Origin of the sequence: Nostoc sp. FACHB-152, assembly GCF_014697475.1 — a bacterium.
In the GTDB taxonomy this organism is placed as follows: Bacteria; Cyanobacteriota; Cyanobacteriia; order Cyanobacteriales; family Nostocaceae; genus Nostoc_B.
In genome coordinates this window covers 173015-230685 of sequence record NZ_JACJRV010000005.1, presented here as the reverse complement: position 1 = coordinate 230685, position 57671 = coordinate 173015, and the positions used below count along the sequence as shown (strand labels likewise).

The window sequence follows — 57671 nt, the reverse complement described above, 5'->3', positions numbered from 1 at the left end:
TTATATCGCTAGACCAATTCAGCGTAACGGTAAATTTTTAGGTGTACTGCGAATGTCAATCACGCTGAAACAATTTCAGCGTCAGTTTTTAAGGGTGATTTGGAGTGTGTTAGGCACCTTAGTAGTAACAATTCTGTTGTGTGCGCTAATTAGCAGTCGGTTTGCACGCAGTCTCTCCAAACCAATTGAGATTATGCGTAACTTTGCGATTCGTATGGGTAGCGGTCATTTTGGTGACAAGCTGATTATCCAGCAAAATAATGAGTTGGATCAGTTAGCAGCCGAACTCAACCGGATGAGTGAACGGTTAGCTTCTCTCGACCAAGAACGCCGGGTGTTTTTAGCTAATGTCTCCCACGAATTACGCACGCCTATTAGTAATGTTCAGGTGACAGTTGATGCACTCAAAGGTGGTGCTTATGAAGAAGCGGAATTACGCGATCGCTTTTTTCAAACTATTGAGAACGAAACCAAACGTTTATCACGATTAATTCACGACCTGCTAGATTTAGGACGCTTAGAAGCAGGAGTCTCAGAACTAGAGAAGCAAACAATTTCACTGCGCGGATTAATTAACCGTGCTGTGAATGCAGTGGAACCGCGAATGCAAGCTGCGGGTGTAACTATGCAAGTCAATGTGGCTGAACTACAAATACAAGGCGATTCTGAAAGGTTGTTACAGGCGATTCTCAATTTATTAGATAATGCCATTAAACACTCACGCCCCGATTCTCAAGTGTCTATATCTGGGTACAGCGAAGGAAAAAAAGCAATTATTAAAATTCAAGACCAAGGAAAAGGTATTGATGAAGTAGATTTGCCTCGAATTTTTGAACAATTTTATACAACAGACCCTTCACGCAAAGGTAGCGGTAATGGACTAGGATTAGCGATCGCTAAACGAATTATTGAAGCCCATCAAGGCAGTATCACCGCCAGCAGTTTCTCTAATCAAGGGGCAACTTTTACAATTAGTTTGCCTATGCAAGTATAGCAATCATAAGCAATAGGCAATAGTAAATATAATTAAGTAGGGGAGCCAGTGCGGTGGACAGGTTCCCCGGTATAAAGTAACTGGCGTTGCGTTACGGCAACGTTACCTAAACATTTTCAGAATGGAGAACTTTTAAAGCGATTTCTGATGGATGAGTTACTGGAGTACCTGCAATATTAGCTGTCGTTTGCCTGCGGAGTACAATCATACCGCGAGAGCGATTTGATGCGGAATCTTTATCGACGCAAGCTGCATATAACCTTTGAATAGGGCATTTCCAAAACCGACTATACCGTTTGGGATTAGTATCTGCGATGGTAACTTCTTGCGTTTTCGGGTCATAATCTGCCAATAAGGAGAAATGACCACCTTCTAAACTGGGGTTCTCATGGGAAATGCGAGTGTTGAAGTTGAGAATGTGAACATCTGTTTCATCACAAACGGCTGCTTCAACTTCACGGATGAAGGCTTCGAGTGTCATACTCGGTTTATCAAAATGCTCTAGCCGAATGGATAAAGGCAATTCTTTTCTTTCAATGTAAAGTTTGCAGGTGTCATAGGTTTCTGCTAATGTCATGCCATCATCTAATACTGATGCGATGGGCAGTTGGGTGGTGTAAAAAATTTCATCAACAGTTGTTAGATAACCCAATGCAGTAAAAGCATAGGCGATCGCAGTAACATTACAACAGTAGATGGGTTGTTGAAATTGATGTAGTTGAATAATTTCTAAATCTCGTTTAGAAATCTGAGCAATGTTTTCCAGATCCATTTTTCTGCCTCATTGAATATATATATTAATAACTCAGGGAATTCACGAAAAATCTGTTTTTCGCTCATGCACAAAGGGAAGCGGTGAGTATAATGCTTGGCTAGGAATTATACTTTCTGATTCTGTCTAAAACCTTAATTAATTCAAATCGTTAAGTTCGCCAGCTTTAATCACTGAAATGGTCACATCGCCGTCGTTATCGCCAACTTCAACATCAAAAAAGAAGGCGCATAGTGTCGAGGTTTCTGATACTGCCAAGGTTAAGGTATCATCATAACCGTTCAAAGTTGACCAGCCGGCTGGAACTTCTACGTTAGTTTTTAAATTCTTGAATTTACCACCATAAATCCACAGCATGACTATCGGTTCGCCCTTAATAGCATCACCTTGGACGTAATCAAAAGAACCTTTGCGAATCCTGACAATATGAATCCCTGGTTGAAGTTGGGTGCTGACTCCTGTGTTTTGAATCTCGTTCATGCGTTGGGAAAACAAATGGTAGCAATTCTTTTTGCTGTTAACCACTAAATCTGTAATGTTAGTTGTTCCAGTTTTGCCTTGTGTTGCAATTGTCATTGTTTTAACTCCTTGGCTATGTACGATTCGCTACAAAGTATAGATTGCTTTCAGAAGTAGATTTTCATCTAGCTATCCCTTTGATGGTTTTTTACAGACCATGCTTGTATGATCTAGCGATCGCCTGGAAATATGCAAGGACAGTTAAGACAGTTAAGCAAATTTTTGAGATAATCAGACATTAAAAAAAAATAAATTTAATTTAATTGATTACAAGTTACTTAATCCAATCCAACACCGACTCAAAAGTAGTGCAGACATCTTTGGTTATGGCATTCTCAGCATAGTTCTGCTTTTGCTGGTATTAATTATAGATAAGCTTAGATTATAAAAAGCTTTTGAGTATTACATAAATCTTATTATTTATTTTAGATGTCTTAACTGTCTTAACTTTCCTTGCATTTTTGTTTTGATGTTGAAAATATCTATAAACAGAGGCTTTCTAGTTTCTGGATCTGTGAGTGTATTTTATTAATAAAGCCCCTTCTCCTGCGGAGACGCTACGCGAACGGGGCGGGTGTGGGGTGTGGGGTGTAGGGTGTAGTGAAAAAATTAGCCCCGAAGCGAGGTTTTAAACCTCGCACCTCTCTACGAGACGCTACGCGAACGTAGGCGAAAAAATCCTTGTCTCCCAAGGTAGGTTAAAACTATATCCCCAATTTTTTGAGAAATTGGGGATATAACTGTCTTTTGCAAAATTTATACTTAAATGATTAATATAGTAATTATTCTGGGCGAAGTCATATCCTTAATAGCTATTTTCTGGTTATTTAACTGGCTGATTAGCTTAATATTCAAGAGATTTACTAAGGTTTCGTGGCTGCAAAAAAGAACTGCTAATATAACTCTACTCCGCCAGAGTATTAGCAGAATTTTAATTTTAACTACTGTAGTGCTATCCCTGGCGATTGTTGGGATAAATGGGATGGTGATATATCGCGGCGGAAACGTTCAAGAATTTCAACTTAATCTTCTTCGCAGCTTTCCTACTCAATTTTGGCTCAATATGCTCACAGCAAGTTTAAAAACTGTGAGTTTGCTATTGCTAGTCAAACTGAGCATATCACCCTTAAGCCGTTGTCTAGACTGGATTTGCAATTACGCTAAAAAAGTCGATCACATCAAAGCTAATGATGAAAGCATCGATGCTTTTTTTAAAGTTTTAAAAAGGATTATTATTCATTCTATATGGATATCCTCTGCTATTTTATGTGCTAAATTTCTCTACCTGCCAGAAATCGTTTCTAAATACCTTTTCATTGCTTTAAAAATCTACATTACTATCTCAGCTGGGTTACTTATTGTTAAAGCTGTTGCTACTATTGTTGATACTCTTGATGCTTTGAGTCTTAAATACTCTAGCTCAAATAATTTACTTAATTTATACGAACATTTACGCCATTTAATTCCCCTATTCAAAAAGTGTTTAGAATATGTCCTTTATGTTGGAATAGTAAATCTCGTTGTTCCCGAAATAAAACCTATTGCTTGGATAAGTGCTTATACCCCGACAATTGTGCAGATTATTGGGGTTTTCTTTATTAGCAATGTTTTGACTGAAGTTGCTTACTTCATGCTTGATGAGTTTTACTTAAAAACCACAAATACTAATGACTCACAGCGACAGAAACGGCTAACACTGATTCCTTTAATGCGGAGTGTTGCCAAATATTTCATCTATTTTACTGCCGGAGTGACTATACTTAAGCTGATTGGTATTGATCCTGCACCGATTTTAGCAGGTGCAGGAATCGTAGGTATAGCAGTTGGGCTTGGCGCACAAAACCTGATTAATGATGTTGTTTGTGGATTTTTGATTTTGTTTGAAAACTATTACTTGGTGGGTGATTATATTGAAGTTGGGAAATTAGAAGAAAGAACTATAGAGGGAATTGTAGAAGCGATTGAATTGCGAACTACTCACGTCCGTCATCCTGATGGACAATTACAGATTATCCGTAATGGAGATATTGGCTCAATTGTAAACTATTCCAAGCAGTATATATATGCCAGGGTGGAAGTTAGCGTTGCCTATGATTCAAATTTAGATCATGTATATAGAGTAGTTGAAAAAGTAGGACAGCAGTTAAAAATGGATGAACAAAATGTTCTAGAACCTACGCGAGTGGCTGGCATAGAACATTTTGGAGAAAATAATCTATTGCTGTTGACACTGACAAAAGTCAAGCCGGGAAAACATCTTCATATTCAGCGTGTTCTCCGCAAGATATTGATGGAGAATTTTAGCCAAGAAGAAATTGAGATTTGCGGTTTTTCTAAAAATTAATACTTAGGCAATAGGCAACAGGCAATAGGGCAAAAGACATAAGGTTGGTTATGAACGAGACCTCATCCATAGAGAAACTCAACTCATTTGTGACGAAGGACTTGGGGTTGGTTATGAACGTTGCTAATTCATCATTAAATAAATGCCCCAAATTGCCATAGCCCGAAGATAAGTGCTGGCGCGGAAAGTGCCAGCCGCAGTAATGGCTTCTGGGGTACGAAATTGTAGTCCGTTGTCGTAAACTTGCTGCACTACAGCTTGTGTCAGCTTAAAAGCTTCATCTTTCATTCCCATCTGTACCAAAAAAGCTGCCAGCCCAAAGTTAATTCCTGTCCAGACTTCTAAAGGATGGGTAGCTTTGGGGTTTTCTGGTGAACCGTCGGGAAGTACACCATTTGCTGCACCGAATTGACCATTTTGGAATTTCAAGAAGCAAGCATCATACACAGTGTTTAAGGCAGAGAGAGCGCGATCGCTTGGTACAATATCCGGTAAATTGAGTAGTCGGGCGTAAAATTGACCACATAATTGATCCGCCATCACCACAGCCGAACCACTCTCACTATCTAATTTGTAATATTGCCCATTCCAAAGTTTTTCTTCGTAGATAGGGCGAGACTGAGTTAACCAACCTTCATAAATAGACTTTTGCTGAACAAACTCCTCTGCGTTCTCTCTGTGGTTCGCTAAAATATTACTAATTGCGATCGCAGCTTCCAACGCCGCCAACCACAACCCACCACAATAAGCACTCACACCTTGCAACCGCCAATCATCAAAAGTTTGGTCTGGTGCGCCAGAATTTTCAGGAATCCCATCATTATCTTTGTCAAAAGTCTTCAAATAATCAAGAGTTTGCACAATTGCATCCCAACAATCTGCTAAGAACTGCACATCATCAGCACCAGTCAGCAGAAAATCTCGGTATACTTGCAATACAAAATCACTGCCTAAATCCTTCCACAAATTGCAGTCTTGGTAGCAAGTGTAGTTAGTTTTTTCCCAGACGTGTTCATTTGGTGCGCCTAAATCATGGGGTGTCGCCCCGGCAATTTTACGGGCGGCAGTTGTGGTTTCTGCACCAATGGTATAGTAATAGCCAATAATTCGTTGATGATCATCACTTTGGGGAATTGCCCGTGCAAAAGCCCGCATCACTGATTTTTCCAGTTCTGGGAACAACATCAGCAAAGCAAAGGAACCATACAACCGCACATCTAAACTTTCATACCAGCGATAATCTAAACACTCCAACACCGCAAATTGACCGATGGGGTCGAGTTCTGATGCTGCACTCCAGAGAGTTCCACCGCTAGTCAGGTCATAAAGCTCATTAAATAAAGCCATTTTGAACCAGTCGGGTAAGTCTTGGCGATTGAGAATTGGTTGCTGCCAAGTTTGAATTTGCGATCGCCAGTTTTGATATTCTTGTAAGGCAGTCGTCGCTATTGACCAAGCTTGATTACCACTCTTGCCAAAAAAGTCTGTATATCTGCGATAATAATTAACTCCCGCCGCAAATTCTGTTATCGGCAAATCCCAAGCCAGCACAAAAGGAACTTCCAGAGTTTCCCCTGGTTGGAGAGTGAAACGAACGGCGATCGCAGTTCCTAGCTGTTGATTTGCTGCTGCTGGTGTTGCATCTATATAATTAGGCAAAGAACCATCAGCCGCAAAGCTTTGCCATACCTCTTCACCCGTGCCGACCGGATTCCATTTTGTGTGATAAAACACTTCAACTTGCGGATGTTTGAGCGTAGCAATGCACCAACTACCATCGCCTTCTTGCAGAGGTTCCGCAATACCTTCTCTTCCAAAAACACAACCCAAATATTCTGAATTTTCACTTAGCTGATTGTAATTTCCTTGACTCTCCCCCCAGCGCGGCTGATATTCATAAACTGGACTACCATCATCACGTATCTGCACGCCAGGCGATTTCAACGCATTAGTAAACCAGCCCACCATATTTTGCCAAGTCAGCATCACACTGACAGTAATTGGTGCATTAGTAGGATTATGTGCCTGCCACAAAAACACCGCCACAGGGTAACTAGTTTCTTGATAATTATTTGCCCAGATAGGTGAAAACTGCTCACAAGTTAACTGTGTTTGAAACACATTTTCATACACAAACCAACTACGAGGATACAGAGCATGGTAACTACCTGTTTGCAAAGAAGCAGACTCTCCCCTGCCTCTACTAGCCGGATACCATTGCCAAGCTTGTAAATTGCCATCTTCCGGTGCTTGCGTGGACAAAGCATAGGCTTGGGAAGATGTCTCAGAAGACTCAAACACACTGAATTGACAAGCCGGGATATTTTTGAAAATATGCTCACCGCCATCAATATGCCACAGGTTAAAATCTCCCCGTGAAGAACGACCGATACAACCTGCACCAAAGCCACCCAAAGGCATACCATGCCAAGGGCCATCATCAATATTACTAGCGTAGCGAACTGTATAAGGTTTGTCCCAGCCAAGACCAATGGGACGGTTCCAAGTACAGGAAGGAATTTGCGGGGAGTTTTGATTTGTCATCGCTAGATGCCACAGCGTGCAGTTACGCTAAGGAAGCTTAACGCGATGTGTCATTTTTCTCAAGGTTTTTGTCTCACAATCTACAAAAATGCACGGTTAGGTACTGATAAAGCTTTATGTTATCTTGTGCTTTTCCCTTACTCGGCAAATTGTATACAGTTCCATGATTCATTACTATAAATTGTTTAAATATCTAGGATTTGCACTGTTACCACTAGCTCTAAATTCTCATTTTGCAACTCTTCCAGTTCTTGCTCAAACTACTGTCCAGAAATCTATCGGTACAAGTGTGCCATTTACTTGCAGTGAAAAAGAGTCCACCATTAAACTTAAAAATCCGCCCAAAGTAACTTTTGGCAGAACAACTATCTACATCGGTTATCAGCAAGTATCATTAGTCAACAAAAACCCGCGCATCATCCGTTTTGATAACGGTGTCAAAAAATGGTGTCGTAGCGACTACGAAACAACAAAGGATGATAGTACAGGCTACGGCTTACTTTGGGACGGAAAAGGCGTTTTGTATGGTGTTTTTTCTGCTACAGGTAGCCAGATTGGTAATGATTTTCGCCGCTTTGCTCTTGGGCGTTGGCTTACTAGCTATGGTACAGGTGGTGGCCCAAAAGTAGCAATCATAGCCCGGATTAATCCTACTAATGGCAACGTTAACTATGCCACATTCGTCACTGCTAAAAAACCGAGTGATGGTAAAACTAACTCTTTAATTGTCAATAATTTGTCCTGGAATGGAGCAAATTTAACTGTATCAGGACAATCATGGTGGTCACCTCGTCGTGCTGACAAAAGCCCTATGACTTGCGCGGGTTCATCACCTTATATTTACAAAGCCATCTTTACTGGAGATTTAAAAAGAGTAACTTCGGCTTCAGCAGTTAACTGTCGGTGAAGTGTAGACATCTTATACCAATTTAATGTGAAGTTGCACATATCCCGATCCCCCTAAATACCCCTTAAAAAGGGGGACTTTGAGATTATTCCTGCCTTTTTAAGGCTACCCCCCTTAATCCACCCTTGCCAAGGGGGGAAACTAACAAATCTAGTTCCCTCCCCTTTCCAATGGGAGGGTTAGGGTGGGGTAATTCAAGGGCTGGTAGTGATTCAATAACTTGTGTATACACCGCAGCTAGGGGGGAGCTAGCGAAATATTTAATACTTCTCAGACATCCTCTTAGGATTTAGCCAGAATTTTTACAAAAAACTTTGACAAATATAATTGTCGCAGGAGAAACAATCGCTGTGGAACAAGCTGCCCTAAATTTTAATATCACCTTTAAAGATCCATCGGGGAAATTTTCTCGCTATTACTCTGTTATCAAGTCTCACATATTAGCTGCTGGCTCATATTGGGATAAATATATTGTCGGTAATGCCAGCTTAGAGATAGTGGTGAGTTTTTCTAACACTAATCCAACAGTTACAGGGAGAAGTTTGACTTCATCTTTTGTACATAATAACGGCAGCATTGATGTATATGAGCCAGGTGCAACAGCAGAAATTCGCACCCAAATCGATCCTAATGGTGTGACTCCTGACATTGAGTTTAACTTCAATCCTGATTATCTAGTCAATGACCTGTGGTTTGATCCCGATCCATCAGCAAGAATTAGCCCTGTACCAAAAGACAAAATAGATGCTTTTTCTATATTTCTCCATGAGTTTGGTCATGTCTTTGGCATCAATGGATGGAAAGATGGCATCAAAGGGAAACTCCCAGGAAATTATCAATCTACATTTGATGAACAAGTTACTTTTGATGGTAAAAATTTCTTCTTTGTAGGAAGTGAAGCCATTAATGTTTACGGTTCTCCTGTGCCATTGACGTTTGGCAATATTACTCATGTAGGCAATGATTTACCCAGTCCAGGACGTGATTTAATTGCAGACTTAATGAATGGTGTAGTGTATGAGCGGGGAGTTCGCTATGATATATCTCCACTTGATATTGCCATCTTAAAAGACACTGGTGTACTTATTTTTGATGTTCCCAGTATTACAGGCGATAACGCTAATAACACCCTAAACGGTGGTACTGGCAATGACATTCTCAATGGTGGGGCTGGTAATGACATTCTCAGTGGTGATATTGGAAATGATACCCTGATTGGTGGTGCTGGTAGCGATCGCCTAACTGGTGGCGCTGGTAATGATAAATTTGTCTTTACTAATTTGAATGAAAGAACTGATACCATTACCGACTTCAGCAGTACAGATGATGTTTTGGTACTACAAACTCTGTTAATAAATTTAAATTACATCGGCACAAATCCCATTGCTGACGGTTACATCCAAGGTATTCAATCAGGGTCAAATACTTTAATCCAAATTGACCCTGATGGCATTGCTGGCAGCGCAATTTTTAATACTTTAGCTATACTTAATAACTTTATTGCTAGTACCTTCAGCCAAAATAACTTGATTGTGTAGTTAAAGAATATTTCTCAACGGAATATCAAGTCAAAATTGCCCAACAAGACATAATATGTTTAATGGCTAAGAAAATGCGATCGCTATGACTCTTGTCAAATCTCAACTTACATTACAAGAATTTCTAGCCTTACCAGAAGGCGATATAACCTACGAATTAGTTGATGGTAAAGCAAAACCAAAAATGGCTCCAAAAAGATTTCATTCACGTTTAACCCTTACTCTTAGCCAATTTCTTGCACTTTGGGCGAAAAATCGCGGTGAGGTTGGTATTGAGTGGGCGGTCACTTTAAAACGCCAAGGTCGAGACTGGGTTCCCGTACCAGATTTACTGTTTGTTTCCTACTCTCGCCTGAATAGCGATGTGATTGCAGATGAACCTTGTCCTATACCTCCAGACTTAGCAATTGAAATTATCTCTCCTGACCAAACTTTTGGCGAAATGAGTGCAAAAGCTACAGATTACCTAGATGCGGGTGTATTGAGAGTTTGGGTTGTGGATGCTAAAGCTAAGACGGTGACTGTCTTTTATCCTGATGCACGGCCACAAACAAAAACGGGTGAAGATAGTTTAGAAGATGCGTTACTTGAAGGGTTGCAAATTACGCCCGCACAAATTTTTCAACAGGCCGGAATACCGTAATATTACTTATTGCCCATTGCCTATTGCCTGTTACCTATATTTCTAAAATCAATCATTGTCTGTCGATAAGTATCAGGTAAGCCTGTATCAAAACACTTCCCTTGAATAACATAGCCAGTCATACCCTCTTGCTGACATAGACTGTCGAGAGATGATGTTAACTGAAATTCGCCGCGATCGCGTAAATTTTGATGAATCTGTGCTGCTAAACAATCAAAAATTCTTGGTGTCAGCACATATAAGCCAAATATACATAAAAACTCGTCTTCTGCTATCCCTGCTACACGTAAATTTTGACGTGCATACTCAACGCTTGGCTTTTCTGCAAGTTGTGTCACCTGCAAAATTGAATTATTTTCTTGCCACACTCCGGTTACACACCCAGCTTGATGAATTACACTCGCTGGCATCGTAGTTAAACTCACAACACTTTGCTGCACTTTTTGATAAATATTCAGCATTTGAATAGCACAAGATTCGTCAGTCTGCGATGCATAAACATGATCGCCTAGCATCAGCAAAAATGGTTCATCTTGCACCCAATCTTTTGCACAGAAAACTGCATGACCATAGCCTTCTTGACTTTCTTGAGTGATGATTGTAATTTTTTCGCCAATCTCTTGCAGATATTCGCTATATTTTTTATTTTCTGGAGATAGCTTTTGCCAAAGTTCTGGTTGTGGCGGGTTTTTAAATAAATCTGTAAAAATCCCGACATCATCTGGTTGTACTACAATGCCAATTTCTGTAATTCCAGCACTGATTGCCTCTTCAACAATTGCCAAAATTACAGGTTTAGCCCTGCCATCTCGGTCAATAATGGGAAATAATTCTTTTTTCACAACTTTCGTGGCTGGAAACAAGCGAGTGCCAAAACCAGCAGCCGGAATTAGAGCTTTTATAACTTTATCTTTGGGCATAGTTCAGCACCTAATACCGTTTCTCTTTCAGTTTGATACAAATAGGCCGCAGGCGGTGGGGTTATTTTTATGCGTCTTCATATGGAAATGGGATTAAATGCCCCATATCTTACTGTTTTGAATAATAGTTTGCAATTATATTGTTCTTATTTTGATTTAACTAGCAATTTATCATTAATTCTACCTTTTACTTATACATCTAATAATTTCCTCCGGTTATGCTCTGTCTGATTCAATATCATTAGTTGAGATATTTCTTAATAGTGGCAGTTGATAAAGTGTCACTCTGTGGATGTTTGCTTTTACCCAATAAACGATAGCCTTATTTATTGCAAGGAGTGATACCTTTTCGCTAGATGTTAGATACGAATAAAATTTACAATATATCATCTATCTAAAGAAGTATTGTAAATAATAAATGTTTTAGCAATCAAGTGAACTGGTGAAAATTTATGCGACAAAGCACTTAAGTGAGTAAAGTACTTAAGTGCTTTTTAGTATCTACAAATTATTCAAATATTGCTCTTCTAAATTTTCGACTTCTGCTGTTGCAAATTTATAATTAAGCTTTTGTGCTTAGAAGTTGCACAATTAAAATTTTGGGTAAAAACTTCAAACCCTCTCCCCTGCTACCCTGCGGTCTAAATTGCAAATTAGGTGATTAAGAGCTTACTCTTGCCAGGGCTGAAGCGTCTTTTTGCTGATTTTTATATCTCAGATGAACACAACAATCAGGTTTAACCTGATTGTTGTGCAAGGGTGTGGCACTTAGTATTATGCTCTGACCATGTGATCAGAGCATGGTGTTACTTGTAAAGTTCTGTTGATAAACGCCAAGCCAGAACGCCTGGAATTAGCGCAACAACTAGAGCGATATACACTTGAGTGTCAGAAATAGAGGTCACACCAAGCATTAGAGCATTTGAGATCAGCATAGTTGAAAATCTCCTGACGTGAATGGATTATGACTACGTTTACTACTTTTCACTGTTTTGCCAAGCTAGTGGAATATCTTGTTACAAGATGCAACATAATCAGTTCTTAGTCAGTAGTCATTAGTTACTTTCTATAAGAAAAATTTATAAAAATATGGATTTGTATTTGGGAATCGACTACGGTACATCTGGCGCACGGGCAGTTGTGATTGATGATGAAGGGAATATGCTAACCCAGGTACGCTATCCTTGGCAAAAACAGGCAATTAGCGACTGGAAAGAAGCCTTGTGGAACCTATTAGCCCAGATTCCTGAGCAATTACGGCGCGAAATCAAAGCGATCGCTATTAATGGTACTTCTTCCACTGTCCTGCTGTGCAATGGGGCTGGTGAACCTATAGATGAACCTTTACTCTACAACGACGCGCGGGGAGCAGTTGTGTTAGACCGGTTAAAAACTGTTGCACCGCCCAACCATACTGTAATCAGTGCTACTTCTAGCCTTGCCAAACTGCTGTGGATGTCGCAACAACCATTTTTTACAGAAGCTAAATATTTTCTACATCAGGCAGATTGGTTAGCATTTTTACTGCATGGGCAATTGGGTATCAGCGATTACCACAATGCTTTAAAGCTGGGTTATGACGTAGAAAATTTGCACTATCCAGACTGGTTGCAGAAATTAGAAATACCTGTTGAATTACCAAAAATTTTACCGCCAGGAACTCTCATCGCTGAAATTCGCCCAGAAATCGCGTCTGAGTTCGGTTTGCCACAAAAATGTATTGTTTGCGCTGGTACAACAGATAGTATTGCGGCTTTTCTTGCCAGTGGTGCAAAATCACCTGGGGAAGCAGTGACATCTTTAGGTTCGACACTCGTACTGAAATTATTAAGTCGTACCCGTGTAGAAGATGCACGTTACGGAATTTACAGCCATCGCTTAGGTGATTTGTGGCTAACTGGCGGTGCTTCCAATACCGGAGGTGCTGTATTACGAGAGTTTTTTACAAATGCAGAGTTAGAAAGCTTAAGCAGTGAAATTGATGCTACCAAAGCTAGTGAGTTAGATTATTATCCCTTGTTGAAGCCAGGCGATCGCTTTCCCATTAATGACCCCAATTTAGCCCCGCGACTCACACCACGCCCAGATAACCCCAAAGAATTTTTACACGGTTTGCTAGAAAGTATTGCCCGGATAGAAACACGCGGCTACCAGTTACTTCAAAACTTAGGTGCAGATAAATTACAACTTGTATATACCGCAGGCGGTGGTGCAGCAAATTCCACTTGGAATGCGATTCGTCAGCGCTGTTTAAAAGTGCCTGTGTTTGCATCGGTAAATACAGAAGCCGCTTACGGGACAGCACTATTAGCTAAGTCAAAACAGAAAAACGTTTAAGCTACAAATTATAAATTAAAATTCTGGCAATCTCATCTGGAGAATGGGCAATAAAATCAGCACCATGATCCCGTAATTCTTGCTCTGTTCCATAGCCATAGGTGACACCAATTGCAGTTAAATTATGATACTTTGCTCCTATCATGTCGTGTTTGCGATCGCCAACCATAAATGCAGTAGAGTGCGAAATATTTTCTGTCAATAATATATGGTGAATCAAATCACTTTTGACACTCCGCGTTCCGTCCAATTCACTACCATAAACGCCATCGAAAAACGGCGATAAGCCAAAATAATCAATAATGCGTGTTGCATAAATATAAGGTTTTGAAGTGGCTACAAAAGTTTGATAACCAGCAAAACGAATATTTTTCAGAGTTTCTACAATCTGAGGATAAAGAGTATTTTCAAATAATCCAATTGTGGAAAAACGGCTGCGATAAAGTGATATTGCCTGTTCCAGCACAGTGTTATCTGAAGTGTTTAGTAGCTGAGAAAAACTCTCTTTGATCGGTGGGCCTATACACCAGTCTAATTCATTAGTCTGCGGTGGTTTGTGACCGAGTTCAGACAGCGCAAACTGAATACTACGAGTAATTCCAGGCTTAGGGTCTGTTAGTGTCCCATCTAAATCGAAAAGGATAGCGTTAGCAGGCATATATTTCGTGTTCGGTTAAAGACTTGTCATAAAGACCGCAGGGGGGCGGAGGGGCAGAGGAGCAGGGGAGAGTGTTTTGCTATTTCTGCACAGATTTACCGAATTATCAATTATTAACCGGGCATGATATTACATTAATTCGTAGTGCGTACTGAAGAGATTGAGATTTTACTACGATTTTTGCCTTTCACCACTCAGCAACGCGATACCTAGTGTAACAATCCCAATCCCCACACTCTGAATTACATTTAAAGTTTCGCTAATTGTTGCCCATGCGACTATTGCTGTCATCGCTGGACTGCTAGCACCGATTATCGAGGCTTTAGTGGCACTAATCATGCGAATTCCCTGATTATTTAGTGTGTGTCCAGCAAAGCTGACTAAACCCGAAAAAATACTACCAATCCACATAGGAGTCCAATCAAGTTGGCTATTGGGAAGCGGCCAGAACAGTAAGCTAACGCCGGAAAGCACCAAGGTAGAAGCAAAACTGATCCAAGTAAAAGGAACTGGATGGAATTTTTCTAAACATTTTTGAGCAATGACGCTATAGAAGGCATACACTATGCCAGCACCCACGCTGGTGATAATGCCGATCGCAATGGCAGAATTGCTATAGCTGGTAGAAGATTGAGGAACGGTGAGAACACTACCTACTAGAATAATGCCCATCACCAACCAACGAAAGGGTGTAGGGCGATCATCAAAAAATTTCCAAGCCAGTAACGCTGTAAATACTGGATAAGAGAAAAACAGAGTAATGGCAATTCCCGTTGGAATCAAGCCAATCGCAATGTAGAGTGAGGCAATATATACAAACATCAGCACCCCACAACCAAATGCTTGTATAAGAACATCAGTGCGTTTGTGCTTGAACAAATCTCGCACTTCTTCGCCACCAGATGGATAAAGCTTAAATGCTAGAGAAGCCATGAGTGGAACTACAAGCAGCATTCGCATGAACATTAACAAGAATGAATTCTGCAAATCCGGTTTAACGTATCCACCTATTAAAAATAAACCCAGCACGAGATGTTCGGAAAACAAAACTCGCACCGTAACGTTGTGAAACGCTAAGAAAAAGGAGGATAGAAGAACCGTCAGGATGCCTAACACGCTAAAAAAGTTGGGAAAGGACAACCTGATTGTATTGTTAAAATCAATATTTTTTCTTGCTCATGTCTAGCTCATACTATTTCACTTAATTAAAAATATAAATAATTTCTCCCCTGCGGTCTAAACTGCAAATTAGGTGCTTAACAACTTACTTAGCGCAACCTTCCAAAACCTTGTTACCCAAAATCAAAACAGCTGAGTAAGGATATTTGTTATCGGACATCCCATCACTACAGGTGTTATCTTTTTTGATAATTAACGTGTTATTGCCTCTCAGCCGATAAACTCTCACAAAATCATCGGGGCGGCCTTGTGCTTTTAAGGGTGCGACGTAAGGAAAGGTTTGTTTTTTTACCTCTGGTGAAGAGTAAACAATGCCGCTTTTGCTGACAGTAACACTCCAAAACGGTTCAGTACCCAGAGCAATAAATTTTTCACTATTAGCTGTTTGTGCAACAACACCGGAACTGTTAGCTAGTAAACCTGCGCTCAATCCCAACAGCGCAATATTAGAGATGACGGCTTTCATGGGTCAAGTAATTGATGTAATGACTATTTGATAAATACACCTTGACCATTTCAATTCCACAAATGCTAACAAAAAACCCCGGCGTTACCAGGGTTTGAGAGAGATTCCATTCACGATTTAGATACAGCGATACCAAGGAAAAGAAGATTTTAGCTAACGCCTAAAGCAACCAAAATGATTGCAGTTAGGAATAAAGTAGCGATCGCACCTTGAAAAACGTATTTACGTTGCTCTTCAGCTGAAGGATAAGCCGCATAGTAAACTTTGGGTTCAGTAGCGTAGTTATTTAAAATACCTTGTTCGTCAATGGTGGTGTACATAATGTTTTCTTGTGGTTGTTAACTTATGTAAATTAATTTAACAAGTTTGTTACAAAATGTCAACTAGACTTGACAAAAAATGTTGGATAGTATTAATTAGATATCCTCATGACAGCTAAAGTAAATACGATCGCACAAAAAAAATTACGCCCCTACCCACAGCCAACCTTTACAGAGAAGGCTAAATAGAGACGATTAGTTGAATATTTGCTTGTCTAAGAGATTTTTTTAGAACTGAGTCACCGTCAAACGCACCCCACCAGAATCCAGCCGAGGAACCTTTAAATAGTCAACTGGTTCACCGTTACGCTGAGGAGTTTGGTTTTTAGCTGGCTTCTCACATTCCTTAATTGCAGCCTCCGGATTGTTGAGTATCTCCAGAGGTTTGATATTTTTACATCCTTTCTCTTCGCGGACTTTACCGATAGACTCAGCAATTTGTCTCAAGCTACGAACGCGATATATTATTACAGCGTTATTTACACCACTGTTAATTGTGGCTGGCTCAGTGAGCAATGCAGCAGCTTCGTGGCGTTGATACATGATAGGATCAATATTCTCTTGTTGGGCATAGACAGGACGAGCTAGAGCGATACCTTCGGTAAGCTGCGCTAACGCACCAACCACAACAGCTAAAGCTACAAGTGGGAGTTTCATACTTCAAACCCTGATTTTAAGTTACGTGAGATAGCTACAACATCAATTCCATGTTATCCGCAAGCAAGGAACACGCGATCGGGGCATATATTGAAAAGTGAAGCCTGTTGAGTCAACATCAACAGGCTTGAGTCTGATGAAAATATCAAGTACGCAAGTATTTTTTCTTCACCTTACTATAGATACTTTTAACTAGTAAACTAACTAAACGCCCTTGCGTTAAATCCTTAATATTGCCTTGATGATGCTGTTTGTGATCAAAAAACTCATTTAATTCCTTGAGAATCACTTGCAGCCGATGAATAATATTTTCCTTGCGGTACTCTGTTAGCACTTGTTCTGACAATGTTGAAAATACTGGAGAGTTCAACACATTTAGAATACGCTGAACATCATATTCTTGAGAATAACCAGCAATTTTATAACAATTAAACCCCGGATCTAAATAATCTGAAAGTCCACCATTGACGCTAGAAAATACCTGACAGCCACAAGCTAAAGCTTCTAGTGGTTGCAACCCGAAACCTTCACTAACACCTGTTTGCGCCCAATACTCAGCAGAATCATAGAGGTAAATTTTAGCGCGATTAAATAAACCAGGTAAATCTTCCACATAAGAATTGACAACGAAGACTTTGCATTTTTGCTGCAAAGCTGGAATTAATTCTGTTAGTAAATATTCAGAAGATTTCCTGGACTGAACTAAAACATCAATATCTCGTTCTAAATGTAAATTTTTAAATTCTGGGCTAATTTCATTAGGTAAATAATAAATAAGACTATTAGGAGACTTCTGCCCCCAATACCCTAGGGTATTACGACTCACAGTAATGATAGGAATACTAGCAGGTAACTTGAATTTGTACCCTGCACTATGGGCATGATAAATAACATTGTAGGGCTTAAGTTTTTTCGCTAATTTAGCTATATCAAACCCCCAACTAATCACAAAAATTACATCATCTAAGTTAGGTTCTTTGAGCAGGTCATCTAAAAAAAGCTTATCTGTTTCTCTTTGGCGGTAAGTAACCACATCAGCATTACAAACTTGCTGAGTCAGTTTCAACGTTTTTAACTCTGCCCAAAGACCACCACAAGCAAATTTGCCATGAGTTCCAGGCAATAAAAAATAGAGTTTTCGCATTATCAATTACGAATTAACATTAATCTCGCCATTTTACCTTGACAAAATGCCCCTCCCTGCCCCAAACATCACGACTAATCGTAATATTTTCAACTACGAGATTAAAGGGAATAGCAGTTGTAAGATATCGCTGCGTCACAGAACCTAAATCTGGGGCGATTTCTGCTGCTGTCGTAGCTGCTAACCCTAAACCAATCAACTGTTCAACTGGACGAAATGGTAGCAATAAATTCACGCCTACAGCTAGTCCAGCAGTTAACAACATTGCCACTGATAAATTTGTGCCGCACCGGGGATGCACAGCCAAATCCCATTCGCCATGAGTGAGCCGCACGAGCGCCTGAGCGACTGCACGCCGCAAATCGCTGATATTGACTTCACCATAGAGGTAAAAGCCTTGGTCAGTAGACAAACCACCCAACAATTCGTTATCAATTTGAACTTTATTCGGTCTTCCTGGGGGGACATGAATATTTTTCGTTTCACTGAGAACCCAAACAGTAGCGTGTTCTAGGGCGTGAACTTGCCGTAGCATTAAGAGTTCTTTTAACCCTGGAACAAATGATAACTGTTTGAGTATGTCGGCATCTTGTGTAGGTTGAGGTGTCGTAACAAAGCTGAAAAAATCAAAGGGAGACGAGCTACCTTGAACAGAAGCAGAAGTTTCCATAGCAACACTGCTCCCCAAGCTAATGGAGCAACATAGATTTCTTATAAATGTAACGCTTGTAGCCCAGGATTATTGCTAATTTTTATTGATGTTTAACTGAGCTAGGACTAACTCCGGAGATTAAAAATTAAGGGATTGTCAAGATATACAAGAGCGAAAATAGGATAATCCAAATAATATCTCCAAAGTGCCAGGAAATTTCAGCCATTTCAATACCTGTGTGTTTAGTCGCAGAATTAAAGCCCCTTTCCGTCTCGGAGAGGGGTTGGGGTGAGGTTCATCGATCTCACTTTTGTTTAAGGAATTATGTGATATTTGTCGTTGTTTGGGAATGATAGATATTGCATCTAATTCTCAGAAAATACTTATGATCAATGCATTCGCCCGGAAATTCTCTCAATTTCTTGCGACTAGGAACATGAAGCGTTTCCTGAAACCTCAGATCTGGTTGGGGTTAGTCTGCGGAATTTTGGTGTTATTGCTGATAGTTTATCCAGCGCAGTCTCAAAAACCTGATGCTCAACAATCTCAAAAATCATTAATCATAGCAACCAGAGCCATTCCCCCTTTTGTATTTACTGACAAAGGTGAACTATCAGGATTTAGTGTTGAACTTTGGCGTAACATTGCCAGCCTAATTGGTGCAGAGTTTAAATTTGTCGAGTATCCAAACGTAGCTGATTTACTCTTAGCTGTTGAGAGTGGTAAAGCTGACGCAGGCATTGCCGCCATTTCAATTACTGCCGAACGTCAACAAAAATTTGATTTTTCCTTACCCATGTTTACTGGGGGGTTACAAATTTTGATCCGCAACACAAAACTCAATACTGCTGGCACACCTAATATTTTGTCCTTATTTTTCTCACCTGCGCTGTTCCAAGTGTTCGGATTAGCACTATTGCTCATTGTCATAGCGGCTCACGTGATTTGGTTATCTGAGCGTCATCACCCCGAAGAGATGATTCCCAAATCGTATTTTCCAGGGATTTTCAAAGCTTGTTGGTGGGCGGCGGCTACCTTAGCTACTCAAGCTGATGAAATGCCTAAAGGAGTTATGGGCCGGGTGTTAGCGATTATTTGGATGTTCATCGGCGTTCTTTTTGTCGCTTACTTTACAGCTGCCGCTACCACCTCACTAACTGTGCAACAGCTACAAGGAGATATCAACTCTGTAGAAGATCTACCTGGTAAGCTAGTGGCAACAACAACTGGCAGTACAGCCGCAAAATATTTAAAAGAACACAAAATTTCCGTTTTAGAAGTTGCCAAAATTGAGCAGGCTTACAACGCTTTGGAAACAGGAAAAACTGATGCTGTTGTGTTTGATTCTCCTGTACTTCTGTTCTATAGTGCTAATCAAGGTCAAGGACAAGTAGAGGTGGTGGGCAGTGTCTTCCGCGAAGAAAATTACGGCATTGTTCTGCCTAATAACAGCCCCTACCGTAAACCGATTAATAGTGCTTTGCTGAAACTCAGAGAGAATGGCACTTATCAAGCGTTATACGATAAATGGTTTAGTGTGAAAAAAAATTTGAACTGATATAGCAATCCTACTAAATTTACAAACTAGTTGTAGAGGCAGGCAATAGGCAACAGGCAATAGATTTGTTTGGCTCTCTTACACGGTTTGCTATAGTTAATTATTTTCGGAGAGTTGTGTATTTGCGATCGCAATAATTTTGCTTTGGTTGTAGTTTGAAAACACGCCCTAGCTCCTATCATTAAGCTATTTCATCAAAATGTTTCTACCCAAGGACGCAATTCTACTTCCCATGTCCAAGCACTGCGAGGTTGGCGTAGAATGTTGAGATAAGTTTGAGCGAATCTCCTTCGGAGACGCTTCGCGAACGCATCTGGATCAAGCAAGCTATCTGGTTTATCTTCTGGCTCAATCCGAGTCGCAGAACGAATTGCTCCATCAATTACGAAATGCGCTACATGGATATTTTGAGGAGCAAGTTCACGCGCTATACTCTGCGCTAAACCCCGCAAAGCAAATTTACCCATAGCAAACGGTGCAGAACCAGGATAACCCTTAACACTGGCAGAAGCACCTGTAAAGAAAATCGCTCCCCCACCTACAGCCAACTGACGTTTTGCGGCGGCTTGTGCTACCAAAAAACCGCCATAAGCAGTGATTTCTAATGTTTTGGCAACGTCGGCTGGCTCAAGTTCCACTAACGAACCCCGAACTCGCCAACTGGGATTATATATAACTACTGTTGGCACTCCTAATTTTTGTTCAACATTTTGGAATAGTTGTTCTACTTCATCTGGTTGAGAAGCATCAGCCGCAAAACTGACGGCTCCAATCTCATTAGATAATGTCTTGAGTTTATCAATCTGTCGTGCGGCTAAAGCGATGGTGTAACCTTCTTTTGCAAACAAACGCGCTAAAGATGCGCTCAGTCCGCTACCAGCCCCTACAATCAATGCAATGTTTGCCATTTGTTAGATTTCTCCTCATCTTTAAGGTCTTGTTAGGTTACATCATTTTCACAAAATACAAAGTATCAAATTGCTCTATAGGAATCCGGTTCGCTGCACTACTCATAGAGACAGGGAACAGGTAAGACAAGCATAACAATCCTATTTGATTTACAAACTGCTCATGGGGGCAGGCAATAGGGAAGAGGCAATAGGCAATAGATTTGTTTGCAACTGATTTAGGATTGCTATATTTAGCAAAACTAATAATTAGGTATACATATTACCAGAAAGGCTGTATGATGATTTAAACTACAATAAATCGACCGACAAAGTGTAATATATCATCTAAAAGATGTAAATACCTGTTAGTCAAATTATTTAACTGCTCTAATCAACACATCTAGTTTCTGTGCTGATTGCTTTAGTTTGAGATATGCAATCTTACATAGTCTGTATTCACGATAATTACAAGGAAAGGATTTTATGAGCAACATACAACTGTACTATGCTAAAGCCTCTACCTTCGCGCAACGTACTCGTGTGGTTTTACTAGAGAAAGGTATTGACTTTACTCCAATAGAAATTGACTTACAGAACAAACCCGATGGGTACACGCAGATTTCGCGTTATGGCAAAGTTCCGGCTATCAAACATGGAGATGTGATTATTTATGAATCTGCCATTATTAATGAATATCTAGATGAAGTGTTCCCTGAACCCCCGTTATTACCTCAAGATCCTGCCGAAAAGGCGATCGCTCGCATTTGGATAGATTACGCCAACACTCGCTTTGTCCCAGCTTTTAACAAATTTCTCCGGGGTAAAGATAGCCAAGAACAGGAACAAGGAAGAACAGAGTTCACAGAAGCACTTCTATATATTGAACAAGAAGCATTCGGCAAAGGTGATTATTTATTAGGAAATCAATTTAGCCTCGTTGATATTAGTTTCTATCCTTGGTTTGAACGTTTACCGCTATTAGAACATTTTCGTAAATTCACACTACCAGCCCAAACGCCTCGTTTGCAGACATGGTGGAAGTTGGTGAGCGATCGCTCTTCAATTCAGACAGTAGCAAATCCTGTGGACTTCTATTTACAAAGATTCGCCAAAGTTCTTGGGGAAACGATTCCCGTTGGTGTAGGACAAAAATAGAATGTATCACCTATGAGCTTAAATCATCAAGTTTTAGATAGATAGCCTAAGTGACCGCATGGTACCAATGTACTGTCAATAGTTCAAATTGTCCAAAGCAAAACACGTAAAATGCTTCTGGTAAGCAATTAGCCAGAAGCATTTTATTTATGAAAGACAGTCAATAATCGCCAATGAACTTGAACTATTTATTGAAGTCCACATCACTTTTATAAGTCTTGGCTCTAGGCTTGCCCTTCTTAGCAGGTACAGGTGCAGAAGATTTCTTGGGCGGCCCAGGAGGGCGGCAGGTTTCACAATATAGAGGGCGTGGGCCAAAAGTCTCTCGGCTTGTCGTTTGTTCGCATTGCTTACAGACAAAGTTAAAGATGCGCGTATGGATCAGCCGTTTGTGCGCTCGAACAGTGTACTCTTTGACTTGAACTTCTTTGCTGGGCATCAGATACCTAAATTTCTCTATTTAAATAATAAGTATAGAATTGGCTTTCCTATTATGTCCAAACCTTTGTTGAAGCAGACATAGACCATCAATTATCACCAGAAAAATTGTGTGATTAGTTACAATTTGCAGCCGGTTTAAAATGTTATATAATTTTTTACCTTATTTGTAAATATATCTATTTAACAAAGCCGTTGCAGATTCACTGTCAAGAGGCTTAGAAAAAAGATAACCTTGTCCATACTCACAACCAAGAGATTCTAATTTTGTTTGCTGTGCTTTCGTTTCTATACCTTCGGCAATAACATCCATACCTAGAGAGTGACTCAGCATAATTATTGTGTTAACAATAGATGCATCTTCATCTGTATCACCCATACGGCTAACAAAGGAACGGTCTACCTTTAAGGTGTTAACAGGAAAACGGTGTAAATAGCTTAAGGAAGAATATCCAGTACCAAAATCATCAATGCTAAGTTTAATATTCAAACTTCTCAGTTTTAATAATATAGAGATTGCACTTTCTACATCTTTCATCGCTACAGTTTCAGTAACTTCTAACTTTAAACTATGTGCATCTAAACCCGTTGTCTCAAGAATCTCCTCTATGTATTCAACTAAATCAGGTTGAGTCAATTGTTTCCCAGAAAGATTGATACTCATCATTAAAGGTGGCTCACTCGGATATTGAGCTTGCCAAACAGATAACTGATGGCAGGCTTCTTGTAAAATCCACTTTCCTAAAGGAATAATTAGGCCTGTGTCTTCTGCAACAGGAATAAATTCGATTGGAGAAATCAATCCGTGCTGCGGATGTTGCCATCGAACAAGTGCTTCAAAACCAATAATTTTATCAGTTTCTATTGAGACAATAGGTTGATAATTAAGACAAAATTCTTGATTATTAAGGGCGTGATGCATATCTGTTTCTAAGTGAAAAAGCTGAAGAATTTGAGTATGCATCCCTGTTGCAAAGATTTCGTGACGGGCTTTACCCAAGTCTTTAGCTCTATACATAGCAGTGTGTGCATCTCTCAGCAAATCACCTGGGAGATGGTGGAGTTGGGTTTGATTAAAAGCAATACCAGTACTAATAGTAGTAAATATGTCTTGACTATGATATTTAAAAGGTATGCTCATTTGCTGCTGGAGTTGATCAGCGAAGTTAGTTGCTTCACTACTATCAGTAATATTGGGCAGTAAAATTGCAAATTCATCTCCTCCAACCCTGGCAACAATACCATTACGCCCCATAAAAGTTTTTAATCGTTGGGCAAAGTTGATTAATAATTTATCGCCTACATGATGACCAATACTTTCATTCACAAGCTTGAAACGGTCAATATCTAAAAACAAGATAGCAAAGCGATTTTGTGGATGAATTTTTGTTTGGTTGATTGCTTGTTGCAAATACTTCAAGAACAAAAGTTGATTTGGTAGTTTAGTCAAGCTATCATGCAAGGCACTGTACCATAGCTTATAACTAATAACACTTACCATTGTTAAGATCAATGCCAATGTAGCAGGTAATAAAGGTATCCAACCTGCTTGGGCAAATACAGACAAACAAATAGTAAATAAAGCCCCCAAAGACACTAATCCAGCGATTCCTAGAGGCAGTGGATGTTTCAGTCGCCATGCTAAAATACCTCCAACCACAGCCCAAAGCCAAAACCACAAAGCTTCTGCCCATTCTGGCCAAAACCAAAATAATGGTTTATTTTCTAGAGTCGTACTCAAAATTTGACTGACTAGTTGAGCATGAAGCATCACACCTGGCATACCAGGGTTGGATAAGTTACCTGCACTATAAGGAGTAAAAAATAAATCTTTTAAGCTAGGGGCTGTTGTGCCAATTAGCACTACTTTATTTTTAACCCAGTTGGGATCAAACTTACCCTCCAACACATCAGTAAATGTGATTTGTTGTGCTACTTTTTGGGGTGAACGATAAGAAATCAATACTTGATAACCAGCATCATCTAGGTTTTGATAACCGCCCGTATGAGAATACAAGGCAGGAAATATAGTATCACCTAAATGCAACGCATCTGGTGTAACTTTAAATGCAAGATTATGCTCTGCTAAGTACTTTAAACTTAATTGTAGAGAAAAAGAATAATACTGTTCTTTACCTTGGTAGGCATAGATTAAATTACGACGGACAACCCCATCAGTATCAACGATAAAATCATTAAAACCAATTTGTTCTGCGGAAATACCAGCCATAGGCGCAACACCTTCAGCGTTTATATCATCTAATTTAGTGATAGTAATGACATTAGGCTTTTGCAGTTCCTTCAATAAAGCTTCTCTACCCGGTGGTTTAGGAAGATTACGATATAAATCTACACCTATAGCTTTTGGTTGCGCCTTCTGTAGCTTTTGTAGTGCTTGAGAAAGAGATAGATCCGAAATTGGCCATTGTTTTTGTTGTTTGAGATCAGCCTCCGTGATTTTTACTATCAGCAGTCGTGAGTCAGCACCAGCATCCCCTTGAAGACGTACCATTTGGTCAAAAGTAACCAATTCCAAAAACTCTAAAAATCCTAATTGTCTAATGCTTAATACCAATCCTGTTGTGATGATACTGATAGCAATCACAGAAGTTTTCAAGCTCAGTGTGGGTAACAGTTGCTTGAAGTAAGTGGCTACAAATGCCAGGGAATGATTTTTTTTGAATAACTTAGGAATTACCAAGGCTATTAAAAAGGTAAATTTCTGCAAGTCTGACATTTTTCTAGAAGCGAGAATATCATGTTTGGATAATTGATTCACGCTCTAATTTAGCAGTGTAACAGCTTAAAAAACTGGCTAATTTTCTTTTATAATAACTACCTTGATTAGTTTATTTCAACTTTGATAATTGTTTGGGCTGGCTTTCGATATTTAAAAGAGGTTCTTTAGCGATCGCATCCAGTTTAACCGAACTCAATAGCTGTGACCAAGTTGCCCACAACTGAGAATTATTTGGTTGTTTATCTCTAAGTTGTGCTAGAGTGGCGATCGCATCCTGCCAAAGACCTTGATTTACATAAAAATTTACTTGGTCTATAGGTTTAGCACGCTTTAATATTTGAGCAGTTCTTGCGTCTAATGTGACTCGTTTAATCCAACCATCTACTGCAATATCATGTTCTCGTCTTTGGGGATTACAAATAATAGAAACGAACCAATGATAATTTTTACCGACACTTAGCGCAGGTGTAGATGCCAAATCAGACAAGTTAATATTTATAATTCCCTTATTACCAGTAGTCGTAAAATTTTTTTCATAAATCACATTACCGTTTTCATCTTGTAAAACAAATTCAATTAACTTTGATGTAGAAGTTGAGGGCAAATAAAAGAATAGCTTTGGACGGGCTGTTTGTGTTAGCCCTAAGTTATTTTCGGGGATTAAAGCAGTTAATTGCCCACTATTCAATGAACATCCTCCACGCGTTCCCCCTCCTATCCTTCGTCCTGGTAAACCTTCTCTACCCTTTGGTGTAGATTCTGCTAACACCTGATGTGGTAAAGCACAGGAAAAAGCTAGTAAGGATGATAAAAATATAGGAGAAAAAATCTTGATATTCATTGTTTTTTTTAGCAAATAAAGTAAAAAATACTGATGCTTACTCATACTTGCTTAATTAATATCTCATTTTATTGAGAATAGCAAATTAAAAGCAAATTTTTATAAAAAAACACCAGCAATATTTAAAATATATCTTAAATAAAATATATATTTTGTAATTAGTGGTTTCATAACACTATTAAGTTTGCAAATTAATCAGTAAAGATAACAAAGTAAACGCTTAAGCAAGATTTGATTAACAACCATACTCAAAGCTTAGATTAGTCTCCTTTTAAAGACTTAAATTATAGATTAATTTAGTATTTTTGCTGATCTGGGTTTATTTTCGATGACGCTTAAATAGCCTACCAATTCCCCATAAACCAATAAGGCTCAGAGCCGCGATCGCATTTGGTTCTGGAACAGAGGTTTGTTGTTCATGATCATGATCATGATCTACATCAAAAAGTTGATCTAAACTGGCATTTTCTACACTTGGGTCTTCAATGTGTTGAGTTTCGGTGTATTGACTGGCTTCCATATACTTGTCATCCATGTTTTGCCAGTAGCGAATTCCCGTAGCTTTGCTAGTGCTAGTACTCCGAGTAATAGCGTTGTCAAACAAAGAAGAGGTAATATCGACCTTTATGTTTTTATGAAGCTTCAAGCCTGTTTGATCTACAAATTTTGAATTTAGATCCCAACCGATAACATCCAGCAATTGTAAATCAAGATTGGAAATACTTAATACATTACCTTTTTTCAATGTGGGGTTCATGACTCCCAACATCGAACTTACATTATTTGCTGCTTGCCAATGACTACCTTGATAATTATTACCATCAAAATTAGCAAGGTCAGTTGCTCCACCATCAATAGAAAAGTATTTGTTTCCGCCCTTTGACCAATCAAACACTTTATTTTGCTTACTGTCGTCAGAATAGCGAAACAGATCTAGTGGGCTGACATAAGTCAAGTCCTTATCTGTGATTGGATTGCTACCACTATTGGCTGCTACAGAGGTTAGGATATCAAAAGCATCAACTCCACTTACAAACCCCAACGCATGACCAATTTCATGTGCAGCAGCACTTACAAAGTCATACTTATTTGCATCAACTTTTTTTAGCTCAGGATTGTAGACCCTAGAAAAATCCCAAATCGAGTCTTTGATGAAATCGCCTGTATTAGTCAGCATAGAATTGCTGATCATAATCTGGGCATCAAAACCCTTATTATTACCTGGAATTAGATTGAAGGCTTTAGCATTAGCACTAGTCAGCCAAATTTTCTGATTGTTATCATTGCCATTATTATCAACTACTGCGTTGCTACCTATATATTTGAGGTTTTGAGCATTATCAAAAGTGAGGCGACTGGAAGTGTTGACCAGCATACTAAATTGCGAACTAGCCAACTGAACAGAGTTTCTGTTCAGCTTCTTAATATCATTGAGATTTACTTGAGAGAGAGTTTTTCCTTGTAAAATACTTCCAATAATAGATTTGTTGTTGCTACCAATTTGTAGGTTTTGAAAGGCCAGCAAATCACTTGCTGAAGTAATATCTTGAAAAGCTTGAGTTAGATAATCTTGGTAACTTAAGCGCACCATTCTTGGGCGAGTTCCGCTTAAAGCATTGGCATTAGATAGCTGGCCATAATTAATGGATATATTGACGGTAGTCTGAGTATTGCAACGACAGGTAGGGTTTACATAGGTATCTTTGAGTTGGGACGACCAAAAATTGCCTGCTTGTTTAAAGCCGTCGATTACTTCCTGGCGAGTATCTGGAGCATAGGTAAAGTTAAATTGTAATGCCTGGGCAGGAGCATTAGCACTAGCTAACACTGCGAATGCTAAGTTAAATGTCGTAACTAATTTGAGAGCATTTTTCTTACAAATAATTATTTCTGGCATTATTTTGAATAATTTTGCACAAATCATTATAGGGAAAACATATAAAATAAAACTTTATTAGGTTTTATTACTGAGGTTTGAGTAAACACTCGTAATCTTAATTGTCTAAACAAAATAAGAAAAAACAAAGCGTATTTTCTCAGAAAAATTTACCGATTTAGGTTTATTAGTTGCTGATAAATTTAAATTGATAATAGTAAATATACTTTAAGTAATAGTAAGGGTTAATACTTAATTATTTTTATGCGATCGAATTAAATACCTTTTAATGCCTAGTGTAACAATGTAATAAAATGTATAAACAAATACTAAGCAAATAAAATTTAATTTAATATTAATTGATGATCGTCAGTAGATACAAGTAATAAAAAGAAATAACGACTTGTTGCGTACTTAATAATTTTTACTTAAGTACTATTGAAGATAGAGTGTATTAGGGAAAAGTTTAAAGATATAAGTGAATTAAAAGGCTGTCTCTTTGCCCTTTAACATAAAAGTATTGGTTATATATAGCCAACTCAAATAAGTAGTGAAAAATATAGATAAGGGAACGTAGACGCGTAAGCGGCTTGCCGCAGGCTACCGCCAAGGATGCAAAGGTAAGAAAGAAGAAAGAAATATATATAAATTTCACAAATGATTTAGGACTGCTATACTTCTTTGCTTAACTTTTAATTTGTACTAATCTATATACTGCTTTACAAAAGCTTCGATAAAATGTTTTGATATAATTGCAAATCTACGTATGAATACAGAAGTAATTCTCATAAAGCCTTGCTAGACAGATTATAATGCAATAACTTTCAGTTAAGAGGGAAGGGTTATCAGGAAAGGAATGAGTATGTATGAGTCTTGTTTCCTTTACCCTTTAACTTGTTCTGAGACGATAACTCCAGATGAGAGTGCTTATTTGAAAATTGGGATCGTAATGTCCTTATTTATAGGAGGTTTTGGTGGTTGATTCCAACTCAGAAATCAAAAAAAGAAAACGATATGTTTCCCAAGTTCGCACAATCAGTGGGATTTTTCTTTGCTGCTTGATCAGCAATTATCCAGCGATCGCTCAAATTTCTCCAGATAACACCCTTGCTACCCCAACTCAAGTTTTACCTGGCACACAACCGGGCTTAGATTTTCAAATCCAGGGAGGTACACAAGTTGGGAATAACCTTTTTCATAGCTTTCAACAGTTTTCTGTTCCTACAGGAGGCTCTGCCAATTTTAATAACCTCACAAGTATTCAAAACATTATTAGTCGTGTAACTGGTGGTTTGGCTTCCAGCATTGATGGCTTAATTAAAACTAATGGAAATGCAAATTTATTTCTCATTAATCCTAATGGAATAGTCTTTGGGCCAAATGCCTCATTAAATGTAGGTGGTTCTTTTATTGCAACTACAGCTAATAGCTTAAAACTTTCCAACGGAGATGAATTCAGCACCACTAATCCCAAAACGCCTTTACTTACTATTAGTGTGCCTATTGGCCTGCAATTTAACAATATTCCTACATCTATCATCAATCGATCACAATACACTGGCGGTGAAAACCCTTTAAATGCCCAGAACAAACCCGTGGGACTCCAAGGTTCATCGAATACAACTTTGGCACTGCTGGGTGGTGGAGTGGTTGGAGATTCTGGTAATATAACAGTCCCTGGTGGTCAGATTGTATTGGGTAGTGTAGGAGAAAACACTTTTGTCAGCCTCACCCCCACCTCCCAAGGATTTGCTTTTAGTTATGCAGGTGTTAATAATTTTCGAGATGTGCAACTCAACGGATCTTCAATAGATGTGACTGGTTCCACTGAAGGTAAAATTCAGATTCAAGGTCAAAAAGTCAAAATTCAAGATAGCACAGTAGCAGCAGAGACAAGGGATGCAAGCAAGGGTGGAGACTTATTTATTACAGCTGACGATTTACAAGTTACTGATTTGAGCCTTGTAGGTACTGAAAGCAAAGGTTTAGGTCAGGGCGGTGATATCACAATTAATACTAATACCTTAACAGTTAGTAATGGCGCACAAGTAGTAGCTAATGCTAGTGCTGGAGGTGCAGGAGGAAATATAACAATCAAAGCTAGAGACTCTATCGATTTAGCAGGAGAGGGAGAATTTTCTGGTGATGTTTACACCAGCCGTCTAAGTGTAGAAACTAGTGGCTCTGGAAAAGCAGGCGTAGTCGATATTGCAACAGCTAATTTGACTATTAGAGATGGAGCTAGAATATTAGCTTCTACATCTGCTAATGGAACAGCAGGTAATGTAATTATTAACGCTACAACAGCAGACTTGAAGGGTATGTCTGTTAATCAAAATAGTGGTATATTTAGCCAAGTTGAAAAGGATGCAACTGGTCAAGGTGGCAACATTTCTTTTTATGGCGAAAAATTAAATATTCAAGATGGAGCGCAGATATCAACAAGTACACTTGGTTCTGGTAATGCTGGCAGTATTTTTGTGGAAGCTGGTAACTGGGTTCATATAATAGGTCAAGAATCTAGCCTGTCTGGCAGTGGTTTGTTTGCTCAAGTCAACGAGAATAATGCCACAGGTAACGGAGGTAATGTCTTTATCAAGACTAATAACCTGATGCTTCAGGGTGCAACAGCATTCATATCTGCATCTACAAGTGGTGTTGGCGCAGGAGGTAACGTTGATATTAAAACACAAGATTTAGTTGTACAAGACGGTGGGCAAATCCAAGCAGCAACTATTGGTTTAGCACCTGGTGGTAAGTTGAATGTAACAGCCAATACAATTCAACTTAAAGGGACTGCTATTGATCAGTCTCCTGGTGGTTTATTTACCTCAACCAAGGGTGATGCTCTGGCAGGTAATTTAACTATTAAAACTAGTAATTTATTCATTCTAGATGGTGCTAGAGTATCCGCGTCTAGCTCTGGTGCTGGCCAAGGTGGCAATATCAGTATTGATAGTGATAATCAGGTAGAGTTAATTGGCACTTCTGCGGATGGAACAACACATAGCGGATTATTTGTGCAAGCAACTGGCAATGGTAAAGCAGGTAATATTCAATTACAAAGCCGTTCTTTATTGCTAGATCAAAACGCAGAAATATCAGCTGAAACTGCGTCTGATGATGGGGGTGACATCTCATTAAAGGTAGCTGATATTTTAAATATGCGTCGTAATAGCTTAATTTCTGCTAGTGCTGGAGCTACTAGTGGGCAAGGAAATGGAGGCAATATCAATATTAATACAAAATTTTTATTGGCAGGAACTTCAGAAAATAGTGACATTACTGCTAACGCTTTTAAGGGACGAGGAGGCAAGATCCGAATTACTGCTCAAGGCATATTTGGTATTGAATTTCGTAACCAATTGACACCGTTAAGTGATATTACTGTTAGTTCTACTTACGGTACCAATGGGATTGTGCAATTTTACAATGTTGATGATCAGCCAATTCAAGGATTCACTAATCTTCCTACAACAGTCATAGATGTATCAAATGCAATAGCTCAAGGTTGCAAAGCTAATAGAAATCAAGCTGCTAATAGATTTATAGTTGTCGGTCGCGGAGGTTTACCAGCATCTCCTGAAAGCATTCTTGGTGGTGATTTTATTTTAGAAGATTTAAGAACTATTCCCCTACCAAGGAAAACAAAGATTGGCAGTAATGTTTCTCCAACTATAACTAATTCAGCCTCTAGCACCTTTGTAGAAGCCCAAAAAATATTAGCTAATCCCCAAGGTGGAATATTCTTGACGACACAGACTCCTACAAATACTAACCCTAATTTCTGGCTATCTTCAGATTGTTATGTACCCTAAAAAATATTTTAGATATTGCTGTGATTTTTTGAAAAAAAAATGGCAAAATAATCGAAACTTTCTTAAATTTATTTTTGGGATTTTATTAGGAGCTAGTTCAATACTTTTGTTGGCAGAGACAGGCATAGTTTCAAATTATAGCCAAGCTGCTCCACCATTATCTATTGTTCAGACTATTGCTGATACAGCCAAACAAGAAGAGCAAGGAAGACAATACTACCAAGCAGAGCAATTTTTGCAAGCAATCCAAGTTTGGCAACCAATTCTTAATATTTATAAGTCTCAGTCAGATAAGCTTAACTCTGCCAGAGTTTTAAATAATCTTTCGTTAGCTTATCAACAACTGGGACAATGGTCACAAGCGGCCCAAGCGATTAACGAAAGTTTGCAATTATTACAAGTAAAGCAGGGTGATAACTCCCTAGAACAATTACAAGTTTTAGCTCAAACTTTGAATACTCAAGGAAGTTTACAATTAGCCCTAGGAGATAGTCAAACCGCACTAATAACCTGGCAACAAGCACACCAAACCTATCTTCAAGCCAAAGATGAGACTGGAGCTATTCGCACTCTACTCAACCAATCCCAGGCTTTGAGAGCTTTAGGATTGTATCGCAAAGCGTTAGAGAGCTTAACCCAGATTAGACAAATCTTAGAAAAACAACCTGATTCTTTAATTAAAGCTGCTGGATTACGTAGCTTGGGTACTAGTTTAAGCTTAGTTGGGCGTTTCCAGTTAGCTGAAAAGGTTTTGCAACAAAGTTTAGCGATCGCGCAAAATTTCCAATCTCAGCCAGAGATTAGCGCGGCTTTAATTGAGTTGGGTAATGTTGCTCGTGCTAATCAAAATCCTCAATTAGCCTTAAATTTATACCAACAAGCTACAGCGATTTCCTCCACAAAGCTTTTAAAAATTCGCCCCCAACTCAATCAACTTAGTGTCGCTATAGATACACAACAATGGAGTTTAGCCCAGTCTTTATGGCAGAAAATTCCAGGGGAAATAACTGATTTACCTGTAACCCGTGCAAGTATATATGCTCAATTAAATTTTGCTCAAAGTTTAATACGTCTCTACCAAGCAAATATTTCAGATTCTCCTACCTTAAAAACTATTGCTCAGTTCGTTGGTAATACTGTTATGCAAGCTCAAAAATTAGGAGATAAACAAGCCCAAAGTTACGCGCTGGGAAAACTCGGCACATTGTATGAAAAAACACAGCAATGGTCTTTAGCTCAAGAGATGACGCTGCAAGCTTTGACCTTAGCTGAAACTATCAATGCACCCGAAATAGCTTATCGTTGGCAATGGCAATTAGGTAGAATTTTAACAAAGCAAGGAGATATTCAAGGTGCGTTCGCTGCTTATACTCAAGCTGTTAATCATCTTCAATCCTTGCGAAGCGATCTCATAGCAGTTGCTCCAGATATTCAATTTTCTTTTCAAGAAAGTGTGGAACCTGTCTATCGAGAACTAGTTAGCTTGCTTTTAAAACCAGGTACACAGCCAAACCAAAAATCTCTCCAGCAAGCACGTCAACTCATAGAGTCTTTGCAATTAGCTGAGTTAGAAGATTTTTTTCGAGAAGCTTGTGTCGATCATAAACCAGCAGAAATTGATCGTATTGATACTCAAGCAGCAATTTTTTATCCTATTATTTTGGCAGATCGCTTAGAAATTATCTATAGCCTGCCCCACCAACCATTACAGCATTACACTAGTCATATTACACAAAACCAGTTAGAAAACCTTGTCGAAGACTTGCGTCAAAATTTAGTCATTCGCACTAAAAATTCCTTTATGCCTTTGTCTCAACAAATATATAGCCACTTGCTTCGTCCATCAGAAGATGAGCTTACTAAAAGTGGTGTAAAAACATTAGTGTTTGTGCTGGACGGAGTTTTGCGAAATATTCCAATGGCGGCTTTACATGACGGTAATCAATTTTTACTCCAAAAGTACAATATTGCCCTATTTCCTGGTCTACAAATGCAACCTCATCAGCAGTTAGCAACTAAAAATATTAGAGTGCTTGGTGCTGGTTTAACTCAAGCAAGACAAGGTTTTTCACCCCTTGAGTATGTAGAACTAGAATTAAAGAAAATTAATGCTGAAGTCAAGAGCGTAGTACTTTTAGATCAAGAATTTACACAAGAGAATTTACAAAAACAAATTAAATCTAATTTTTTCCCCATAATACATATTGCTACTCACGGTCAATTTAGCTCAAAAGCAATTGAAACCTTTATTTTGACTTGGAATGACCGACTCAGAATTAATGATTTAGATAATCTTTTACAAATTCCCCAACAGAGAAAGCAACAGACAATAGACCTTTTAGTTCTCAGTGCTTGTGAAACCGCTACAGGAGATAAGCGGGCTGCATTAGGATTAGCAGGACTAGCCATTAGAGCAGGAGCTAGTAGTACATTAGCAACTTTATGGTCTGTTAATGATGAAGCCACATCCACTCTTATGGATCAATTTTACAAAGAATTGCAACAACCAAAAAAAATGAAAGCAGAAGCTTTGCGGAATGCACAGTTAGCTCTTTTAAAAGATCCACTATATAATCATCCAGTTTACTGGTCTCCTTATGTATTAGTTGGAAACTGGCAATGAAGGATGCCTGATATCCTTTCCGGTTAAAGACTTATTATTAAGGCCGCCGGGAAGTATGGAGGCAGGGGAGAGGGTTTTGTCATCACCATACCAATTTTTTTCAAAAATCAAATACTAGTCCTATCATCATTAGCAACTTTACAAATTGCCATAATATGTGATGAATACTTATTAGTAGTGTAGTGAACAAGTTGCATTCCAGCGTGTTCTATTTCTTGGAGAAGTTCAGGCATTTCATATTTATGATGTCTCCAAATAGTAATTTCTTTACCTGCGGGGATTTCAATCTGCTTATTTATTCCCTGAAAACTGAAATTTATGGTGTAATCGTGCCGAAATTTGATATTAGCAACTACACTGTCTGTTTCTAAGTCATACTTTCTTACAAGTTGACAATCTTGAGATTTAATCCCAACTTTATTTTTTATTGCTTGGTATATTTCTTCTGCATGATACTTACAGCCACCTCTTGCGATGCCATCCCATTGAGAGTTAGAACCGATTTCGTTAGTAAATACTAAGAAATCGTTTTTACCCATACTCATTCTAAAGTTTTTGAGTACTTTATCTCTATTGTGATGATTGCCCATTGTCACACCCATATGCAATATTATTTTTGCGGTATCTTCTGGGTTAAGATTGTAATTTCCTGGACAAATCTCAGGAATAGAGCTATTTTCTATGTCAAGCTGTTGGTTGTTATACTCGATTTCTGGGAACCAACTTGTAAAGTTTTTTCTGGATACATCTAGCAAGCCTTCGCTAATATCTAAGGCAACATATTTATTAAGTTTATTTAATTGATGAAGTCTCGCAACAAATTCCTTAGCAGGATAAGAAGTGCCTGCACCTACATCTATAACATTGACCTTGCTAAAATTTTGGAGATTACTATTAATGTATTCAAAGTTATCCCTTAAAAGGTCAATTTCAACATTTGATTTGCGATACCATTTGGGCAGCAAAAATTTTTGATAAAAATTATGCCAAATTTTTGCACCTTGACCTTTATAAGAATACTTTAAAGGAATTTCCCACCTAGTTTCTAACGCATGAATGATTTCTAAAACTTCTTCTTGTGAAAAAACAGAGTAGAACTCAGAACTTGGCTGTGCTATGCGAGAGTTAGAATTTGAATTATCCGCAGGGAGTTGTGAATTGCTATGAAACTTTTTAGCCATTAGTCCTTGTTCTTGTTTGGGAGTAGAGAAAGCAAAAAGGTTGGTCACAATTATGACCAGCCTTGTATTTTCCCATGCTATTGTCTCGAAATAAGGAATTTAGCCAAGACAAGCTGCTAAATCTTGTTCTGGAGTGGTGATAAGTTTAAGATTGAAGTTTTCTGAGAGTAATTTGACAACATTAGGAGTAAGGAAAGCTGGTAATGTTGGGCCAATGCGAACATTTTGGATACCGAGATAAAACAGTGTTAGCAAAACTGCGATCGCTTTTTGTTCATACCAAGACAACACCAACGATAATGGTAGTTGATTGATACTAACACCAAAGGCATCTGCTAAAGCCACAGCAATTTGAATCGCTGAATAAGTATCGTTACATTGTCCAACATCCAACAGGCGAGGAATACCGCCGATGTCACCGAGATTCTTGTCGAAGAAGCGGAACTTGCCACAACCCAAGGTTAACACTACGCAATCATCTGGCATCTGTTCTACTAACTCGGTGTAATAATTACGTCCGGGTTTAGCACCATCGCAACCACCAATTAAGAAAAAGTGCCGAATCTGGCCTTGCTTCACAGCGTCAACCACATGATCTGCCACACCCAACACTGCATTACGAGCGAAACCTGTAGTTACAGTACCGCGTTCGCCTCCGGCGGGGCGTAGCCCTTCGCATTCTTCAGTAAATCCAGGCAATTCCAATGCCTTCTGAATTGCAAGTGAAATATCACGAATGCTGATGTGTTGCAAACCAGGATAACCCACAGGCCCCAAAGTAAACACTTTGTCTTTGTAAGATTGATGGGGAGGCATGAGGCAATTTGTCGTCATGATAATTGCGCCAGGGAACTTTTCAAACTCATGGGTTTGGTTTTGCCATGCCGTACCGTAGTGTCCGTAAAGGTGAGGATAAGTTTGTTTTAGCAGAGGATAGCCATGTGCAGGCAGCAATTCCCCGTGAGTATACACCTTAATGCCTGTTCCTGCGGTTTGCTCTAGGATAGCTTTCAAGTGAAGCAAATCATGTCCTGACACCAAAATTGCTTTGCCAGATGTAGTACCAAGTTTGACAACGGTCGGTGTAGGATGTCCAAAAGTTGTAGTATTACCAGCATCAAGCAGTTCCATTGCTTTTAAGTTCATCTGCCCAACTTTCAACGCCAAACCAACCCAATCTTGCAGACTCTTATCTTGGGCATCTAACTCAGCTAGAACTTCATGGAAAAATACATATAAATTTTCATCGTGTTGATCCAGTTCAGACGCATGGAACGCATAAGCTGCAACGCCCTTAAGTCCATATAATACTGTCAGCTTAAGTGAGAAAATATCTACATTCTTAGCCGACTGACTAATAAACTCAAACTCTAAATCTTTGCCTTGCTGAATTCGTTGCTGCGGAGTGCTTGCAGGTTGAAAAAGGTTGATAGCAGACTCAACAACTGGATTACCTGTTGCTTGAATTTGTAACTTCAGACTTTCACGTAATGCGATCGCATGATTAACAAACCCAATAAAATCATCCTCCGAGAAATTCACGTTCGTCAGTGTGGAAAACACCATCTCACAGGTAAACTCATCTGTATCTCGTGTGGCAATTCCTAGAGATTTTGCTTGCAACGCCACCTGTGATAACCCGCGCAAACAATGCACCAATAAATCTTGTAACGCATCAACTTCAGGACTTTTACCGCAGGCTCCCCACTGATGACAGACATCGCCACGGGTTGTTTGTTCACACTGATTACAGAACATGATTCATCACTCCAATCTTGATACTTCCAGAGTATTCACCCCCTTTCGGCAAATCCTTGATCTAAGTCAAAAACCAAGGTAAACTTTCTTAACTTATAGCAGGGGACAGGTTACAGGTTTGATGATTTTTGTCCTAACCTTTGCTTCGACTGCTAAAAATTTGACCCTCGCTAAAATTAACTAAGTACCTCTGCGTTTACCTCAGCGCACCTCAGCGTTTAAAAACCTTACCAAATCAAAACCTCATGGCTGTAAGCGAACGAGTCTTAGAAGTTAAAAAGTTTTTGCAAAGCACATCGATTTTTCAAAATATGTTAGATGAGCAATTGCAAGCCCTAGCCAATATTGCCATTCCCCAAACTTATAAAAAAGGTGCAACCCTGTTTTGGGAAGGAGATGAAGGCACAGGATTATTTATTATTAAATCCGGCAGAATTAAAATTTTTAAAGTAGCCAACGGTGGCAAAGAACAAATTTTCCATATATTTGGGTCTGAAGATTATTTTGCCGAAGTTCCTACCTTTGATGGGGGAAATTTCCCCGCCTCAGCTGCGGCGTTAGAAAATTCCGAAGTGGTATTTATCCCCAGGACAGCATTTTTGCTAGTTTTGCAGGAACATCCAGCCCTCGCCCTTGCCATCTTAGGAACTTTTGCCCGACATCTGCGAAAATTAACCCATTTAGTTGATACTCTGTCGTTTAAAGAAGTCCCGGAAAGGTTAGCACACTACTTATTAAAATTAAGCGATCGCAGAGGCCATGCTGATGTCTTCGAGTTAGATTTACCTAAAGGACAACTCGCCGCATTACTAGGCACAATTCCCGAAACCCTCTCACGTACCTTTTATAAATTCAGTCAAGAAGGAATAATTGAGATGAATGGTACCACAGTTAAATTGTGCGATCGCGATCGGCTACGCAGTTTAGAAAAGAATAAATAAAATAATGTCTGTTTTTAAATGATGGCTTTTCTCTTCAAAGGTCAATGATTATCTTTCTACTTCCACTCTATTTGCTAAAATATTGCGTAGCGTTTCCCTTTGGTTTGATGAGCATGGATATTACAGTCACTTTAAATGAAATTAAAACGCTCAGTATTGAAGAACGCATTCGTCTTGTGCAAGCCATTTGGGATAGCATTGCAGCAGAACAGGCTTACCCCTATATTACAGAGACACAAAAACAAGAACTTGATCGTCGCATTAATGATTATGAAGCTAATCCAGATAATGTAATGACATGGGAAGAAATAAAAGCTTCGATTAAAAGAGAATAATGGACTATGTTTTAGTATTTCGTCCAGAAGTTCGTGATGAACTTGATGAGGCTTATAGTTGGTATGAAAAGTTGAAAATTAATTGATGCGGCGTTCGTCTGACGCTCGTAAACTCGCTAATGACGTTGGCGTAGCCATCGCTTTTAGTTAAAACTATCAAAATATACTACTTGCTGGTTGTGCTGTCTGGGATAGTAAAGAGAGATACACCGTTGTAGGCGATGTCAAGAGTATTTAACAATATAAGTGAACTGACTAACTAAATATTTATACACCTATCAATTCCATTTAAACAGGGGCAAACTATAAAGTAAGTATAGATATACAACTTATTCATGAAACCTATTCTGCACAAGGGGCAACTAACCAAGTGGAAAGATGATCGAGGTTTTGGTTTTATACAACCCAGTGGTAGCAACCAAGAAGTCTTTATTCACATCTCAGCATTTCAAAATCTTAACCGTCGTCCCGAAGTGGGTGATGTTATTTGTTATCAACTCGCACTTGAGAAAGATGGCAAGGTGCGCGCGTGTCATGCTTCTCTAGAAGAGAGTACATCAAAACTTATATCTAATCCCTCATCTTCTACAAAATCGATTAAGTATACATCCAAGCCTGGAGTTAAATATTCATCATCAGTATCACGGACATTACTTTTATCTGTAATACCTGTGTTGGGTGCAATTCATTTTGCCATAACTACTGGCAACCCACTTCCTTTAATAGTTTATCCAGTTATGAGTGTAATTACCTTTGCACTGTACGCTGACGATAAATCTCGTGCCAAACAAAAGCGATGGAGAGTTTCAGAAAGTAAATTACATTTATGTGAATTTATGGGTGGTTGGTTAGGTGGGTTTGTTGGTCAATGGAAATTACATCACAAAAGTAGCAAAGTCTCTTATCAATTCGTGTTTTGGATGATAGTAATTATTCATATTGGATTTTGGTTAGTTTGGCTATTTTTTAGTAAAGCGTTGATTAATATGTTTGTTGGTATAGCTTTTGGAAAGTAGCTCAATTTTAAAGGAGCGATCGCCTGTAGAGATTTTGTGCATTGGTAAATCCCACCGAAGAGATCGCTGTTATTTAACACTTGAGTCATGACAAACGGTTTATGTTACTGCCATGTTAGATTATGGTTAAAATGAAAGCAAGATTCAGATTTCTGTAACAAGCTATGCTGTCAATTGAGCAACTAACAGAAGAAATTTTATCTTTGCCTAGTGCATCAAGGGTATTTTTGGCAGAAAAGATTATAGAAAGTCTGGAGTTCGATACAGATCCCACTATCCAAGCTGCTTGGACTAGTGAAGCAAAGATGCGACGAGATGAGATTAGAAGTGGCTCTGTACAATCTATACCAGGAGATGAAGCTTTAGCTCAAGTAAGGCGGCTGCTTGAGTAATGAAATATGTATTTCACCCTGAAGCACTGACCGAATATGCAGAAGCCGTCCAGTATTACGCAGAACAGCATACTGAGGTAGCCCAAGCATTTATTAATGCTGTTGAGGATGCAGTTTATCAGATTAGAGAGTCTCCTTATCGTTAGAGCGTAGTTAATGAAGACGTTCGGCGATGTTTGGCACGTAAATTTCCGTATGGCATTCTTTACACAATTGAACAAGATTACATTCTGATTTTGGCAGTTATGCACTGTAGCCGAGAGTCAGGATATTGGAAAAGTCGCAGAGATTAGGTATTACTTTGTTATGGATATGGTCGCCTGTGGTGATTGTATGCGATCGCTTCTAATTATGGCTGTCAAATTCTATTAATAGCTCTTTGCGTTGGGGGAGCGATCTCGCTTATGAGTGTTCAAAGCTATCACTTTTAGCCAACACAAAGTTTTATCTGTCGATGCGGGATTAGTAAACTAAATTTGGGAATTCTGAAGTAAGAACTTTACTACTTTTCCCTAAAATAGCTATGACTAACACACAACCTAAGCTTCTACAACTTGCCAAGCAAGGTGATCCGAAGGCTATTGCAGCATTGATGAACCACTCCCTCAAATCCAAAAATATTATTGCAAAAGCAGCATTTAAGGATGGTTGTTTGCAAATTATGCTGGAATCTGCTCAAGTGCCAGATCAACAAGCTTTGGTTACATTTATTCGTAAGGGAATTATAGGTTTAGAAACTAGCCTGATTGAGAGAGTTAATATCTACGGAAAATGCTTAGGTGATGAATTTCCTGCGTGGAATCAAGAGCTTGAATTGGCTGGAAAAGTAAGGAATGACGAAATTTTCACATTTGACGAAAGTAATGGAAATAAAAATCAACTACAAACTAACCTTGCAAAAGACGTTCTAGAGCAGTTTATGAATTTAAAGGCTAGAACATCTATTGGTATTAGTTACAATGATTTACCGCCTGTTTTAGGTATGGCAAAATTAGCAGTTCAAAAGTTTGAACGTTCTCCTGATAGCAAAGTATGTTCTTACTTAACAGAATTAATCAATAAAATTATGCTTTACTATGAGATATCACTTGAATGTTTGAGTCTAAAAGTTAAACGCTCAAGCTTAGGCGATGCTTTTTTAATTGGTTTTGGAACACTTGCAGGAATAGCATTAAACGAACCTATAGGTAGATTTATCTCAAGTGAATTTCCTAATACCCCTACAAAACCTATCTCAATAAGTCAGGAATCATACGACTTTGATACCGTACTTTCTGTACTGTGGATAAAAGCGGGTGAACTAACTGATCAATTGGATGAAATTTTAAATAATCCCGTTGATTTAGAAACTCTTAAGCTAAAAAAATTAGAAATAATAAATCAATCATCTTATTATACAAAGATGCCACATTTAAATTCAAATCCAACCAAAATAAATTCAGAAATAATTAAAAATTTTTATATTCCAGGGGCTGAGAAAAAACTACAGGCTGGAGTTCTTGCAATACTGCTAGGAACATTTGGCATTCACAAATTTATTTTGGGTTACACTCAAGAAGGCTTGATTATGCTGAGTTTATCGCTTTTTACTTTTGGTTATGGCGCATTTATCATAGCTATTATTAGCATTATCGAGGGCATACTTTATCTAACAAAGTCTGATCAAGATTTTGTGAACACCTATGTTACCAGTAAAAAGAGTTGGTTTTGAATAAGTTAGTTATTAACTACAGATATATAAAAATATTACAACAGAAATATCGAGAATTATTATAAGTTGAGTTAATATTATCTGATTGCTTATTACTTATAAAACCATACACTCAATAAGCTAATGACTAAATAACTAGCCATTAGCCATACTCATATAAAACCCTCCGCGCACCTTTGCGTTAACCTTCGCGCCACTCTGCGTTTAAACCTACGCAGTCCGAAAACGCGCCAACTCCTCACCAGTCTTCGCATCGTGCGCGTGAACTGTACACACCAAACAAGAATCAAAAGCACGCGCAACGTGTCCTACTTCCACCGGGTCAGTAGGATCGGCAATAGGTGTACCTACCAACGCTTCTTCAATCGGGCCGCGTTTACCTTCACCGTCACGGGGGCCAATATTCCAAGTACCAGGGGCAATGACTTGGTAGTTCTTAATCTTGCCACCTTCTATCTCTACCCAGTGACACAAAGCACCCCGCGCCGCTTCAGTTCCACCCCAACCTTTGCCGTCTTTTTCTGTGGGTTTAATATACCAAGGGTCGTTCAACTTGAACTCGCGCAAGCAACGTTCAGCTTGGCGATACAGTTTCACGAGTTCATGGACTCGTGCTAGTTGACGGACGTGAATATTTGCACCACCCATCTTTTTAAACACGTCTAGGATAAACCCGTCGTGGTGTTGCCAAGATTCTCCATGCTTACCACCCGCTACCAACTGACGTGCTAAGGGGCCTGCTTCTAAGCGTCCGAAGTCTTTGTGTAAGACTGCACTTGCCCAAGAATAGGCGTTGTCGAAGTCTTTTGTATTATTGGCAATGGGTTTTGTAGTGCGATCGCTTGGATGAATATCTGCTGTCCCTTCATCGTACCAAGAATGAGTTAAATTCTCACGCGCGAAGGACTGATCCATCAAGGTGTGAGTGTCGGTGAAACTATCATACACGCCACTCTTCATAATCATCGCCGCATTCCGCCCTTCGATGGTGGGCTTTTGGTATCTATCCTCGTGGGCTAAATAACCCCAAGTAACATATTTACCAACACCTGCACCATATCTATCTAGACCAATATCTAGACCCATACGCCAGTAAAAGCCTAAGTCTGACTCACGATGTTTAATGTCTTCTTCTAACCAGTTCATGAAGTCATCGTAAGTCTGGATTTCTTCGTAGCGTTCTAAAGAACAGCCTAACCAAACTGGCTCTAACCAGTTGGTGCGGAAATATTCTAAAATTGCCCAGGCGCGGGTAATATCGGTGAGGGTAGGGGCGCACATCACACCACCAGGAACCATGTAACTAGAGTGAGGCCATTGACCACCCAAGAGTGCGTAAATTTCTACAGGTTTGGCGGAAATGGTCACGCCGAGTTCATAAGATTTCCCGGTGAAGGCAGAAAAGCGTCTGACCGCTTCATCATAGAAGCGACTACTACGGTAGTTTTTGTTTGTTAGGTCAATAGCGAACAATCCATAAAAGTAGCGAGGGATACTTTGGATAGTTTCGACGATTTGACCAAGGTTTCTGGCTAAGATGGCGTTGCGTGGGACTTCTGTACCCCAAGCGGTATCTAATGCCCACGATGCAGAGGTGAGGTGAGAACCACCGCAAATACCGCAAATTCGAGGTGTGACAATTAATCCAGCTTGGGGGTCTTTGCCACGGAGGATAATTTCAAAGCCGCGAAAGAGTTCGGCGTGAGTCCAGGCGTTAACTACATACCCGTCGGCAATCTCGACGCGAACATCTAAATCACCCTCGACTCTACCGACGGGTGATATATCTAATGTTTGTTTTCCCATTGGTTAGTAGACCTCTTGCATAAATATTTTTTGCCTCACGCAAAGGCGCAAAGGCGCAAAGGAAAGAAGGAATTTCGCAATAAGTCTCATCACTACGAACTAAACTGTGAAAAAATCCTCCTCTGCCCATGCTGGTGCTGCATCTTTGGCGACCATTGTCAGGAAGGCGTAGTCTTTTTTGTTCACTCCTGGAGGTACTTCTTTGGGAACTCCCATCACAGTTTGTGTCTTAAATACGGTTCCGGGTTTGAGGTCAAAGAAGGGGAATTCTGGTTCGGTACAACCTAAACACGGCATCCCGGCGCGGGTTTTGGAGGAGACGCGGTTCCATAAGATGCGGTTGCAGGATGAGTGAGTCATGGGGCCGCGACAGCCTAAGTCGTAGAATAGACAGCCTTTACGTTGACCAAATTCGGCGGTTGTGGCTTTGTAGGCAAAGTGAACGTTGCGAGTACAACCTGTTTGGGTAAAGGTGTTGAAGAAGGTTTGCGGACGATTAAGTTCATCCAAAGCAATATCGGCAATGCGTCCGGTAGCGATCGCCACTAATATCTGCGTTATCCAGTCTGGGTGCGCTGGACATCCGGGAATATTAATTACAGGTAAACCAGATTTGGCGCGGAAGTCTTTACCTAAAAAGCCGCCTTCTTGACGTTTGAGAAATTGTAAGCCTTGGGATTCGCTAGGGTTGGGAGACATTGCGGGAATTCCGCCCCAAGTGGCACAATCGCCTACAGCTACAACAAAGCTTGCAGCTTTGGCCAGGTCTGTTAGCCAATCTTTCATCGGGCGATCGGCGAAACGGTTCCATTCGCCTGTGCCGTTGGGCGCATTTACTACACTGCCTTCAAATACCAAAATATCTAAAGGTATTTTGCCTTGAATGCATTCCCACAATAGGGTTTGTAAGTTGTAGCCTAATTCCAATCCTAAGGAAGGATGCCAAAGCACATTAATGCCAAAGTCAGCTATGAGGTCGCAGACTGTCGGTTCTTCGGCATTAAGAAACGACATGGTGTTGCCTGAACAGGCACCACCTTGCAGCCAGAGTACGTTCGTCATTGGCTATGGGTTTTTCTATTGTTTACCATGCATGATGCAGGTGATTTGTGGCGACAAGCCGCTACAGCTTTGTAGATTCTCACCTGTTATTCAATGTTTATTCTTTAGAATAATGTATTTTTTTTTCTTTTTTATCTTTTGTTAAATAAAAATTAATAATTGGCATTATTTACGAATTAAATTGAAAAATAATGGCTATGGTTTTACATAGCATATTGCTTGATAAAAGCGTTAATACCCATACGCCATCACCATGATGCTGGAATTAGAATAATTTTAGAATTTAAGCTTAGATGATTTATTTATCAAGGGTTTCTATTTTTAATTTTATAGCTTTGTTTAGATTAAAATGTACTATTTATGAACAAAATGATTGTTATTTTTGAAAAATTTATAGTTAAAAATACTTATACATTATTTTGAATGGCAAGTTTTTTGTTTACTGCTGATACAAAAAGTCTTTTTGATAAACAAAGTATTTAAATTTGATAATAATATTGTCAATTTCCCTCTAGAATTTTAGAGATAGAGTGTTTTATAGTAAAAAAACTGATGCACTCAATTTGAGAACCTGAGTACTAGAAAATAGGTATTGGAAAGACTTTTCTAGTATATAGACTTAGTTTCAAGCAATATTAGGATGGTTACGCCTAAGGGAATCAAAGCCTGCGTCAATCATTATGGTTTTTGATTAAATGTGAGGATGTGTTTTTATTTTTCGTGGGTGTTGCATACTAAATTCCTCAAGCAGCTAAAGTATGGTAATTTATGACACCTAGCATTACAGATTCAGCAGTAAAGGCAGCGATCGCGGCTATCACTTCAGAGTCAGCCACAACAGCAGAAAAAATCGAAATGCTGATCGAGATGGCGCAAGGCTTTCAAAAAAAGCCGAAAACTGCCCAAGATTTGCGGAATGCAGTTTCACTGTATTACCGGGCTTATGAAATGTGTGGTGAGGAGTATCCGCTACTGAAAGCTCGCGCCCAGGTGGGGATGGCTGGAACATTACAAGCAATTCCCGGTGCGGGGACGGATATGTTATTGCAAGCGAAGTCGGGTTATGAAGAGGCGTTACCAATTTTACAAAGGTTAGCTTCACCCGAAGAAGTTGCAGAGGCGCAGATGAATTTTGGACTGGTGTTGCAGGCGTTAGCACCTTATAACTTGGCGCGAATTAGCGACAGCATCCAAGCTTATCATGAAGCCTTGCGGGTGTTTACTTGGCAAGATTACCCCCAGGATTATGCGATTTTATACAACAATATTGCGATCGCCTATCTTTCTATGCCGATGGCATCAGAACGGGAATACTTGCGTCAAGGGTTGGCTGTGCAATCATTTGAAGTCGCCCTCAAGCATATTAATCTGATTGACCATCCTAGAGAATATGCGATGTTGCAAAACAACTTGGGTAATGCTTTGCAATATTTAGTTAGTTCCCATCCTGTAGAGAATAACATGAGGGCGATCGCTGCCTATGACGAAGCCTTAAAAGTGCGTAACGCCAGAGACACACCTCTAGAATACGCTAATACAATTTCTAACAAAGCTAACGCCTTATTCAACTTACCCGACGACCCCAAAAAACCAGAATTAGGTAATCCTCATAATCTTTTACAAGCACGGGCATACTATCAAGAAGCTTGGTCAATATTTACCGATAATCAACAACTTGAACAAGCAGAAGTAGTCAATCAGGCATTGAAAGATGTGGAAGCGGAAATTCGGACGGGAGAATAGGAATATATTAACGAATCTCCAAGGACACAAAGAACACGAAGGAAGAAAAAATGAGTGAGATTTTGAGTAATTTTAATGTGAGTGATTTTCTCACAAGTATGGTGTCTAGCGACATCAATATAGTTACCGGATTCGTTTGGATCATCATTGCCACAATCATTTCTATGGTTGGCGGTGCGATTGGCGGCATGATATTAGCAGGAAAAGATATTGGTTATTCTTTTTCAGCGATGTTAGGTGCATTTTTCGCTCCTGCTGGTGCAATTCCAGCGATTATTTTAGGTCTTGCAGTACTCAATTTGCTGATTAATTATTAGGAGGCATAATGCTTAAAATTGGGTTTTATTCAGCCAAGCTATTTCTTCAAGGTAAACTAATACGCGATCCCGTTTATTTTATTCGTCAAACTACCATTGGGGTTAGTATTGGATTGCTGTTACTAATTGCACTTTCCCAAACAGAAACTCCTTTATGTATTCCCATAACCCTGTCTAGTTTAGTTACAGGTATGGTTATGCCCTTCCTCCTCAAAGATTTCAAAACGAGATAATTGTCATTTGTCATTTGTCCTTTGTAATCACTATTGACCATTGACTAATAACTAATGACTAAACTTGAGGAATTAATTGCAGAAATTAATCGTTTTGAGGCGATTATATCTGATTGGGATGAAAGCCAAAGATGTGTAGCAGTCGGTCTAAAAAGGGCAATTGAAGATTTGCACAAGGAAGCATTGACGAGGTTGATTAAAAGTCTCAAACAAGAGTCTATGTCAGCTTTGCGTCATGCTGTTGAGGATGAAATCGTGTATGCAGTTTTGCTATATCACGACTTAGTTAAACCACCACTACCCCCGATATTACAACGCATTCAAACAGCTTTAGAAGAAGTCCGTCCAGGGTTAAAAAGCCATAACGGGGATATAGAATTAGTAGCCTTTAAACCACCAGATACCGTCGAAGTTAGGTTCATTGGTACTTGTAGTAGTTGTCCGGCTTCTAATTTGACATTAACCCAGGGAGTAGAACAAGCAATTAAGAATTATTGCCCAGAAGTTACTAAAGTTGTGGCGGTGAGCGATCGCCCTACGGTTGATAATAGCAATACTGGTATAACTAGCCCCTTTTCTCCTCAAATTAAGGCGGCTTGGGTACGGGTAGCAACTATTGACCAAGTTCCAGATTTAGGAATATTTGCTACTAAAGTTGCTGGTCATGCGCTAATTTTATATCGACAAGGCGATCGCATTACCTGTTACCGCAATGCTTGCTCTCATTTAGCATCGCCCCTAGACACGGGTAAGGTAGAAAATGGCATCATCACCTGTCCGGTACATGGGTTTCAATATAAGTTAGAAACAGGAGAATGTCTCACTGCGGCTGATGTGCCTTTGCAACCATATCGAGTTCAGATTAAAGGTGATAAGGTATTTGTGCAATTTTCTTAAAGAACGTGACCTATAGGTAGTTGCTAACTAGGTAAATTATCTGGGTCTATACCAAGAGAACGCAAGTACTGGGCTAACTGTTCGGCACGAATTTGGGCTTGTTCTGCACGTATTTTTTCTTGTTCGGCTTGTTCTTCTGAGGTGAGATAGCGCGTACCCCGTTCGTCATACCAAGATAGTAGTTCTATTGGAATGCCACCCACTGCACCCTGATATCTACCAATACCCAAACCTATTTCTGGCATCCAGTAAGGTTCACCTATTTGTAACTGATAGTTACCTTCTATCAACTTATACACTTCAAACGGTTGATGTTGGTCACGTCGCCAATATTCGGGATTGTAAATCACGTAGTACAATACGCCGAGTTTGGCATAAATTGCCATTTTATCGTCGTATTCGCCCCCTGGTGTGTGGGATACCATCTCTAATGTCAGGATGGGAACTACTTCATTTTCTTCCCAGACGGCGTAACTTTTGCGTGATTTACCGCCTTTTCTCCGTTCTACGCCTAGACTCAAAAACGCCTCTGGCACTACTGGCACTCTGGGGTTAACTCCGGTGGTGTGATAGACTCCCATATCAACGCCGAAATACCAATCTTGGCGATTTGCCCATATTAAGTTAAGTAAAAATAATAAAATGTTGGGCAATAAATTTTGGTCTTCGTTATCCACTGGTGTATCGTCAGAGCATGGCAGTTCATCAGTACTGGGTAACGCATTTTTGAGATCGGGGGAAAGCATAGCCGTTATCTCGCTGGCGTTGGATGATTTCATTATAAATCTTGAGTGCGTGGTTGAATTGCGATCGCATTTATAAATCATTCGTGAATAACCAGTAGAGACGCGAAATTTTGCGTCTCTACTAACCAATAATTCTTTTTCAAAATGCAACCACCGATACACGCAGATAAACAACAATAGTCTTAAATAAATATGAGTTTTCATCTGCGGTTAATGTCTATTTCCAATAGCAGTAATTCTTTAGCAAATTTACCTTTATTACCCAACGGTGCAGAGGTAATTTTAGGTACTACTCTTGAACCGCAACAATTAGCGATACCAATAGCACCTAGTCCAATAACAATGTTTGGCCCCCGTGGTGCTTGTTTAATATCAGAAACCGGGCCATTATGGGTATCAGATACAGGACATCATCGCTTACTAGGATGGCGAAATTTACCCACAAAAGATAATCAACCTGCGGACTGGGTAATTGGACAACCAGACTTTTACCACGAAGGACAAAATGCTAAAGTTACACCAGGAAGAACAACGGTTAGTGTACCTACAGGAATTTGTGTTTGTGGTCAAGGTTTAGCGGTGGCTGATGCTTGGAATCACCGAATTTTGATTTGGAAAAATGTGCCAGAAGATAGCAATGTTCCAGCCGATTTGGTATTAGGACAGGCTAATTTTGTGGACAATGAACCAAATCGCGGCAGTCAGCAAGCAGATGCAAATACCATGCACTGGCCTTACGGTGTTTTTTATTATCAAGAAAAGCTATTTGTTGCGGATACAGGTAATAGAAGGTTGTTAATTTGGCGGGAATTTCCTACAGAAAATGGTCAGCCTGCTGATTTAGTTCTGGGACAACCAGATATGATTTCTCGTAATGAAAATGGCGGTGCTTCGGCAACGGCGGCGAGTATGCGTTGGTGTCACGATATTGCTGTGTGGAATAATAATTTAGTTGTTGCTGATGCGGGTAATCATCGAGTGATGATTTGGCAAGGTATACCAACAGAAAATAATGCCCCTTGTGCGGTAGTGTTAGGACAAAATAGCTTCCATTTTGTAGAAATGAATCAAGGAGTTTATTTGCCGAGTGCAAGTAGTTTAAGTATGCCTTATGGGGTGGCGACAACTGAGGAATGGTTGCTAGTTGCAGATACGGCAAATTCGCGGTTGCTAGGATGGAAGCAGCCAGAGTCAATATTATCATTGCAAGGTGCGATCGCCTCTGCAATTATTGGACAAAACAGTTGTCAAAGCAAAAGTGAAAACCGCAATTATGGACTCCCGACGCGAGATAGTGTGAATTGGCCTTATGGAGTCAAAATTTGCGGCAAAACGGCGGTAATTGCTGATTCTGGAAATAACCGAATTTTGCTGTGGCGGTTTAACTATGGCGAGTGAAGAAATCAGAGTTAAGGGTACTGTTCAAGGGGTAGGGTTTCGTCCAACTGTCTATCGTCTGGCTAAAGCTTGCGGGTTGCGAGGGGATGTTTGTAACGATGGACAAGGTGTATTAATTCGCGCCTCTGGGAGTGAGGAAGCGATAGCAGAGTTTGTTGCTAGATTACAGCACGAATGTCCACCTTTGGCAAGAATTCAAGAATTAATCAGAACCTCTTGTACAGAAGAGTATAACTTTGATGATTTTGTAATTTCCCAGAGTGTCAGCAACAAAATCAAAACTGAAATCACACCAGATGCGGCTACTTGTCCGCAATGTCAAAAAGAAATCTTTGACCCCTTTAGTCGGTTTTATCGTTACCCTTTTACTAACTGTACTCATTGCGGCCCTCGTCTGAGTGTTATTCGCGCCATTCCTTATGACAGATGCAATACCAGTATGTCTGCGTTTGTCATGTGTCCCGAATGTACAGAGGAATACAATGATGTAGAAAATCGCAGATTTCACGCTCAACCTACAGCTTGCCATGTTTGCGGCCCCTCTGCTTGGCTAGAACGTGCTGATGGTAAACCTGTGACTGCTTCTATGTTCTCGATGATGGATGATGTAGATGCAGTTTGTACATTGTTGCAAAAGGGTGAGATTGTCGCAATTAAGGGGATAGGTGGATTTCATTTAGCTTGTGATGCGACAAATGAAGCGGCTGTACAAAAATTGCGTCAGAGGAAGAGGCGTTATGATAAGCCTTTTGCTTTGATGGCGCGAGACTTGGCTGTAATTGAAGAGTATTGTATAGTCAGTAGGAAAGAGAAGGAGTTATTAGCTAGTTCTGCTGCGCCAGTTGTTTTGTTGCGGAAGAAAGAAGAAACGAACCGCAAAGAACGCGAAGTACACGAAGGAAAAGAGAAAAGAAGAGTTTTAGAGGATTTTAGTGTAAGTTCTGTAGATAATAAGAATACGCAGCAATATTGTATAGCAGAATCTGTTGCGCCTGGGCAAAATAGCCTCGGATTCATGTTACCTTATACGCCTTTGCATCATTTAATTTTGCGGCGGATGAATCGACCAATTGTGTTAACAAGTGGGAATATTTCTGATGAACCGCAGTGTATTAATAATGATGAGGCGCGAGAAAAGTTATGGAAGATTGCTGATTATTTTATTTTACATAACCGAGATATTATTAACCGTGTTGATGATTCAGTGGCGCGGGTTGTTGGTGAGAAAATCCAAATACTTCGCCGTGCGAGAGGATACGCACCAGCACCAATTAATTTACCACCAGGATTTGATAAAGTACCACCAATTTTAGCAATGGGTAGTGAGTTAAAAAATACCTTTTGCTTGTTGCGTGATGGAGAGGCTATTTTATCGCAACATTTAGGTGATTTAGAAAATGCTGCGGCGTTTAATACCTATCAAGATACGCTGAATTTATACTTGAATTTATTTGAGCATAAACCAGAAGCGATCGCTATTGATAAACATCCAGAATATCTCTCTAGCAAACTCGGTAAAGAACTCGCATCGGCAAATCAAACTACTCTATATCAAATTCAACATCATCACGCCCACATCGCCGCTTGCATGGCGGAAAATGGTATTCCTTTAAATACATTACCAGTATTAGGTATTGCATTTGATGGTTTGGGCTACGGTGAAAATGGCACACTTTGGGGCGGAGAATTCCTCTTAGCTGATTATCATAAATTTCAGCGACTAGCAACATTTAAACCAATTGCAATGATTGGTGGTGAACAAGCAATTTATCAACCTTGGCGAAACACTTACGCCCACTTAATATCAGCTAATCTTTGGGATAAGTGCCAACAAGAATATTCTGATTTGGCAATATTAAAATTTTTAGCGCAAAAGCCTCTAAGCTTACTAAATCAGGCTATAGAAAAATGCATTAACTCACCTCCCGCCTCATCAGTAGGACGATTATTTGATGCTGTAGCAGCCGCTATTGGTATCTGCACAGAAGAATGTAGCTATGAAGGACAAGCTGCGATCACCTTAGAAAACCTAGTAGATGTTAACATCTTAAATAATAATGAAGAAAAGCTAATTTATCCTTTAAATTTTAACTTTTCCGATAATATTTATTGTATAGACTCAGCACCAATGTGGTCAGCTTTACTCAGTGATTTGCAGCGACAAATTCCTCAATCAGTCATAGCTGCTAAATTTCACAAGAGTTTAGCTCATGTTGTAGTCAACATGGTTAAGCTTCTGTGTCAAGAATATCAAATTTCTCAAGTAGTTCTCACAGGAGGAGTATTTCAAAATACTATCTTATTTCAGTTGGTTACTCAACAGTTACAAGAATTAAAAATTAACGTACTAACTCATAGCTTAGTGCCTGCTAACGATGGCGGCTTATCTTTAGGACAAGCCATAATTACAGTTGCAAAATTAATTACAAATTCTTAACCTCTTTTTCTCTGCGTACTCTGTGCCTTGGCGGTACCCTGCGGGAAGCCGCTACCGCGTCTACGTTATAAAAGGAAAATAGAAATGTGCTTAGGAATTCCCGGACAAATTGTTGAAATCACTGATACTCAAAAAAAGTTAGCCATTGTTAACGTTGCTGGTGTTAAACGTCAAGTTAACATTGCTTGCATCGTTGATGAACAACATACTCCCGAAGCTTGTTTGGGGGATTGGGTATTAGTTCATGTTGGTTTTGCGATGAATAGAATTAATGAGGAAGAAGCGGTGGAGACTTTAAAGCTATTAGAGGAAATTGCGGCTATGAGTTAATTTTTTTAACGCAGAGGGGCGCGAAGGTAAACGCAGAGTTACGCAGAGTTTTTATTGAGAACTATCCTTTAGAGTTTATGAAATACGTTGATGAATTTCGGGAACCGGAAAAAGCTGAAGCTTTACGAAAAGAAATTGCAAAAATCAGCCAGCAGCTAGATAAACATATCAAAATTATGGAAGTATGCGGCGGGCATACTCATTCTATTTTTAAATATGGTATTGAAGAAATATTGCCGAATAATATTGAACTAATACACGGGCCTGGTTGTCCAGTGTGTGTAATGCCAAAAGGGAGATTAGATGATGCGATCGCTATCTCCAAAAATCCTAAGGTTATATTAGCAACCTTTGGCGACACCATGCGCGTTCCCGGTTCCAAAGACAGCCTCCTGCAAGCCAAAGCTAAAGGTGCAGATATCCGCATGGTGTACTCGCCCTTAGATAGCTTACAACTAGCCAAAGATAACCCTAATAAAGAAGTAGTCTTCTTCGCCCTCGGCTTTGAAACCACAGTCCCTAGCACAGCCTTTACCATCCTTCAAGCCGATGCAGAAAACATACGCAACTTTAGTATGTTTTGCAATCATGTTTTAGTTATTCCCGCCCTTAAAGCCTTATTAGATAACCCTGATTTGCAACTAGATGGATTTGTTGGGCCAGGTCATGTCAGTATGGTAATTGGTACTGAACCTTACGAATTTATCGCCCAACAATATTATAAGCCAATTGTCGTTTCTGGCTTTGAACCATTAGATATTCTCCAGTCAATTTGGATGCTATTGAAACAACTAGTTGAAAAACGTTGCGAAGTTGAAAACCAATATAACCGACTCGTCGAAAAAGCTGGAAATCAAATAGCAATTAAAGCCATGAACGAAGTTTTTGAAGTGCGCGAAACTTTTGAGTGGCGTGGTTTAGGTGAACTACCCTATTCAGGTTTAAAAATTCGGACTGAATATGCCGAATTTGATGCGGAAGTAAAATTTACCATACCTAATCAAAAAGTAGCCGACCATAAAGCTTGTAAATGCGGCGAAATCCTTAAAGGAGTTTTAAAACCTTGGGAGTGTAAAGTATTTGGTACAGCTTGCACACCAGAAACACCTATAGGTACTTGCATGGTTTCCTCGGAGGGTGCTTGTGCAGCTTATTACAAATACGGACGCTTTTCTAATTTTAACCAGAAAAAGTTATCTGAAAAACAAACAGCAACCCTAACTTCATAACCTAATATAAAAGTGAGCAATCCGAACGCTACAAGACAAAAATTTAGGATTGGAGTAGAAAATTATGCCTTTTGTTACAGTTAAAATTGCCCGTGGTCACTCCATCGAAAAAAAACGGCATCTAGTCGAAGCTATTACTAACGCCCTAGTCACATCTTTAGATACCAAACCAGAATGGATAACTATTCACATTGATGAATTCGAGCGTGAAAATTGGGCTGTTAATGGTATATTGCACTGCGATCGCCATCGCGGTAGACATGACGAAACAGGCAGATAAAACTATTTAGAAGGCAGGAGGCAGGAGGCAGAAGATATTAATAGTTATTAAATCAAAAAAACTCTGTCACCTATCACCTGTCACCTATCTATCATAAATTATTTTAATCAATTCTATATGGATTTAACATCAAACCAATTACAAAATCCCCTGTTTCAAAAAATTGAACAAGTCCGCCGTCGCCAACCTAAAATTAGAGATACTCACATAACTTTGGCACATGGTAGTGGCGGTAAAGCCATGCGTGATTTAATTGATGATGTCTTTGTTCGTAGCTTTGATAATCCTATACTTTCTCAATTAGAAGACCAAGCCAGCTTTAATTTAGCTAATCTTTTACAACAGGGAGATAGACTCGCATTTACCACAGATTCTTATGTGGTAGACCCTTTATTTTTCCCTGGTAGCGACATTGGAGAATTAGCAATTAACGGCACAGTTAATGATTTAGCTGTTAGCGGTGCTAAACCTTTATATCTCACCTGTAGCGTTATTTTAGAAGAAGGATTACCTGTAGAAACCCTACGCCGTGTAATCGCAAGTATGCAAGCCGCAGCGAAAAATGCAGGCGTGCAAATTGTCACAGGCGACACAAAAGTTGTACATCGTGGTGCTGTTGATAAATTATTTATTAACACTGCTGGTATTGGTGTCATTCCCACAGGCGTGAATATTTCCGCTCACAATATTCAACCTGGAGATGCAATTATTATTAACGGTGAATTAGGTAATCATGGTACTGCAATTTTAATTGCTCGTGGTGAATTAGCCTTAGAAACAGATATTAAAAGTGATTGTCAACCCTTAAATACTTTAGTAGAAACCATCCTCAATGTTTGCCCCGAAATTCATGCCATGCGGGATGCAACCCGTGGCGGTTTAGCTACAGTATTAAATGAATTTGCCCTAACTTCTAATGTTGCCATTCGTCTTCATGAAGACACTCTTCCTATTAGAGAAGAAGTCAAAGGAGTTTGCGAAATTTTAGGTTTAGACCCATTGTACTTAGCCAACGAAGGTAAATTAGTCGTAGTAGTAAAACAAGATAACGCCGACAAAGTATTATCAGCAATGAAAACTCATCCTGCTGGCAAAGATGCTTGTATAGTTGGTGAAGTTATCGCCTCACCTCCAGGCGTTGTCTTCCTCAAAACTGCCTTTGGTGCTGAACGTATCGTAGATATGTTAGTTGGCGACCAACTACCAAGAATTTGTTAAAGAATCTTCTTATCTTTGCGCTCTTTGCGCCTTTGCGCGAAACAAAAAATTATGCACGAACTAGGAATAACTCAAAATATTGTAGCCATCGTCACCGAACACGCCAAAGGCATGAAAGTGCAAAAAGTAGTATTAGAAATTGGCAAACTTTCAGCCATTATGCCTGAGGCTATTAAATTTTGTTTTGATATTTGCTCTAAAGGCACACTTTTAGAAGATTCTATATTAGAGATTATCGAAATACCAGGATTAGCAAAATGCCGCCAATGCGGTGCGGAAATTGCTCTTGAAAAACCTTTTGGTATTTGCACTTGTGGTAGTGTGCAACTTGATTTAATAACTGGCGAAGAACTCAAAATTAAAGAAATAGAAATAGAGGAAGTATGTGTGTAACTTGCGGCTGCTCTGATGATGCTGAAGGCAAAATTACAAATCTCGAAACAGGTGAAGTTAATCACCATCATGACCATCATACCCACACTCACACCTTACCTGATGGGACTGTAATTACCCATTCCCATCATCATGATGAACCATCACAAGTTCATGCTAAAATTCACGGCACAACCATATCTCTAGAACAAGATATCTTAGCAAAAAATAACTTATTAGCAGCCCAAAACCGAGGATGGTTTAAAGGTCGGAATATTCTCGCATTAAATTTAATGAGTTCTCCGGGTGCAGGGAAAACAACATTATTAACTCGTACTATTAATGATTTAAAACAGCAATTACAAATTAGTGTAATTGAAGGCGACCAAGAAACAACTAACGATGCTCAAAAAATCAAAGAAACAGGCTGTAAAGTTGTGCAAATCAACACGGGTACAGGCTGCCATTTAGATGCGTCGATGATAGAAAGAAGTTTACAACAACTCAACCCGCCACTAAATTCTATAGTGATGATTGAGAATGTAGGTAATTTGGTTTGTCCTGCTTTATTTGATTTAGGAGAACAGGCGAAGGTTGTGATTTTGTCTGTCACAGAGGGAGAAGATAAGCCGATAAAATATCCCCATATGTTCCGCGCTAGTGAAATGATGATTCTCACCAAAATTGATTTATTACCTTACGTGCAGTTTGATGTGGAACGTTGTATTGAATATGCTAAACAAGTAAACCCGCATATTCAGGTTTTTCAAGTGTCGGCGATGACGGGTGAGGGTTTAGATAGTTGGTACAAGTGGTTGACGCAAAAGGTGGGGAGTTTGTCTATAACAGTATAAATTTTATTTCACGCAGAGGCTTGCTAAGGTAAACGCAAAGTTACGCAGAGTCTTTTTCCTCTCGCCATCTCATTCTCCCAGAGATGCCAGCATTTCTCCTGTACTTAGCCAATCCTCATCGCTTGCTGCTTCCCATGCTGCAAATTCTTCTTCTAGCTCATCAGGTATTTGCATCAGTAAAGGAGTAAGTAATGCTACAATTTCCTGACTCAGCGAATTTCCATGAACCTGCGCTCGTTGTATGATCGCCTGATATAATTCCCTCGGCAATGTCACTTGAGCATCAATATCGCTTGAACTACTCATATAACTGAGACACACAATATCTTGTTAATCCTATCCTATCTAAATGCTATTGCCTGTAAATATAGGATTGTGAAATAAGCTATGCGATCGCCAAAACAACAAATGCGATCACAAAATCTATAATTGCTGTCACTGAAATAGAAAATTATTTAGCAAAAACAACAAATGCGAAGGCAAAATCTATGATTGCTGTCACTGAAATAGCTTTTGCGATCGCAATACCTAACTTTCATCTTCCCTAAACTCTATAGTGAAATTAGGGAGTGGAGGAAGTTAACCGTGAAATTAGTCACCCGTCAAGGACAAAAAGCCAGCATTCTCGGTTTAGCAGCACAACCGCAGCTAGATAGTACATCCATTTCAATAGCTTTTGCAGGCGGAATTAATTATTTTTTCTTTTATAGTCTAGAGTATGACAACTTCCTCAATGGACTCAAACCCCTCCTAGCAGCTAACCAGGGACAGGTTTTAGTTGCCACTGGCAGCGAAAATAGAGATATTAATTCTTTACGTCGTTACCTCGACTCTGTGCGCCAGCGTCTTGATGTTGATAGCGTAGATGTGTTTTTTGTGGAA

The 57671-nt window shown here is 39.4% G+C and carries 52 protein-coding genes and 1 pseudogene (2 of these 53 running past the window's edge); 29 read left to right on the top strand and 24 right to left on the bottom strand.

Annotated elements, in window-relative coordinates:
- Positions 1–994 carry the 3' portion of an ATP-binding protein gene (locus H6G76_RS07555; protein ID WP_190697787.1) on the top strand. It extends 428 nt beyond the left edge of the window, so the window shows 994 of its 1422 coding nt (coding positions 429–1422); the start codon falls outside the window, past its left edge; its stop codon occupies positions 992–994.
- 106 nt (positions 995–1100) lie between these two features.
- Here H6G76_RS07555 and H6G76_RS07550 read toward each other — a convergent pair whose 3' ends face one another.
- Positions 1101–1766 (bottom strand): phytochelatin synthase family protein, encoded by a 666-nt coding sequence (locus H6G76_RS07550; protein ID WP_190697784.1) that lies wholly within the window; start codon positions 1764–1766, stop codon positions 1101–1103.
- Between the two features lie 138 nt (positions 1767–1904).
- On the bottom strand, positions 1905–2342 hold the full coding sequence (locus H6G76_RS07545; protein WP_190697781.1) for a hypothetical protein: 438 nt from the start codon (positions 2340–2342) through the stop codon (positions 1905–1907).
- A 712-nt stretch (positions 2343–3054) separates the two neighbouring features.
- Between H6G76_RS07545 and H6G76_RS07540 the strand changes: the two genes are divergently transcribed.
- Entirely contained in the window at positions 3055–4629 is a 1575-nt protein-coding gene (locus H6G76_RS07540; RefSeq protein WP_190697839.1) for a mechanosensitive ion channel family protein, read from the top strand.
- Positions 4630–4752: 123 nt separating this feature from the next.
- Here H6G76_RS07540 and H6G76_RS07535 read toward each other — a convergent pair whose 3' ends face one another.
- Entirely contained in the window at positions 4753–7173 is a 2421-nt protein-coding gene (locus H6G76_RS07535) for a GH116 family glycosyl hydrolase (protein WP_190697778.1), read from the bottom strand.
- Between the two features lie 163 nt (positions 7174–7336).
- Here H6G76_RS07535 and H6G76_RS07530 point away from each other — a divergent pair, with 163 nt between their 5' ends.
- From H6G76_RS07530 to H6G76_RS07520, 3 genes are all read left to right on the top strand, one after another.
- Positions 7337–8080, top strand: a complete 744-nt coding sequence (locus H6G76_RS07530) for a hypothetical protein (protein WP_190697775.1) — start codon at positions 7337–7339, stop codon at positions 8078–8080.
- A gap of 314 nt (positions 8081–8394) precedes the next feature.
- The gene (locus H6G76_RS37635; RefSeq protein ID WP_199337285.1) at positions 8395–9618 is read left to right on the top strand and encodes a calcium-binding protein; all 1224 of its coding nucleotides are present in this window, start codon (positions 8395–8397) and stop codon (positions 9616–9618) included.
- 85 nt (positions 9619–9703) lie between these two features.
- Positions 9704–10261 (top strand): Uma2 family endonuclease, encoded by a 558-nt coding sequence (locus H6G76_RS07520; RefSeq protein ID WP_190697773.1) that lies wholly within the window; start codon positions 9704–9706, stop codon positions 10259–10261.
- A 20-nt stretch (positions 10262–10281) separates the two neighbouring features.
- On the opposite strand, the gene H6G76_RS07515 is transcribed toward H6G76_RS07520, so the two are convergent.
- A complete protein-coding gene (locus H6G76_RS07515; protein ID WP_190697770.1) occupies positions 10282–11181 on the bottom strand; it encodes a UTP--glucose-1-phosphate uridylyltransferase in 900 nt (299 codons plus the stop codon).
- A gap of 806 nt (positions 11182–11987) precedes the next feature.
- Positions 11988–12095 (bottom strand): photosystem I reaction center subunit XII, encoded by a 108-nt coding sequence (gene psaM / locus H6G76_RS07510; protein WP_242056340.1) that lies wholly within the window; start codon positions 12093–12095, stop codon positions 11988–11990.
- Between the two features lie 175 nt (positions 12096–12270).
- On the opposite strand from psaM, the gene H6G76_RS07505 reads away from it, so the two are divergent.
- Positions 12271–13518 carry an FGGY-family carbohydrate kinase gene (locus H6G76_RS07505; protein ID WP_190697767.1) on the top strand — a complete coding sequence of 416 codons (1248 nt, stop codon included), beginning with the start codon at positions 12271–12273 and terminating at the stop codon, positions 13516–13518.
- A 1-nt stretch (position 13519) separates the two neighbouring features.
- Here H6G76_RS07505 and H6G76_RS07500 read toward each other — a convergent pair whose 3' ends face one another.
- From H6G76_RS07500 to H6G76_RS07465, 8 genes and pseudogenes are all read right to left on the bottom strand, one after another.
- Entirely contained in the window at positions 13520–14176 is a 657-nt protein-coding gene (locus H6G76_RS07500; protein ID WP_190697765.1) for an HAD family hydrolase, read from the bottom strand.
- Positions 14177–14347: 171 nt separating this feature from the next.
- Positions 14348–15292, bottom strand: a complete 945-nt coding sequence (locus H6G76_RS07495; RefSeq protein WP_190697833.1) for a DMT family transporter — start codon at positions 15290–15292, stop codon at positions 14348–14350.
- Between the two features lie 148 nt (positions 15293–15440).
- A complete protein-coding gene (locus H6G76_RS07490; RefSeq protein ID WP_190697762.1) occupies positions 15441–15821 on the bottom strand; it encodes a COG3650 family protein in 381 nt (126 codons plus the stop codon).
- 149 nt (positions 15822–15970) lie between these two features.
- On the bottom strand, positions 15971–16141 hold the full coding sequence (gene psb34 / locus H6G76_RS07485) for a photosystem II assembly protein Psb34 (protein ID WP_190697759.1): 171 nt from the start codon (positions 16139–16141) through the stop codon (positions 15971–15973).
- A 228-nt stretch (positions 16142–16369) separates the two neighbouring features.
- Positions 16370–16798: a hypothetical protein gene (locus H6G76_RS07480; protein WP_190697756.1), complete on the bottom strand. Its 429-nt coding sequence runs from the start codon at positions 16796–16798 to the stop codon at positions 16370–16372.
- Between the two features lie 145 nt (positions 16799–16943).
- Entirely contained in the window at positions 16944–17942 is a 999-nt protein-coding gene (locus H6G76_RS07475) for a glycosyltransferase (protein ID WP_190697754.1), read from the bottom strand.
- Between the two features lie 19 nt (positions 17943–17961).
- Entirely contained in the window at positions 17962–18612 is a 651-nt protein-coding gene (locus H6G76_RS07470) for a DUF6391 domain-containing protein (protein WP_190697752.1), read from the bottom strand.
- Positions 18613–18739: 127 nt separating this feature from the next.
- Positions 18740–18856: pseudogene (locus H6G76_RS07465) on the bottom strand (cytochrome c oxidase subunit 3); the annotation flags it as partial.
- Between the two features lie 123 nt (positions 18857–18979).
- Between H6G76_RS07465 and H6G76_RS07460 the strand changes: the two are divergent.
- Positions 18980–20152 (top strand): transporter substrate-binding domain-containing protein, encoded by a 1173-nt coding sequence (locus H6G76_RS07460; RefSeq protein WP_190697750.1) that lies wholly within the window; start codon positions 18980–18982, stop codon positions 20150–20152.
- 194 nt (positions 20153–20346) lie between these two features.
- On the opposite strand, the gene H6G76_RS07455 is transcribed toward H6G76_RS07460, so the two are convergent.
- Complete coding sequence (locus H6G76_RS07455) at positions 20347–21060, bottom strand: SDR family NAD(P)-dependent oxidoreductase (RefSeq protein ID WP_190697748.1); 714 nt, start codon at positions 21058–21060, stop codon at positions 20347–20349.
- A 465-nt stretch (positions 21061–21525) separates the two neighbouring features.
- Between H6G76_RS07455 and H6G76_RS07450 the strand changes: the two genes are divergently transcribed.
- Positions 21526–22197, top strand: a complete 672-nt coding sequence (locus H6G76_RS07450; RefSeq protein ID WP_190697745.1) for a glutathione S-transferase family protein — start codon at positions 21526–21528, stop codon at positions 22195–22197.
- Positions 22198–22381: 184 nt separating this feature from the next.
- Here H6G76_RS07450 and H6G76_RS07445 read toward each other — a convergent pair whose 3' ends face one another.
- The 4 genes from H6G76_RS07445 to H6G76_RS07430 form a co-directional block, all read right to left on the bottom strand.
- Positions 22382–22636, bottom strand: a complete 255-nt coding sequence (locus tag H6G76_RS07445) for a hypothetical protein (protein ID WP_190697742.1) — start codon at positions 22634–22636, stop codon at positions 22382–22384.
- A gap of 162 nt (positions 22637–22798) precedes the next feature.
- Positions 22799–25414 (bottom strand): EAL domain-containing protein, encoded by a 2616-nt coding sequence (locus H6G76_RS07440; protein ID WP_313934753.1) that lies wholly within the window; start codon positions 25412–25414, stop codon positions 22799–22801.
- 70 nt (positions 25415–25484) lie between these two features.
- Positions 25485–26216 (bottom strand): DUF928 domain-containing protein, encoded by a 732-nt coding sequence (locus H6G76_RS07435; protein ID WP_242056335.1) that lies wholly within the window; start codon positions 26214–26216, stop codon positions 25485–25487.
- 319 nt (positions 26217–26535) lie between these two features.
- Positions 26536–28113, bottom strand: coding sequence for an NF038122 family metalloprotease (locus tag H6G76_RS07430; protein WP_190697740.1), 1578 nt, complete (start codon positions 28111–28113; stop codon positions 26536–26538).
- Between the two features lie 953 nt (positions 28114–29066).
- Between H6G76_RS07430 and H6G76_RS07425 the strand changes: the two genes are divergently transcribed.
- Positions 29067–31910: a filamentous hemagglutinin N-terminal domain-containing protein gene (locus tag H6G76_RS07425; RefSeq protein ID WP_190697738.1), complete on the top strand. Its 2844-nt coding sequence runs from the start codon at positions 29067–29069 to the stop codon at positions 31908–31910.
- A 28-nt stretch (positions 31911–31938) separates the two neighbouring features.
- The gene (locus H6G76_RS07420) at positions 31939–34533 is read left to right on the top strand and encodes a CHAT domain-containing protein (RefSeq protein ID WP_242056334.1); all 2595 of its coding nucleotides are present in this window, start codon (positions 31939–31941) and stop codon (positions 34531–34533) included.
- Between the two features lie 107 nt (positions 34534–34640).
- Here the strand turns inward: H6G76_RS07420 and H6G76_RS07415 are convergent, their stop codons facing one another.
- Both H6G76_RS07415 and hcp read right to left on the bottom strand, forming a co-directional pair.
- A complete protein-coding gene (locus H6G76_RS07415; RefSeq protein ID WP_313934752.1) occupies positions 34641–35762 on the bottom strand; it encodes an L-histidine N(alpha)-methyltransferase in 1122 nt (373 codons plus the stop codon).
- Between the two features lie 51 nt (positions 35763–35813).
- Positions 35814–37472, bottom strand: coding sequence for a hydroxylamine reductase (gene hcp, locus H6G76_RS07410; protein WP_190697734.1), 1659 nt, complete (start codon positions 37470–37472; stop codon positions 35814–35816).
- A 245-nt stretch (positions 37473–37717) separates the two neighbouring features.
- On the opposite strand from hcp, the gene H6G76_RS07405 reads away from it, so the two are divergent.
- From H6G76_RS07405 to H6G76_RS38000, 6 genes are all read left to right on the top strand, one after another.
- The gene (locus H6G76_RS07405; protein WP_190697731.1) at positions 37718–38413 is read left to right on the top strand and encodes a Crp/Fnr family transcriptional regulator; all 696 of its coding nucleotides are present in this window, start codon (positions 37718–37720) and stop codon (positions 38411–38413) included.
- Between the two features lie 113 nt (positions 38414–38526).
- Positions 38527–38748 (top strand): addiction module protein, encoded by a 222-nt coding sequence (locus tag H6G76_RS07400; protein WP_190697728.1) that lies wholly within the window; start codon positions 38527–38529, stop codon positions 38746–38748.
- 335 nt (positions 38749–39083) lie between these two features.
- Entirely contained in the window at positions 39084–39764 is a 681-nt protein-coding gene (locus H6G76_RS07395; RefSeq protein ID WP_190697726.1) for a cold shock and DUF1294 domain-containing protein, read from the top strand.
- Positions 39765–39928: 164 nt separating this feature from the next.
- Positions 39929–40156 (top strand): addiction module protein, encoded by a 228-nt coding sequence (locus H6G76_RS07390; RefSeq protein ID WP_190697723.1) that lies wholly within the window; start codon positions 39929–39931, stop codon positions 40154–40156.
- Positions 40156–40302, top strand: coding sequence for a hypothetical protein (locus H6G76_RS36895; protein ID WP_242056333.1), 147 nt, complete (start codon positions 40156–40158; stop codon positions 40300–40302). Before H6G76_RS07390 ends, H6G76_RS36895 begins: the two co-directional genes overlap by 1 nt.
- A gap of 377 nt (positions 40303–40679) precedes the next feature.
- The gene (locus tag H6G76_RS38000) at positions 40680–41867 is read left to right on the top strand and encodes a TM2 domain-containing protein (RefSeq protein ID WP_313934751.1); all 1188 of its coding nucleotides are present in this window, start codon (positions 40680–40682) and stop codon (positions 41865–41867) included.
- Positions 41868–42077: 210 nt separating this feature from the next.
- On the opposite strand, the gene H6G76_RS07375 is transcribed toward H6G76_RS38000, so the two are convergent.
- A complete protein-coding gene (locus H6G76_RS07375) occupies positions 42078–43673 on the bottom strand; it encodes a nickel-dependent hydrogenase large subunit (protein WP_190697720.1) in 1596 nt (531 codons plus the stop codon).
- A gap of 99 nt (positions 43674–43772) precedes the next feature.
- The gene (locus H6G76_RS07370; protein ID WP_190697717.1) at positions 43773–44735 is read right to left on the bottom strand and encodes a hydrogenase small subunit; all 963 of its coding nucleotides are present in this window, start codon (positions 44733–44735) and stop codon (positions 43773–43775) included.
- Positions 44736–45503: 768 nt separating this feature from the next.
- Here H6G76_RS07370 and H6G76_RS07365 point away from each other — a divergent pair.
- From H6G76_RS07365 to H6G76_RS07350, 4 genes are read left to right on the top strand one after another with little or no spacing between them, the layout of a single operon-like run.
- Complete coding sequence (locus H6G76_RS07365; protein WP_190697714.1) at positions 45504–46478, top strand: hypothetical protein; 975 nt, start codon at positions 45504–45506, stop codon at positions 46476–46478.
- A 50-nt stretch (positions 46479–46528) separates the two neighbouring features.
- A complete protein-coding gene (locus H6G76_RS07360) occupies positions 46529–46795 on the top strand; it encodes a hypothetical protein (protein ID WP_190697711.1) in 267 nt (88 codons plus the stop codon).
- A gap of 8 nt (positions 46796–46803) precedes the next feature.
- On the top strand, positions 46804–47028 hold the full coding sequence (locus H6G76_RS07355; protein WP_190697708.1) for a hypothetical protein: 225 nt from the start codon (positions 46804–46806) through the stop codon (positions 47026–47028).
- Positions 47029–47082: 54 nt separating this feature from the next.
- Positions 47083–47925, top strand: coding sequence for a NifU family protein (locus H6G76_RS07350; protein WP_190697705.1), 843 nt, complete (start codon positions 47083–47085; stop codon positions 47923–47925).
- A 23-nt stretch (positions 47926–47948) separates the two neighbouring features.
- Here the strand turns inward: H6G76_RS07350 and H6G76_RS07345 are convergent, their stop codons facing one another.
- Positions 47949–48671, bottom strand: a complete 723-nt coding sequence (locus H6G76_RS07345; protein WP_190697819.1) for a Uma2 family endonuclease — start codon at positions 48669–48671, stop codon at positions 47949–47951.
- Positions 48672–48884: 213 nt separating this feature from the next.
- On the opposite strand from H6G76_RS07345, the gene H6G76_RS07340 reads away from it, so the two are divergent.
- The 8 genes from H6G76_RS07340 (at position 48885) to hypB (ending at position 56789) form a co-directional block, all read left to right on the top strand.
- Positions 48885–50069: a hypothetical protein gene (locus H6G76_RS07340; RefSeq protein WP_190697702.1), complete on the top strand. Its 1185-nt coding sequence runs from the start codon at positions 48885–48887 to the stop codon at positions 50067–50069.
- Positions 50059–52506 carry a carbamoyltransferase HypF gene (gene hypF, locus H6G76_RS07335; protein ID WP_190697699.1) on the top strand — a complete coding sequence of 816 codons (2448 nt, stop codon included), beginning with the start codon at positions 50059–50061 and terminating at the stop codon, positions 52504–52506. The genes H6G76_RS07340 and hypF overlap by 11 nt, the downstream gene beginning before the upstream one ends.
- Before the next feature lie 84 nt (positions 52507–52590).
- Complete coding sequence (locus H6G76_RS07330; RefSeq protein WP_190697696.1) at positions 52591–52836, top strand: HypC/HybG/HupF family hydrogenase formation chaperone; 246 nt, start codon at positions 52591–52593, stop codon at positions 52834–52836.
- 77 nt (positions 52837–52913) lie between these two features.
- Positions 52914–54065 carry a hydrogenase formation protein HypD gene (gene hypD / locus H6G76_RS07325; protein ID WP_190697694.1) on the top strand — a complete coding sequence of 384 codons (1152 nt, stop codon included), beginning with the start codon at positions 52914–52916 and terminating at the stop codon, positions 54063–54065.
- A gap of 64 nt (positions 54066–54129) precedes the next feature.
- Positions 54130–54345 (top strand): 4-oxalocrotonate tautomerase family protein, encoded by a 216-nt coding sequence (locus H6G76_RS07320; protein WP_015111665.1) that lies wholly within the window; start codon positions 54130–54132, stop codon positions 54343–54345.
- A 117-nt stretch (positions 54346–54462) separates the two neighbouring features.
- Complete coding sequence (hypE, locus tag H6G76_RS07315) at positions 54463–55563, top strand: hydrogenase expression/formation protein HypE (protein ID WP_190697691.1); 1101 nt, start codon at positions 54463–54465, stop codon at positions 55561–55563.
- Between the two features lie 51 nt (positions 55564–55614).
- Positions 55615–55956 (top strand): hydrogenase maturation nickel metallochaperone HypA, encoded by a 342-nt coding sequence (locus H6G76_RS07310; RefSeq protein WP_190697688.1) that lies wholly within the window; start codon positions 55615–55617, stop codon positions 55954–55956.
- The gene (gene hypB, locus H6G76_RS07305) at positions 55947–56789 is read left to right on the top strand and encodes a hydrogenase nickel incorporation protein HypB (protein ID WP_190697685.1); all 843 of its coding nucleotides are present in this window, start codon (positions 55947–55949) and stop codon (positions 56787–56789) included. The genes H6G76_RS07310 and hypB overlap by 10 nt, the downstream gene beginning before the upstream one ends.
- 69 nt (positions 56790–56858) lie before the next feature.
- Here hypB and H6G76_RS07300 read toward each other — a convergent pair whose 3' ends face one another.
- A complete protein-coding gene (locus H6G76_RS07300; RefSeq protein WP_190697682.1) occupies positions 56859–57095 on the bottom strand; it encodes a hypothetical protein in 237 nt (78 codons plus the stop codon).
- A 279-nt stretch (positions 57096–57374) separates the two neighbouring features.
- Between H6G76_RS07300 and H6G76_RS07295 the strand changes: the two genes are divergently transcribed.
- Positions 57375–57671, top strand: the 5' portion of a protein-coding gene (locus H6G76_RS07295) for an aldo/keto reductase (protein WP_190697679.1). 510 nt of this gene lie beyond the right edge of the window; 297 of the gene's 807 nt are visible here — the first part of the coding sequence; it begins with the start codon at positions 57375–57377; its stop codon lies off the right edge, out of view.

Bases quoted from the DNA above. Each gene is read 5' to 3' on its own strand.
- H6G76_RS07550 (WP_190697784.1), bottom strand. From the start codon at position 1,766: ATGGATCTGGAAAACATTGCTCAGATTTCTAAACGAGATTTAGAAATT.
- H6G76_RS07545 (WP_190697781.1), bottom strand. From the start codon at position 2,342: ATGACAATTGCAACACAAGGCAAAACTGGAACAACTAACATTACAGAT.
- H6G76_RS07535 (WP_190697778.1), bottom strand. From the start codon at position 7,173: ATGACAAATCAAAACTCCCCGCAAATTCCTTCCTGTACTTGGAACCGT.
- H6G76_RS07530 (WP_190697775.1), top strand. From the start codon at position 7,337: ATGATTCATTACTATAAATTGTTTAAATATCTAGGATTTGCACTGTTA.
- H6G76_RS07520 (WP_190697773.1), top strand. From the start codon at position 9,704: ATGACTCTTGTCAAATCTCAACTTACATTACAAGAATTTCTAGCCTTA.
- H6G76_RS07515 (WP_190697770.1), bottom strand. From the start codon at position 11,181: ATGCCCAAAGATAAAGTTATAAAAGCTCTAATTCCGGCTGCTGGTTTT.
- psaM (WP_242056340.1), bottom strand. From the start codon at position 12,095: ATGCTTGGTGTGACCTCTATTTCTGACACTCAAGTGTATATCGCTCTA.
- H6G76_RS07505 (WP_190697767.1), top strand. From the start codon at position 12,271: ATGGATTTGTATTTGGGAATCGACTACGGTACATCTGGCGCACGGGCA.
- H6G76_RS07500 (WP_190697765.1), bottom strand. From the start codon at position 14,176: ATGCCTGCTAACGCTATCCTTTTCGATTTAGATGGGACACTAACAGAC.
- H6G76_RS07490 (WP_190697762.1), bottom strand. From the start codon at position 15,821: ATGAAAGCCGTCATCTCTAATATTGCGCTGTTGGGATTGAGCGCAGGT.
- psb34 (WP_190697759.1), bottom strand. From the start codon at position 16,141: ATGTACACCACCATTGACGAACAAGGTATTTTAAATAACTACGCTACT.
- H6G76_RS07480 (WP_190697756.1), bottom strand. From the start codon at position 16,798: ATGAAACTCCCACTTGTAGCTTTAGCTGTTGTGGTTGGTGCGTTAGCG.
- H6G76_RS07475 (WP_190697754.1), bottom strand. From the start codon at position 17,942: ATGCGAAAACTCTATTTTTTATTGCCTGGAACTCATGGCAAATTTGCT.
- H6G76_RS07470 (WP_190697752.1), bottom strand. From the start codon at position 18,612: ATGGAAACTTCTGCTTCTGTTCAAGGTAGCTCGTCTCCCTTTGATTTT.
- H6G76_RS07460 (WP_190697750.1), top strand. From the start codon at position 18,980: ATGATCAATGCATTCGCCCGGAAATTCTCTCAATTTCTTGCGACTAGG.
- H6G76_RS07455 (WP_190697748.1), bottom strand. From the start codon at position 21,060: ATGGCAAACATTGCATTGATTGTAGGGGCTGGTAGCGGACTGAGCGCA.
- H6G76_RS07450 (WP_190697745.1), top strand. From the start codon at position 21,526: ATGAGCAACATACAACTGTACTATGCTAAAGCCTCTACCTTCGCGCAA.
- H6G76_RS07445 (WP_190697742.1), bottom strand. From the start codon at position 22,636: ATGCCCAGCAAAGAAGTTCAAGTCAAAGAGTACACTGTTCGAGCGCAC.
- H6G76_RS07435 (WP_242056335.1), bottom strand. From the start codon at position 26,216: ATGAATATCAAGATTTTTTCTCCTATATTTTTATCATCCTTACTAGCT.
- H6G76_RS07430 (WP_190697740.1), bottom strand. From the start codon at position 28,113: ATGCCAGAAATAATTATTTGTAAGAAAAATGCTCTCAAATTAGTTACG.
- hcp (WP_190697734.1), bottom strand. From the start codon at position 37,472: ATGTTCTGTAATCAGTGTGAACAAACAACCCGTGGCGATGTCTGTCAT.
- H6G76_RS07405 (WP_190697731.1), top strand. From the start codon at position 37,718: ATGGCTGTAAGCGAACGAGTCTTAGAAGTTAAAAAGTTTTTGCAAAGC.
- H6G76_RS07400 (WP_190697728.1), top strand. From the start codon at position 38,527: ATGGATATTACAGTCACTTTAAATGAAATTAAAACGCTCAGTATTGAA.
- H6G76_RS07395 (WP_190697726.1), top strand. From the start codon at position 39,084: ATGAAACCTATTCTGCACAAGGGGCAACTAACCAAGTGGAAAGATGAT.
- H6G76_RS07390 (WP_190697723.1), top strand. From the start codon at position 39,929: ATGCTGTCAATTGAGCAACTAACAGAAGAAATTTTATCTTTGCCTAGT.
- H6G76_RS36895 (WP_242056333.1), top strand. From the start codon at position 40,156: ATGAAATATGTATTTCACCCTGAAGCACTGACCGAATATGCAGAAGCC.
- H6G76_RS38000 (WP_313934751.1), top strand. From the start codon at position 40,680: ATGACTAACACACAACCTAAGCTTCTACAACTTGCCAAGCAAGGTGAT.
- H6G76_RS07375 (WP_190697720.1), bottom strand. From the start codon at position 43,673: ATGGGAAAACAAACATTAGATATATCACCCGTCGGTAGAGTCGAGGGT.
- H6G76_RS07370 (WP_190697717.1), bottom strand. From the start codon at position 44,735: ATGACGAACGTACTCTGGCTGCAAGGTGGTGCCTGTTCAGGCAACACC.
- H6G76_RS07365 (WP_190697714.1), top strand. From the start codon at position 45,504: ATGACACCTAGCATTACAGATTCAGCAGTAAAGGCAGCGATCGCGGCT.
- H6G76_RS07360 (WP_190697711.1), top strand. From the start codon at position 46,529: ATGAGTGAGATTTTGAGTAATTTTAATGTGAGTGATTTTCTCACAAGT.
- H6G76_RS07355 (WP_190697708.1), top strand. From the start codon at position 46,804: ATGCTTAAAATTGGGTTTTATTCAGCCAAGCTATTTCTTCAAGGTAAA.
- H6G76_RS07350 (WP_190697705.1), top strand. From the start codon at position 47,083: ATGACTAAACTTGAGGAATTAATTGCAGAAATTAATCGTTTTGAGGCG.
- H6G76_RS07345 (WP_190697819.1), bottom strand. From the start codon at position 48,671: ATGCTTTCCCCCGATCTCAAAAATGCGTTACCCAGTACTGATGAACTG.
- H6G76_RS07340 (WP_190697702.1), top strand. From the start codon at position 48,885: ATGTCTATTTCCAATAGCAGTAATTCTTTAGCAAATTTACCTTTATTA.
- hypF (WP_190697699.1), top strand. From the start codon at position 50,059: ATGGCGAGTGAAGAAATCAGAGTTAAGGGTACTGTTCAAGGGGTAGGG.
- H6G76_RS07330 (WP_190697696.1), top strand. From the start codon at position 52,591: ATGTGCTTAGGAATTCCCGGACAAATTGTTGAAATCACTGATACTCAA.
- hypD (WP_190697694.1), top strand. From the start codon at position 52,914: ATGAAATACGTTGATGAATTTCGGGAACCGGAAAAAGCTGAAGCTTTA.
- H6G76_RS07320 (WP_015111665.1), top strand. From the start codon at position 54,130: ATGCCTTTTGTTACAGTTAAAATTGCCCGTGGTCACTCCATCGAAAAA.
- hypE (WP_190697691.1), top strand. From the start codon at position 54,463: ATGGATTTAACATCAAACCAATTACAAAATCCCCTGTTTCAAAAAATT.
- H6G76_RS07310 (WP_190697688.1), top strand. From the start codon at position 55,615: ATGCACGAACTAGGAATAACTCAAAATATTGTAGCCATCGTCACCGAA.
- hypB (WP_190697685.1), top strand. From the start codon at position 55,947: ATGTGTGTAACTTGCGGCTGCTCTGATGATGCTGAAGGCAAAATTACA.
- H6G76_RS07300 (WP_190697682.1), bottom strand. From the start codon at position 57,095: ATGAGTAGTTCAAGCGATATTGATGCTCAAGTGACATTGCCGAGGGAA.